Annotated in this window: 57 protein-coding genes (2 of these 57 cut by a window edge); 33 read left to right on the forward strand and 24 right to left on the reverse strand. The window is 70.0% G+C overall.

Going from position 1 to position 54265, the window contains the following annotated elements; translation table 11 throughout:
• Together ACI7BZ_RS19335 and ACI7BZ_RS19340 are read left to right on the forward strand one after the other, a co-directional pair.
• On the forward strand, positions 1-1114 hold the 3' portion of the coding sequence (locus tag ACI7BZ_RS19335; RefSeq protein WP_414118758.1) for a glycerate kinase type-2 family protein. 143 nt of this gene lie to the left of the window's left edge; 1114 of the gene's 1257 nt are visible here — the last part of the coding sequence; its start codon lies off the left edge, out of view; its stop codon occupies positions 1112-1114.
• Positions 1115-1387: 273 nt separating this feature from the next.
• A complete protein-coding gene (locus ACI7BZ_RS19340; protein ID WP_414118759.1) occupies positions 1388-2017 on the forward strand; it encodes a GNAT family N-acetyltransferase in 630 nt (209 codons plus the stop codon).
• Between the two features lie 93 nt (positions 2018-2110).
• Here ACI7BZ_RS19340 and ACI7BZ_RS19345 read toward each other — a convergent pair whose 3' ends face one another.
• Positions 2111-2440, reverse strand: coding sequence for an SMR family transporter (locus ACI7BZ_RS19345; RefSeq protein WP_414118760.1), 330 nt, complete (start codon positions 2438-2440; stop codon positions 2111-2113).
• A 273-nt stretch (positions 2441-2713) separates the two neighbouring features.
• On the opposite strand from ACI7BZ_RS19345, the gene ACI7BZ_RS19350 reads away from it, so the two are divergent.
• From ACI7BZ_RS19350 to ACI7BZ_RS19370, 5 genes are all read left to right on the forward strand, one after another.
• Positions 2714-3718: a L,D-transpeptidase gene (locus tag ACI7BZ_RS19350; protein WP_414118761.1), complete on the forward strand. Its 1005-nt coding sequence runs from the start codon at positions 2714-2716 to the stop codon at positions 3716-3718.
• A gap of 2 nt (positions 3719-3720) precedes the next feature.
• Positions 3721-4629 (forward strand): penicillin-insensitive murein endopeptidase, encoded by a 909-nt coding sequence (gene mepA / locus ACI7BZ_RS19355; RefSeq protein WP_414118762.1) that lies wholly within the window; start codon positions 3721-3723, stop codon positions 4627-4629.
• 142 nt (positions 4630-4771) lie between these two features.
• Positions 4772-5110, forward strand: coding sequence for an HdeA/HdeB family chaperone (locus ACI7BZ_RS19360; protein WP_414118763.1), 339 nt, complete (start codon positions 4772-4774; stop codon positions 5108-5110).
• Between the two features lie 132 nt (positions 5111-5242).
• Positions 5243-6154 carry an alpha/beta fold hydrolase gene (locus tag ACI7BZ_RS19365; protein WP_414118764.1) on the forward strand — a complete coding sequence of 304 codons (912 nt, stop codon included), beginning with the start codon at positions 5243-5245 and terminating at the stop codon, positions 6152-6154.
• Between the two features lie 553 nt (positions 6155-6707).
• Positions 6708-7109 carry a hypothetical protein gene (locus ACI7BZ_RS19370; protein WP_414118765.1) on the forward strand — a complete coding sequence of 134 codons (402 nt, stop codon included), beginning with the start codon at positions 6708-6710 and terminating at the stop codon, positions 7107-7109.
• A gap of 26 nt (positions 7110-7135) precedes the next feature.
• On the opposite strand, the gene ACI7BZ_RS19375 is transcribed toward ACI7BZ_RS19370, so the two are convergent.
• Complete coding sequence (locus ACI7BZ_RS19375) at positions 7136-7579, reverse strand: nucleoside deaminase (protein ID WP_414118766.1); 444 nt, start codon at positions 7577-7579, stop codon at positions 7136-7138.
• Between the two features lie 57 nt (positions 7580-7636).
• Here ACI7BZ_RS19375 and ACI7BZ_RS19380 point away from each other — a divergent pair, with 57 nt between their 5' ends.
• Both ACI7BZ_RS19380 and rsmD read left to right on the forward strand, forming a co-directional pair.
• Positions 7637-9808 carry a pseudouridine synthase gene (locus tag ACI7BZ_RS19380; protein WP_414118767.1) on the forward strand — a complete coding sequence of 724 codons (2172 nt, stop codon included), beginning with the start codon at positions 7637-7639 and terminating at the stop codon, positions 9806-9808.
• Positions 9809-9826: 18 nt separating this feature from the next.
• On the forward strand, positions 9827-10393 hold the full coding sequence (rsmD, locus tag ACI7BZ_RS19385) for a 16S rRNA (guanine(966)-N(2))-methyltransferase RsmD (protein ID WP_414118768.1): 567 nt from the start codon (positions 9827-9829) through the stop codon (positions 10391-10393).
• Positions 10394-10400: 7 nt separating this feature from the next.
• Here rsmD and ACI7BZ_RS19390 read toward each other — a convergent pair whose 3' ends face one another.
• Entirely contained in the window at positions 10401-10676 is a 276-nt protein-coding gene (locus ACI7BZ_RS19390) for a metal-sensitive transcriptional regulator (RefSeq protein ID WP_414118769.1), read from the reverse strand.
• A 142-nt stretch (positions 10677-10818) separates the two neighbouring features.
• Between ACI7BZ_RS19390 and ACI7BZ_RS19395 the strand changes: the two genes are divergently transcribed.
• The 5 genes from ACI7BZ_RS19395 to ACI7BZ_RS19415 all read left to right on the forward strand — a co-directional run bounded on the left by ACI7BZ_RS19395 (position 10819) and on the right by ACI7BZ_RS19415 (position 16110).
• A complete protein-coding gene (locus tag ACI7BZ_RS19395) occupies positions 10819-13371 on the forward strand; it encodes a heavy metal translocating P-type ATPase (protein ID WP_414118770.1) in 2553 nt (850 codons plus the stop codon).
• Between the two features lie 63 nt (positions 13372-13434).
• Entirely contained in the window at positions 13435-14208 is a 774-nt protein-coding gene (locus tag ACI7BZ_RS19400) for a ComF family protein (RefSeq protein WP_414118771.1), read from the forward strand.
• Between the two features lie 67 nt (positions 14209-14275).
• The gene (gene grxC / locus ACI7BZ_RS19405; protein ID WP_414118772.1) at positions 14276-14530 is read left to right on the forward strand and encodes a glutaredoxin 3; all 255 of its coding nucleotides are present in this window, start codon (positions 14276-14278) and stop codon (positions 14528-14530) included.
• A gap of 195 nt (positions 14531-14725) precedes the next feature.
• Positions 14726-15607, forward strand: coding sequence for a carbon-nitrogen hydrolase family protein (locus tag ACI7BZ_RS19410; protein WP_414118773.1), 882 nt, complete (start codon positions 14726-14728; stop codon positions 15605-15607).
• Complete coding sequence (locus ACI7BZ_RS19415) at positions 15604-16110, forward strand: DUF1178 family protein (RefSeq protein WP_414118774.1); 507 nt, start codon at positions 15604-15606, stop codon at positions 16108-16110. Before ACI7BZ_RS19410 ends, ACI7BZ_RS19415 begins: the two co-directional genes overlap by 4 nt.
• A 159-nt stretch (positions 16111-16269) precedes the next feature.
• Here the strand turns inward: ACI7BZ_RS19415 and ACI7BZ_RS19420 are convergent, their stop codons facing one another.
• From ACI7BZ_RS19420 to ACI7BZ_RS19450, 7 genes are all read right to left on the reverse strand, one after another.
• Complete coding sequence (locus tag ACI7BZ_RS19420; protein ID WP_414118775.1) at positions 16270-16776, reverse strand: hypothetical protein; 507 nt, start codon at positions 16774-16776, stop codon at positions 16270-16272.
• The gene (locus tag ACI7BZ_RS19425; RefSeq protein ID WP_414118776.1) at positions 16766-17077 is read right to left on the reverse strand and encodes a hypothetical protein; all 312 of its coding nucleotides are present in this window, start codon (positions 17075-17077) and stop codon (positions 16766-16768) included. The genes ACI7BZ_RS19420 and ACI7BZ_RS19425 overlap by 11 nt, the downstream gene beginning before the upstream one ends.
• A gap of 27 nt (positions 17078-17104) precedes the next feature.
• Positions 17105-17845, reverse strand: coding sequence for a bifunctional 2-polyprenyl-6-hydroxyphenol methylase/3-demethylubiquinol 3-O-methyltransferase UbiG (gene ubiG, locus ACI7BZ_RS19430; protein ID WP_414118777.1), 741 nt, complete (start codon positions 17843-17845; stop codon positions 17105-17107).
• A 213-nt stretch (positions 17846-18058) separates the two neighbouring features.
• The gene (locus tag ACI7BZ_RS19435) at positions 18059-18775 is read right to left on the reverse strand and encodes a FadR/GntR family transcriptional regulator (RefSeq protein ID WP_414118778.1); all 717 of its coding nucleotides are present in this window, start codon (positions 18773-18775) and stop codon (positions 18059-18061) included.
• A gap of 105 nt (positions 18776-18880) precedes the next feature.
• On the reverse strand, positions 18881-19621 hold the full coding sequence (locus ACI7BZ_RS19440; RefSeq protein WP_414118779.1) for an SDR family NAD(P)-dependent oxidoreductase: 741 nt from the start codon (positions 19619-19621) through the stop codon (positions 18881-18883).
• 8 nt (positions 19622-19629) lie between these two features.
• On the reverse strand, positions 19630-20421 hold the full coding sequence (locus tag ACI7BZ_RS19445) for an SDR family oxidoreductase (protein ID WP_414118780.1): 792 nt from the start codon (positions 20419-20421) through the stop codon (positions 19630-19632).
• The gene (locus ACI7BZ_RS19450) at positions 20418-21401 is read right to left on the reverse strand and encodes an NAD(P)H-quinone oxidoreductase (protein WP_414119218.1); all 984 of its coding nucleotides are present in this window, start codon (positions 21399-21401) and stop codon (positions 20418-20420) included. Before ACI7BZ_RS19450 ends, ACI7BZ_RS19445 begins: the two co-directional genes overlap by 4 nt.
• A 253-nt stretch (positions 21402-21654) precedes the next feature.
• Here ACI7BZ_RS19450 and ACI7BZ_RS19455 point away from each other — a divergent pair, with 253 nt between their 5' ends.
• The 9 genes from ACI7BZ_RS19455 (at position 21655) to ACI7BZ_RS19495 (ending at position 32640) form a co-directional block, all read left to right on the forward strand.
• Complete coding sequence (locus tag ACI7BZ_RS19455; protein WP_414118781.1) at positions 21655-22881, forward strand: ABC transporter substrate-binding protein; 1227 nt, start codon at positions 21655-21657, stop codon at positions 22879-22881.
• Between the two features lie 122 nt (positions 22882-23003).
• Positions 23004-23876 (forward strand): branched-chain amino acid ABC transporter permease, encoded by an 873-nt coding sequence (locus tag ACI7BZ_RS19460; RefSeq protein WP_414118782.1) that lies wholly within the window; start codon positions 23004-23006, stop codon positions 23874-23876.
• Positions 23877-23880: 4 nt separating this feature from the next.
• Positions 23881-25716 carry a branched-chain amino acid ABC transporter ATP-binding protein/permease gene (locus tag ACI7BZ_RS19465; RefSeq protein WP_414118783.1) on the forward strand — a complete coding sequence of 612 codons (1836 nt, stop codon included), beginning with the start codon at positions 23881-23883 and terminating at the stop codon, positions 25714-25716.
• Positions 25700-26404: an ABC transporter ATP-binding protein gene (locus ACI7BZ_RS19470; protein WP_414118784.1), complete on the forward strand. Its 705-nt coding sequence runs from the start codon at positions 25700-25702 to the stop codon at positions 26402-26404. Before ACI7BZ_RS19465 ends, ACI7BZ_RS19470 begins: the two co-directional genes overlap by 17 nt.
• Positions 26405-26423: 19 nt before the next feature.
• A complete protein-coding gene (locus ACI7BZ_RS19475; protein ID WP_414118785.1) occupies positions 26424-27866 on the forward strand; it encodes an aldehyde dehydrogenase family protein in 1443 nt (480 codons plus the stop codon).
• 5 nt (positions 27867-27871) lie between these two features.
• A complete protein-coding gene (locus ACI7BZ_RS19480) occupies positions 27872-28687 on the forward strand; it encodes a shikimate dehydrogenase family protein (RefSeq protein ID WP_414118786.1) in 816 nt (271 codons plus the stop codon).
• On the forward strand, positions 28684-29442 hold the full coding sequence (locus tag ACI7BZ_RS19485) for an SDR family NAD(P)-dependent oxidoreductase (RefSeq protein WP_414118787.1): 759 nt from the start codon (positions 28684-28686) through the stop codon (positions 29440-29442). Before ACI7BZ_RS19480 ends, ACI7BZ_RS19485 begins: the two co-directional genes overlap by 4 nt.
• Before the next feature lie 166 nt (positions 29443-29608).
• Complete coding sequence (locus ACI7BZ_RS19490) at positions 29609-30997, forward strand: FAD-binding oxidoreductase (protein ID WP_414118788.1); 1389 nt, start codon at positions 29609-29611, stop codon at positions 30995-30997.
• 41 nt (positions 30998-31038) lie between these two features.
• Complete coding sequence (locus ACI7BZ_RS19495) at positions 31039-32640, forward strand: GMC family oxidoreductase (protein ID WP_414118789.1); 1602 nt, start codon at positions 31039-31041, stop codon at positions 32638-32640.
• A gap of 42 nt (positions 32641-32682) precedes the next feature.
• Here ACI7BZ_RS19495 and yidD read toward each other — a convergent pair whose 3' ends face one another.
• Positions 32683-33102, reverse strand: a complete 420-nt coding sequence (gene yidD / locus ACI7BZ_RS19500) for a membrane protein insertion efficiency factor YidD (protein WP_414118790.1) — start codon at positions 33100-33102, stop codon at positions 32683-32685.
• Positions 33103-33284: 182 nt separating this feature from the next.
• Between yidD and ACI7BZ_RS19505 the strand changes: the two genes are divergently transcribed.
• Positions 33285-33884: an HD domain-containing protein gene (locus tag ACI7BZ_RS19505; RefSeq protein WP_414119219.1), complete on the forward strand. Its 600-nt coding sequence runs from the start codon at positions 33285-33287 to the stop codon at positions 33882-33884.
• A 131-nt stretch (positions 33885-34015) separates the two neighbouring features.
• On the opposite strand, the gene ACI7BZ_RS19510 is transcribed toward ACI7BZ_RS19505, so the two are convergent.
• Entirely contained in the window at positions 34016-34516 is a 501-nt protein-coding gene (locus ACI7BZ_RS19510; protein WP_414118791.1) for an iron-sulfur cluster assembly scaffold protein, read from the reverse strand.
• A gap of 355 nt (positions 34517-34871) precedes the next feature.
• Between ACI7BZ_RS19510 and folE the strand changes: the two genes are divergently transcribed.
• The 4 genes from folE (at position 34872) to ACI7BZ_RS19530 (ending at position 38158) form a co-directional block, all read left to right on the forward strand.
• Positions 34872-35591 (forward strand): GTP cyclohydrolase I FolE, encoded by a 720-nt coding sequence (gene folE, locus ACI7BZ_RS19515; RefSeq protein ID WP_414118792.1) that lies wholly within the window; start codon positions 34872-34874, stop codon positions 35589-35591.
• A gap of 68 nt (positions 35592-35659) precedes the next feature.
• Complete coding sequence (gene hisI, locus ACI7BZ_RS19520) at positions 35660-36142, forward strand: phosphoribosyl-AMP cyclohydrolase (RefSeq protein ID WP_414118793.1); 483 nt, start codon at positions 35660-35662, stop codon at positions 36140-36142.
• Positions 36143-36363: 221 nt separating this feature from the next.
• Positions 36364-37455 (forward strand): patatin-like phospholipase family protein, encoded by a 1092-nt coding sequence (locus ACI7BZ_RS19525; protein WP_414118794.1) that lies wholly within the window; start codon positions 36364-36366, stop codon positions 37453-37455.
• A gap of 64 nt (positions 37456-37519) precedes the next feature.
• Complete coding sequence (locus tag ACI7BZ_RS19530) at positions 37520-38158, forward strand: flavin reductase family protein (protein ID WP_414118795.1); 639 nt, start codon at positions 37520-37522, stop codon at positions 38156-38158.
• An 87-nt stretch (positions 38159-38245) separates the two neighbouring features.
• Here ACI7BZ_RS19530 and ACI7BZ_RS19535 read toward each other — a convergent pair whose 3' ends face one another.
• From ACI7BZ_RS19535 to ACI7BZ_RS19545, 3 genes are all read right to left on the reverse strand, one after another.
• Positions 38246-39364 carry an alginate O-acetyltransferase AlgX-related protein gene (locus ACI7BZ_RS19535; protein ID WP_414118796.1) on the reverse strand — a complete coding sequence of 373 codons (1119 nt, stop codon included), beginning with the start codon at positions 39362-39364 and terminating at the stop codon, positions 38246-38248.
• A 13-nt stretch (positions 39365-39377) separates the two neighbouring features.
• Positions 39378-40796 carry an MBOAT family O-acyltransferase gene (locus ACI7BZ_RS19540; protein ID WP_414118797.1) on the reverse strand — a complete coding sequence of 473 codons (1419 nt, stop codon included), beginning with the start codon at positions 40794-40796 and terminating at the stop codon, positions 39378-39380.
• Between the two features lie 239 nt (positions 40797-41035).
• Complete coding sequence (locus ACI7BZ_RS19545) at positions 41036-41818, reverse strand: NAD kinase (RefSeq protein ID WP_414118798.1); 783 nt, start codon at positions 41816-41818, stop codon at positions 41036-41038.
• Between the two features lie 236 nt (positions 41819-42054).
• On the opposite strand from ACI7BZ_RS19545, the gene cutA reads away from it, so the two are divergent.
• Positions 42055-42447, forward strand: coding sequence for a divalent-cation tolerance protein CutA (cutA, locus tag ACI7BZ_RS19550; RefSeq protein WP_510803774.1), 393 nt, complete (start codon positions 42055-42057; stop codon positions 42445-42447).
• Here the strand turns inward: cutA and ACI7BZ_RS19555 are convergent.
• The 3 genes from ACI7BZ_RS19555 to ACI7BZ_RS19565 form a co-directional block, all read right to left on the reverse strand.
• Entirely contained in the window at positions 42414-43442 is a 1029-nt protein-coding gene (locus ACI7BZ_RS19555; protein ID WP_414118799.1) for an MBL fold metallo-hydrolase, read from the reverse strand. The two genes, cutA and ACI7BZ_RS19555, sit on opposite strands and share 34 nt — an antisense overlap.
• A 120-nt stretch (positions 43443-43562) precedes the next feature.
• Positions 43563-44576 carry an amino acid ABC transporter substrate-binding protein gene (locus ACI7BZ_RS19560; RefSeq protein ID WP_414118800.1) on the reverse strand — a complete coding sequence of 338 codons (1014 nt, stop codon included), beginning with the start codon at positions 44574-44576 and terminating at the stop codon, positions 43563-43565.
• A gap of 43 nt (positions 44577-44619) precedes the next feature.
• Positions 44620-45252 (reverse strand): L,D-transpeptidase, encoded by a 633-nt coding sequence (locus tag ACI7BZ_RS19565; protein ID WP_414118801.1) that lies wholly within the window; start codon positions 45250-45252, stop codon positions 44620-44622.
• A gap of 411 nt (positions 45253-45663) precedes the next feature.
• Here ACI7BZ_RS19565 and thrS point away from each other — a divergent pair, with 411 nt between their 5' ends.
• Positions 45664-47646, forward strand: a complete 1983-nt coding sequence (thrS, locus tag ACI7BZ_RS19570) for a threonine--tRNA ligase (protein ID WP_414118802.1) — start codon at positions 45664-45666, stop codon at positions 47644-47646.
• Positions 47647-47698: 52 nt separating this feature from the next.
• On the opposite strand, the gene ACI7BZ_RS19575 is transcribed toward thrS, so the two are convergent.
• The 3 genes from ACI7BZ_RS19575 to ACI7BZ_RS19585 all read right to left on the reverse strand — a co-directional run bounded on the left by ACI7BZ_RS19575 (position 47699) and on the right by ACI7BZ_RS19585 (position 50075).
• Complete coding sequence (locus tag ACI7BZ_RS19575; protein ID WP_414118803.1) at positions 47699-48376, reverse strand: outer membrane protein; 678 nt, start codon at positions 48374-48376, stop codon at positions 47699-47701.
• Between the two features lie 198 nt (positions 48377-48574).
• On the reverse strand, positions 48575-48913 hold the full coding sequence (locus tag ACI7BZ_RS19580) for a c-type cytochrome (RefSeq protein ID WP_414118804.1): 339 nt from the start codon (positions 48911-48913) through the stop codon (positions 48575-48577).
• Positions 48914-49013: 100 nt separating this feature from the next.
• A complete protein-coding gene (locus ACI7BZ_RS19585; protein WP_414118805.1) occupies positions 49014-50075 on the reverse strand; it encodes an RgsD C-terminal domain-containing protein in 1062 nt (353 codons plus the stop codon).
• 158 nt (positions 50076-50233) lie between these two features.
• Between ACI7BZ_RS19585 and ACI7BZ_RS19590 the strand changes: the two genes are divergently transcribed.
• Positions 50234-50797 carry a nitroreductase family protein gene (locus ACI7BZ_RS19590; RefSeq protein WP_414118806.1) on the forward strand — a complete coding sequence of 188 codons (564 nt, stop codon included), beginning with the start codon at positions 50234-50236 and terminating at the stop codon, positions 50795-50797.
• Positions 50798-50890: 93 nt separating this feature from the next.
• On the opposite strand, the gene ACI7BZ_RS19595 is transcribed toward ACI7BZ_RS19590, so the two are convergent.
• The 3 genes from ACI7BZ_RS19595 to ACI7BZ_RS19605 all read right to left on the reverse strand — a co-directional run bounded on the left by ACI7BZ_RS19595 (position 50891) and on the right by ACI7BZ_RS19605 (position 52491).
• Positions 50891-51652: a DUF2865 domain-containing protein gene (locus ACI7BZ_RS19595; protein ID WP_414118807.1), complete on the reverse strand. Its 762-nt coding sequence runs from the start codon at positions 51650-51652 to the stop codon at positions 50891-50893.
• A 133-nt stretch (positions 51653-51785) separates the two neighbouring features.
• Complete coding sequence (locus ACI7BZ_RS19600; protein WP_414118808.1) at positions 51786-51944, reverse strand: hypothetical protein; 159 nt, start codon at positions 51942-51944, stop codon at positions 51786-51788.
• 247 nt (positions 51945-52191) lie between these two features.
• The gene (locus ACI7BZ_RS19605; protein WP_414118809.1) at positions 52192-52491 is read right to left on the reverse strand and encodes a hypothetical protein; all 300 of its coding nucleotides are present in this window, start codon (positions 52489-52491) and stop codon (positions 52192-52194) included.
• Between the two features lie 209 nt (positions 52492-52700).
• Here ACI7BZ_RS19605 and ACI7BZ_RS19610 point away from each other — a divergent pair, with 209 nt between their 5' ends.
• Positions 52701-53630 (forward strand): LysR family transcriptional regulator, encoded by a 930-nt coding sequence (locus ACI7BZ_RS19610; protein WP_414118810.1) that lies wholly within the window; start codon positions 52701-52703, stop codon positions 53628-53630.
• Between the two features lie 271 nt (positions 53631-53901).
• On the forward strand, positions 53902-54265 hold the 5' portion of the coding sequence (locus tag ACI7BZ_RS19615; RefSeq protein ID WP_414118811.1) for a formate dehydrogenase subunit gamma. 131 nt of this gene lie beyond the right edge of the window; 364 of the gene's 495 nt are visible here — the first part of the coding sequence; it begins with the start codon at positions 53902-53904; its stop codon lies off the right edge, out of view.

Raw genomic sequence — 54265 nt, forward strand, 5'->3', positions numbered from 1 at the left:
GGCCTCCGCCCGCATGGCCCGCGCCTTCGAGGCGGAATGGGGCCGCCCCTGCGAGGGGCTCATCGTCACCCGCTACGGCCATGGCTGTGAAACCCGGCACATCGAGATCGTGGAGGCGGCCCATCCGGTGCCGGACCAGGCGGGGCTGGATGCCGCCCGCCGCATTCTGGAGCTGGCGAAGGGCGCCGGGCCGGACGACCTGGTGGTGTGCCTCATGTCGGGGGGCGCCTCCTCCCTCCTCACTTTGCCGGCGGAGGGGCTGACGCTGCAGGACAAGCAGGCGCTGAACGCGGCGCTGCTGAAGTCCGGCGCGCCCATCGGGGTGATGAACCGGGTGCGCAAGTCCGTCTCCGGCATCAAGGGCGGCCGCCTTGCCGCCGCCATCGCCCCGGCCCGGGCGGTGACCTATCTCATCTCCGACGTGCCGGGGGACGACCCCGCCGCCATCGGCTCCGGCCCCACCGTGCCGGAGGCTTCCGACCCCGAGGCGGTGCTGGGCCTGATGCGCAGCTGGGGCATCGAGGTGACGGCGAAGCTGGAGGCGATCATCCGCGCCAACACCGTTTCCGGCGACACCATCCCCGGGCAGGAGGTGCACATGATCGCCACCCCGCTGATGGCCCTGAAGGCGGCGGAGGCGAAGGCGCGGGAATACGGGCTCACCCCCCTCATCCTCGGCGACGCCATCGAGGGGGAGGCGCGGGAGGCGGCCATCGTTTTTGCCGGCATCGCCCATTGCGCCAGCGCGCACGGGCTGCCGGCGGCGGCGCCCTGCGTGCTGCTCTCCGGCGGCGAGACCACGGTGACGGTGCGCGGCAAGGGGCGCGGCGGGCGTTCGGTGGAATTCCTCCTCGCTCTTGCCCTGGCGCTGAAGGGCCGGCCCGGCATCAGCGCCATCTCCTGCGATACGGACGGCGTGGACGGCACCGAGGACAATGCCGGCGCCTGGTTCGATTCGGCGGTGCTGGAGGCGGCGGCGGCGCGCGGACTGAAGCCGGCGGACGATCTCGCCAACAATGACGGCTACAGCTTCTTTGCCGCCCTCGACCGGCTGGTGATGACCGGCCCCACCCTGACGAATGTGAACGATTTCAGGGCCATACTGGTACGCTGAGGAGGTGCGGAGGGGCCCGCACGCCCCTCCCCCAGCACCTTTGGGGCGCCCATGTGGCGCAGCCCCGATGCTGCGGCGCAGCGGCGCTGCATGCATTGCATAGCTTGAGATTGCCGCCTGACTTCAGTGCCTTGCGGCCAATCCGGGGCAATTTGCGGAAGCTCCTTAACCAAAAGGTCAGGTCAATCCCATTGACCTTTGCTGCATTGCACCTAAATTCCATTGCGGAGGAACCGGGGGGCTTTCCTAGACGCCAAAAGTCTGGAGACCACGATGACCGAAGAGGTCGCACCGGGGATCATCCGCAAGCTTTGGACCGGGGAATCGGCCGCTTTCCGCGACCATCTTCTCAGGCTCGATCAGGAGAGCCGCCGGAACAGGTTCGGCTCTGCGGTGTCTGCCGAATTCATTGAGCGCTACGCGTCGCGGGTGTTCCGCACGGGCGCCATCATTCACGGCTGTTTCGTAGACGGCGAGCTGCGTGCGGCCGCCGAACTCTATCCCATGGGCGATATCTTGCCCGGAGAGGCCGAGGCGGCCTTCAGCGTGGAGCGTGAGTTCCAGAATCACGGCCTGGGAACCATTCTTCTGGAACGGGTGATTCTCTCGGCCCGCAACCGCGGCATCCGCACCCTGTGCATGAACTGCCTCGCCCACAACCGGCGGATGCAGCAGATTGCGCGCAAGTTCGACGCTGAGCTCAGCTTCGACACCGACGAGGTGGTGGCCGAGCTCACCGCCCCCTTCCCCACGGCCCTCTCGCTGGCGCAGGAAGCGGCAGCGGATGCGCAGGGCATGGCCGGCGCCGTGCTTCAGGCCCAGCGCATGGCCACCGGCCGGCTGTTCGACATGCTCATGCCCGCCGGCGCGGAGCTGGCGGAGGAACAGTTGGAAACCATCTGACCCTGTCTGCCCCCAAAGGACAGCTTGCCCCGAAAAGACGAGGCGGCGCCGGCACCACGGCGCCGCCTTTTTCGCGTGCCGGCGCGGGCGCCCTCAATGGGCGGCGCTGCGGGAGAACAGGTTGATCACCAGCACCCCGGCGATGATGAGGGCAAGGCCGGCCAAGGCCGGCAGGTCCAGCCTCTGCCCGTGATAGAACCAGGCGATGGCGGTGACGAGGACGATGCCGACCCCCGACCAGATGGCATAGGAGATGCCGACCGGGATCTCCCGCAGGGTGAGGGACAGGCAGAAGAAGGCCACCATATAGCCGGCCACCACCACCACCGAGGGCAGGAGGCGAGTAAAGCCCTCCGCGGACTTGAGCGCGGAGGTGGCCACCACTTCGGCGACGATGGCGATGGCAAGATAGAGATAGCTCATGGGGGCGCTCGCGGCAGGCCGGCGCGGCATCCGCGCCGCCGGCAGAGGAGAGGCGCCCGCCCCCGCCATGTCAATGCGACGGGGGCGTGGGTCAGCTTGGAAACGAGCGGGGCGACCGGGCGCGGCGCGGACCCCTCTCCTGCGTGCGGGGGAGGGAGCTTCGGCGCCACCCTGTTTTCAAGCCGGCCCCGCCTCCGGCGCCCCCGCATGGACATGCCGCCCCGGCCGCGCCACACATAGGCGACACGGCCGATTCGATCTTCGGGAGACCTTATGCCGCTCACGCATCTCCTCACCCGGCGCGGCGTCATGAAGCTCACCACCGCGCTGGCGGGCGGGCTCGTGGCCGATGCCCTGCTGCCTGCCATCGCCGCGGACGACCCGGACCTCGCCGCCATCCGCGCCCTGACGCCGGGCACCTATGTCTGGTATCCCGAGCGGGCGCCGGACGGCTTCGTAGCCATCGTGGTGAACCTCGCCGACCAGCGCGCCTACGTCTATCGCAACGGCGTGCGCATCGGCGTCTCCACCGTCTCCACCGGCAAGGAGGGGCACGAGACGCCCACCGGCGTCTTCACCATCCTCGGCAAGGACGTGGACCATCACTCCTCGCTCTATAACGACGCCTCCATGCCCTATACGGAGCGCCTCACCTGGTCGGGCGTGGCGCTGCATGCGGGCGGGCTGCCGGGCTATCCCTCCTCCCACGGCTGCATCCACCTGCCGCTCGCCTTCTCCAAGCTCTTGTTCGCCATCACCCATGTGGGCACCCCGGTGATCATCGCCGATGCCCACACCGCGCCGGAGGACGTGCTGCATCCCGGCCTGGTGATGAGCGAGGGGCTGGAGCAGCAGCTCGCCGTCTCCGCCACCGGCCAGGGCGCCCCGCAGGATGCCGCCGCCGCGCCGGAAGCCGTCTCCATGGTGGTGAGCCGGGCCGACCGCTCCATCACCGTGCTGCGCGGGGCGCAGACGGCGGTGCAGGGCTCGGTCACCATCCGCGACCCGGACCAGCCGCTGGGCAATGTGGTCTATGTGCTCACGCCCGCGACCGGCGGCACCCCGCGCTGGAGCGCTATTTCCTATGAAGGCGGGCAGGCGGCCCCCGGCTCCGCCCAGCAGGCCCTCGCCCGCATCACCGTAGACCCCGCCATCAACCGGCAGGTGGCGACCCTGGTGCAGCCCGGCGCCACGCTGTTCGTCACCGACCTGCCGGCCCATCCCGGCACCCGCAACGACGGCGGCTTCGTGGTGATGACCCACAAGGCCACGAGCTGACCATGCGCCGCGCGCGCCGCGCCATCCTCCTGCTGGCGCTGCTGGCCGGCCCGCCGGCCGCCCTGGCCCAGCAGCCGCCCGCCGCCGTGCCGGGCCGGCCGGCGCCGAAGGCGGTGCCCGCCAAGGAGCTGTTCGGCCGCGCCGGCACCCCCGCGCCCCTGGCCGCCCGCGCCATCGGCTTCTATTCCAAGGGCTGCCTTGCGGGGGCGCAGGCGCTGCCGGTGAACGGGCCGACGTGGCAGGTGATGCGCCTGTCGCGCAACCGCAACTGGGGCCATCCCGACCTCGTGGATTTCCTGGAGCGCTTCGCCGCCCAGGTGCCGAAGGTCTCCGGCTGGAACGGCATCCTGGTGGGCGACATGGCCCAGCCGCGCGGCGGCCCCATGCTCACCGGCCACGCCTCCCACCAGATCGGCCTGGACGCCGACATCTGGCTGACCCCGAGCCCCGGCCGCGAATTGACCCGCGACGAGCGCGAAAAGCTCTCCGCCACCATGATGGTGCGGGCCGACCGGCGCGACATCGACCCCGCCAACTGGCGCCCCGACCACTGGAAGGTGGTGCGCGCCGCCGCCCTCGACCCCGCGGTCGAACGGGTGCTGGTGAACGCCGCCATCAAGAAGGCCCTGTGCCGTGAGGCGACCGGCGACCGCGCCTGGCTCGCCCGGGTCCGCCCCTATTGGGGCCACGACTATCACATGCATGTGCGCATCTCCTGCCCCAGGGGCAACCCGGACTGCCGCGGGCAGGAGCCGCCCCCGGCGGGCGAGGGGTGCGGGGCGGAGCTGGACTGGTGGTTCACCGACGAGGTGCTCCACCCCAAGCCCGAGAAGGAGCCGGCGAAGCCCAAACCGCCCCTGACCCTGGCGGACCTGCCGGACGCCTGCGCCGCGGTGCTGGAAGCGCGATAGGCGACAAGGGTCTTCCCGGAGCGCACCTGCGGGCGCGCCGTCCACCCCCCCCCCCCCGCCGGGCCCCTGCTGGCGCCCGGCGCCGGCGCGGCGCATGATGCCGCCAAGGGCCGGAACGGCCGAAAGGAATGGGGAGGATTTCATGAGACACGGGATCGTCACACCCCGGATCGTCACACCCCGGATCGCCGCCGCGCTCCTGACCGGCGGTGTCCTGGCCGGCAGCGTCCTGGCCGGCAGCGTCCCGGCGGCGGCGGAGAAGTGGGACCTTTCCACCATGACCTGCCAGCAGTTCATGCAGGCCGACAAGCCGACGATCACACTCATCCTGACCTGGCTGGATGCCTACTACAAAGACGACGACGCGCCCCCGGTGATCGACACGGACACCTTCGTGAAGAATGCCGAGAAGCTCGGCGCCTTCTGCGCCACCTCCCCCAGCCTGGGGCTGATCACCGCCGCGGACGAGGTATTCGACTGAGCGCGGGCCGCCGCCGCGGCACGACGCCAGACGCCCGCCCGGCGCGCGCCGTTTTCATCGCCCATCCTTCGCCCCATCCTTCGCCCCATGCACGTCCGCCGCGGGCAAATGCCCGGCGGCGAGGAGGAGCCCATGACCGATCTGACCGACCTCTTTCCCGGCTTCGCCTCCCATTACGTGGACACGAAGGCCGGCCGCATCTTCCTGCGGCAGGGGGGCGCCGGATCGCCCCTGCTGCTGCTGCACGGCTTTCCGCAGAGCCATGTCATGTGGCATCGCATGGCGCAAAAGCTGGCGCAGACCCACACCCTGATCATCCCCGACCTGCCCGGCTACGGCTGGAGCGCGGCGCCCGCCCCGGCGCCGGGGGCGGACCATGCGCCCTATTCCAAGCGCGCCATGGCCGCCGCCATGGTGGAGATGATGGAGCATCTGGGCTTCGCCCACTTCGCCCTCATGGGCCACGATCGCGGCGCCCGGGCCGGATACCGCCTCGGTCTCGACCATCCCGGCCGGCTCGACCGGCTGGTGGTGCTGGACATCGTGCCCACCTATGTCATGTGGCACCGGATGGACCGGGCGCGGGCGCTGCAGGTCTACCACTGGTCGATGCTGGCCCAGCCCCACCCGCTGCCGGAGAAGCTGGTGGGCGGCCATCCCGGCTGGTTCCTCGACTGGACCATGGCAAGCTGGACCGCGGCGAAGAACCTTTCCGCCTTCGATACCCGGGCCATGGCCCATTATCGCGCCGCCATCTCCTCGCCGGACCGCCTCCACGCCATGTGCGAGGACTACCGCGCCGGCGCCACCATCGACCTTGCCCATGACGAGGCGGACATCGCCGCCGGCCGCACCCTCTCCTGCCCCGTCTTCACCGTGTGGGGCGCGGCGGGCATTCCCAGCCGGGGGGTGAGCCCGCTGGATGCCTGGCGGGTGCTGGCGCCCGGCATCGAGGGCACGGCGGTGGAGTCCGGCCATTTCGTGGCCGAGGAAGCGCCCGAGGCGACGCTGGCGGCGGTCGGCCCCTTCCTCGCGGAGGCATAGGGCGGCCGCCTGTCCTGATCCCGGCGCCGCGGCCGAACCACTACTCTTTGATCTGGTGGCTCACCTTTTCGAAACGGATGGGTCCCATCCGTTTCGGTTGATCCACTGGGTCCGCGACGCGTTTTTTCCACGCCCTGCGCAGCATCCCTCAAACAGTGGATGCGGGCGCGGGTGGAGCGTCTATTCTTTGCTGCGAGCCGGAAAGATTTCGCACGCCCCTCTTCCTGCAGCGGTGTCCGCTTCACTCCGGCTCTTCGTTCCGGCCGCCATCGCAAGGGCCGGACACGGGGTCTGGAGCGCGGTTTCCCGCACAGGTCGAGCCGGCCTGGCCGGACCCGCTCCAGGCTGAAGCCCGGAGCCGGATCTGCGCAGGCCGAGACAGGCCGCGCAGGCCCGTCGCCACCCAGTGAAGCGAGACCGCTTCTGCCGGCCGGACCGCAGCGCGTTCCGGCCGCAGCGGGCTCATGCGCCGTGCGAGCGACTTTCGCGGCAAAAAGGCCTCGCACCCTCAACCCACCACGAAGTTCCGTTGATGGACGACGGAGGGGTCGCCATGACCAGATTGATGAACCTGCCCGGCATCGCCCTGGGCTCCCTGATCGCCGCCGGCATCTTCTTCGCGCCGGCCGCCGCCGAAGCCGGCTGCCGCATCTTCCAGCACCGCGACTATGGCGGCTCCGGCTACACGCTGGGCAATCTCGACCGCATGAAGATGGTGCGGGGCGAGAGCCTGGGCTGCACCACCAACGGCCACGGCGGCGGCTGCGAGAGTGTGATCTACGATCCCTCGTGGAACGATCAGGTCTCCTCCTTCAAGGTGACCCGCGGCTGCACGCTGACCCTCTGGCAGCATGTCAACCAGGGCGGCGCCCGCTTCCGCTCCAGCCGCAGCTACACCTATGTAGGCAGCGGCTGGAACGACGAGGCCTCCGAAGCCCTGTGCGTGTGCCGCTGAGCTCCCGGCTCCCGGCGGCACGGGGTCTATCGGCGGGCGCGGAAGAAGGCCTTGAGCACTTCCGACGCCTGCCGCTCGGCAATGCCGCCATAGACCTCGGGCACATGGTGGCAGGTGGGCTGCGAGAAGAAGCGCGGCCCATGCTCCACGCCGCCGCCCTTGGGATCGGCGGCGCCGAAATAAAGCCGGCGGATGCGGGCGAAGGACAGCGCCGCCGCGCACATGGCGCAGGGCTCCAGCGTCACGTAGAGATCGCAATTGGTGAGCCGCTCGGACTTCAGCAGCGCACCGGCCGCGCGCAACACCAGGATTTCCGCATGGGCGGTGGGATCGTTCAGCTCCCGGGTGCGGTTGCCGTCGCGGGCGACCACCTCGTTGCCGCGCACCAGCACCGCCCCCACCGGAACCTCGCCCCGCTCCGCGGCGGCCCGCGCCTCGTTCAGCGCCATCTGCATGAAGGTGCCCGACATGATGCCTCTGCGCTTGCCGCGCTCGCCGCGCCGCCTCTGCTGTGCTAACTGCCCCTCATGCCGCGCACATCACCTCCCCGCAAGGACAAGAACCGCGTTCCGCGCCAGAAGCGCGAACTCACCCCCGCCGCGCCCAAAGAGGCCGAGCGCGTCGCCAAGGTCGTCGCCCGCGCCGGCCTCGGCTCGCGCCGCGAGATCGAGGAATGGATCGAGGCCGGCCGCGTGGCCGTGAACGGCGAGGTGCTCACCAGCCCCGCCGTCACCGTGACGCCGCAGGATGCCATCACCGTGGACGGCGCCCCGCTGCCCGAGCGCGAGCGCACCCGCCTCTTTCTTTACCACAAGCCCAAGGGCGTGGTGACCACCAACCGCGACCCGGAAGGGCGCACCACCCTGTTCGAGATCCTGCCGGGCGGCCTGCCGCGCCTCGTGAGCGTGGGCCGGCTCGACCTCAATTCCGAAGGGCTCCTGCTGCTCACCAACGACGGCGGCCTCGCCCGGGTGCTGGAGCTGCCGGAAACCGGCTGGCTGCGCCGCTACCGCGTGCGCGCCAACGGCGCCATCGACCAGGCGCAGCTGGACCGGCTTCTCCGCGGCATCACCGTGGACGGGGTGGAATACGGCCCCATCGAGGCCGAGCTTGACCGGGTGCAGGGCGCCAATGCCTGGATCACCGTGTCCCTGCGCGAAGGCAAGAACCGCGAGATCCGCAACGTGCTGGGGGCGCTGGGGCTCCAGGTGAACCGCCTCATCCGCGTCTCCTACGGCCCGTTCCAGCTGGGCGAGATCGCCGAAGGCGGCATCGAGGAGGTGCGCACCCGCGTGCTGCGCGACCAGATCGGCGCCGAGCTTTCCGCCGCCTCCGGCGCGGATTTCGAAGGCCCGGTGGTGGAGCGCGAGGTGGAGGACGCGCCGGTGCGTCCCGCCTACCGCCCCGCCGGACGCAAGCAGGAAGCCGCCGACCGCGCCGGCGGCCTGAAGGTGCCGGCCCGCCGCACCACCCGCAGCGGCGACGAGGCGTACGACGCCCCGGTGACCGATGTGATCCGCCCCGCCGCCGGCCCGCGCGTGCGCCGCCGCCTGACCGGGGAAACCCCGCTGGAGAACCGCGGCACAGTGGCCGACCGCAAGGGCCGCACCGTGAAGGTGGAGCGCGTGACGCCGCGGCCGGATGCGCCCGGGCCACGGGCCGGCGGCCACATGCGCGACGGTGAACGCCCCCACGGGCGGGGCCGCGACCGCGACGACTTCGCCTTCGACCGCCCCAAGCGCGGCCCGGCCGGCAAGGGCCGCCCCCCCTTCCGCTCCGATGAACGCGGCCCGCGCCGCGAGGCCGAAGGCCAGGAGGACTTCCGCCGCCGCCCCACCCGCTCCGGCCCGGGCAGCGAGGAGCGGCCCCGCCGCCCCTGGACCGACGCCCCGCCCCGCCAGCGGGACGACGCCCGCCCCTCCGGCCCGCGCCGGGACCGGGAGGAGCGCTTCCCGCGCGGCGACGCACAGCGCCGCCCCTATGGCGACGAGGGCGGCTTCAAGCGCAGCGGCCCGCGCCGCAGCGGCGAGGGCGAGCGCTTCGGCAGCGAGCGCCCGCAGGGTGACCGCCCGTTCCGCCCCCGCCCCCGGCCCGAAGGCGGCGAGCGCGACGAGCGCCCCGCCGGCCGTGGCCGCAGCTTCGGCGACAAGCCGGGCGGACGTCCCGGCGGCTTCAGCGAACGCCCGCAGGGTGACCGCCCGTTCCGCCCCCGCCCCCGACCCGAAGGCGGTGAGCGTGACGAGCGCCCCGCCGGCCGTGGCCGCAGCTTCGGCGACAAGCCGGCAGGCGGGCGTCCCGGCGGCTTCAGCGAGCGCCCGCAGGGTGATCGCCCGTTCCGCCCCCGCCCCCGGCCCGAAGGCGGCGAGCGCGACGAGCGCCCCGCCGGCCGCGGCCGCAGCTTCGGCGACAAGCCGGCAGGCGGGCGGCCCGGCGGCTTCAGCGAGCGCCCGCAGGGTGACCGCCCGTTCCGCCCCCGGCCCGAAGGCGGCGAGCGTGACGAGCGCCCCGCCGGCCGTGGCCGCAGCTTCGGCGACAAGCCGGCAGGCGGGCGGCCCGGCGGGTTCGGCGGCAAGCCGGGCGGAAAGCCCGGTGGGCGGCCCGGCGGCAAGCCGGGTGGCTTCGGCGGAAAGCCGGGCGGACGTCCCGGCGGCGGCAAGCCCGGGGCCGGCCGGGGCGGCAAGCCCATGGGCAAGCGCTGAGCGGACCTGCGGACGGCCATGCGCATCGTCGGCGGCAAGCTCAAGGGGCGCACGCTGAAGGGCCCCTCCTCCAGCGCCACCCGGCCCACGTCGGACCGGCTGCGGGAGAGCCTGTTCAACGTGCTCGCCCACGCTTATGGCGACCCCTGCGACGGCGCCCGGGTGCTGGACCTGTTCGCCGGCACCGGGGCGCTGGGGATCGAGGCGCTGTCGCGCGGCGCCCGCTTCGCCGTGTTCGTGGAGGAGGCGGCGGAAGCGCGCGGCCTCATCCGCGACAATGTGGAGGCCCTGGGCCTCACCGGCGTCACCCGCGTGTTCCGCCGCGACGCCACCCGGCTCGGCGAGATGGGGCCGGGCGAGCCCTACGACCTCATGTTCTGCGATCCGCCCTACGGCAAGGGGCTGGCCGAAACCGCCCTGGCCGGCGCGCGGGCGGGCGGCTGGCTGGCCGGTGGCGCGCTCCTGGTGGTGGAGGAGCGCACCGGCGCCTTCACCGTGCCCGAAGGCTTCCGCGAGCTGGAACGCCGCGCCTATGACGAGAGCGAGCTGATCTTCCTGGAGCCCGCCGGCGCCACTTCCGCCTGAGCCGGCGTCACCGCTCGGACCGCACGATCACGTCCATCAGCTCCTTGACCTTCTGCCGCTGGTCCTCCGCATCGCCGGAGCGGATGGCGTGCTCCACGCAATGGCCCACATGGTCCCGCAACACCTCCTCCTCCACCCGCTTCAGGGCGGCGCGGACGGCGGAGAGCTGGGTGATCACGTCGATGCAATAGCGGTCCTCCTCCACCATGCGGGAGAGGCCGCGCACCTGGCCTTCGATGCGGCTCAGGCGCTTGAGAACCTGTTCTTTGGTCGGGCTGCGCATGCCTTGCCATATACCCCCCATGGGTATATTTAACAAGCTGGATACCCCCCGGGGGTTCTTTTGCCGACCGGAACATGAGCCAGCGCAAGGTCCCCTCGCGGGAAATGGCCTCCTGCTGGCGCCGATTTCTTGCGGAGCCGCCATGGCCGACGAACATTCCCACGATCCTTCCGCCCACGCTCATGCGGGTGGCGCCGATTGCTGCGGCGGGAAGGCACCGGCGCCCCTCGATCCCGGCGCGGCGAGCCTGCCGCCCACGGTCAAGGACCCGGTCTGCGGCATGGATGTGAAGACCGACCCCGAAGCCGGCAAGCCCACCGCCAGCCATGCCGGCCGGACCTTCTATTTCTGCTGCAACGGCTGCAAGACCAAGTTCGAGGCCACCCCGGAAACCTATCTCGCGCCGGTGAAGGACCCCGTGTGCGGCATGATGGTGGAGCCCGGGCGGGCCAAATATTCCGCGCGCCACGAGAAGAAGCCCTATTTCTTCTGCTCCTCCTCCTGCGAAACCAGGTTCAAGGCCGATCCCACCCATTATGTGGGCGGCGCCGCCCCGCCCCCGCCGCCGGAACATCTGCCGGAGGGCACCATCTACACCTGCCCCATGGACCCGGAGATCCGCCAGGTCGGCCCCGGCATCTGCCCCATCTGCGGCATGGCGCTGGAGCCCGAGATCGTGACCCTCGATGAGGGACCGAACGCCGAGCTTGCCGACATGACGCGGCGCTTCTGGATCGGCCTCGCCCTCGCTTTGCCCGTGTTCGTGCTGGAGATGGGCCAGCACCTGTTCGGTTTCCAGCTCCTGCCGCAGCAGACCTCCAATTACCTGCAGTTCGCACTGGCGTCGCCGGTGGTGCTGTGGGTGGGGTGGCCCTTCTTCCAGCGCGGCTGGCTGTCGGTGAAGACGCGCAACCTCAACATGTTCACCCTCATCGCTTTGGGCACGGGGGTGGCCTATCTCTACTCGCTGGTGGCCACCTTCGCCCCGTCCCTGTTCCCCCACACGTTCCACAGCCATGAAGGCGGCGTGCCGGTCTATTTCGAGGCGGCGGCCGTCATCATCGTGCTGGTGGCGCTGGGGCAGGTGCTGGAGCTGCGGGCCCGCGAGCGCACCTCGGGCGCCATCAAGGCCCTGCTCTCGCTGGCGCCGAAGACCGCGCTGCGGGTGAAGGCCGACGGCACCGACGAGGAGATCGACCTTGCCGCCGTCGCCCCCGGCGACCTCCTGCGCGTGCGCCCCGGCGAGAAGGTGCCGGTGGACGGCACCGTGACGGACGGCCGCGCCGTGCTGGACGAAAGCCTCGTCACCGGGGAATCGCTGCCGGTGAGCCGCGACCGCGGCGAAGCGGTCATCGGCGGCACCCTCAACGCCTCCGGCGCCTTCACCATGCGCGCCGAAAAGGTGGGCAGCGACACCCTGCTCTCGCGCATCGTGCAGATGGTGGCGCAGGCCCAGCGCTCCCGCGCGCCCATCCAGCGTCTGGCCGACCAGGTGTCCGGCTGGTTCGTGCCCGCCGTGTTCGCCGCCGCCTGCGTCGCCTTCGCGGTGTGGATGATGGTGGGGCCGCAGCCGCGCCTCACCTTCGCGCTGATGGCGGCGGTGAGCGTGCTCATCATCGCCTGCCCCTGCGCCCTCGGCCTTGCCACCCCCATGTCGGTGATGGTGGGCGTGGGGCGCGGCGCCCAGCTGGGCATCCTGGTGCGCAATGCCGAGGCGCTGGAGCGCATGGAGAAGGTGGACGTGGTGGTGGTGGACAAGACCGGCACCCTCACCGTCGGCAAGCCGAGCGTGGTGGCGGTGGAGGCGCTGCACACCACCGACGAGGTGGAATTGCTGCGCCTGGCTGCCAGCCTCGAACGGGCGAGCGAGCATCCCCTCGCCGCCGCCATCGTCCAGGCCGCCAACAACCGCGGCCTCGCCCTCTCCGAGCCGTCCGGCGTGGACAGCACGGCCGGAAAGGGCATCCGCGGCACGGTGGACGGGCGGCGCGTCATCGTCGGTCATGCCGCCTTCATGAGCGAGAACGCCATTGCCACCGACCACCACACGGCCACCGCCGAAGGCTTCCGCCGGGAGGGGGCGACCGCCGTCTTCGTCGCCGTGGATGGCCAAGCCGCCGGCCTCGTGGCCATTGCCGACCCGGTGAAGGAAACCACCGAGGCGGCCTTGAAATCCCTCACCGATTCCGGCGTGCGCGTGGTGATGCTCACCGGCGACAACCGCACCACCGCCCTTGCCGTGGCCAAGCGCCTCGGCATCACCGAGGTGGAGGCGGAGGTCCTGCCCGATCACAAGGCGCAGGTGGTGCAGCGCCTGCGCAAGGCCGGGCATGTGGTGGCCATGGCCGGCGACGGCGTGAACGATGCCCCCGCCCTCGCCGTGGCGGACGTGGGCATCGCCATGGGCACCGGCACCGACATTGCCATGGAGAGCGCCGGCATCACCCTGCTGAAGGGCGACCTTTCCGGCATCGCCCATGCCCGCTCCCTGTCGCGGGCGACCATGGCGAACATCCGGCGCAACCTGGTGTTCGCCTTCCTCTACAATGCCGCGGGCGTGCCCATCGCCGCCGGGGTGCTCTATCCCACCCTGGGGCTGCTGCTCTCGCCCATGGTGGCGGCGGCGGCCATGGCGCTCTCCTCGGTGAGCGTGATCGCCAACGCCCTGCTCCTGCGGGGCTGGACGCCGCGCTGAGGCGGGCCGTCCCCGCCTTTACACCGCGAGCCCCCGCACCGATCATGCGGCGGGGGCGAGCGCATGGCCGGGGTTTCCTTCCAGTCCATCAAGCGGGCGGCGCGGGCCGGCGGCGCCGGGCTGCTGGGGCTCGTGCTGCCGCCCACCTGCATCGCCTGCGGCGCAATCACCGGCCAGGCCGGCGGGCTGTGCGGGCCATGCTGGGGCAGCCTCGCCTTCATCACCCCGCCCTTGTGCGACCGCACCGGGGCCCCCTTCGTTCATGATCCCGGCACCCGGCACAACGGGGTTCTGGTCTCCCCCCAGGCCCTCGCCGACCCGCCGGCCTTCGACCGCGCCCGCGCCGCCGTGACCTACACCGCCGCGGCGCGCAATCTTGTGCACAACCTGAAATATGCCGATCGCCTCGACATCGCCGCGCCCATGGCGCGGCTGATGGCGCAGGCGGGGGCGGACGTGATCGGCGATGCCGACGTCATCGTCCCGGTTCCGCTCCATCCGCTGCGGCTGTGGCGGCGGCGGTTCAACCAGGCCGCGCTGCTGGGCGGGCATATCGCACGCATGGCAGCCATGCCCCAGCGCACCGACCTGCTGCAGCGCCGCCGCGGCACGCCATCGCAGACCGCCCTGGGGCGCGCCGAGCGGCGCGACAACGTGGCCGGCGCCTTCGCCCTCTCCCGCAATGCAGCATCCGTGCTGGCCGGACGGCGCGTGCTGCTGGTGGATGACGTCTACACCACCGGCGCCACCCTGGACGCCTGCGCCCGTGCCCTCAGGCGGGCAAAGGTGGGGGGTGTGGATGCTCTGACCTTCGCCCGGGTTGTCGATTTCGCCTGAACCCTTATGATGCGACGCTTTCGTGACGACGGCTTGGCTGTCGTCTGCCCCGTTCGTTGTGAGACGCATGAAACCCATCGAGATCTACACCAAGAGCTGGTGCCCCTATTGCCATTCGGCAAAGGAATTGCTGCGCCGCAAAGGCTGGACCTTCACCGAGATCGACGTGACCACCGACAAGGAAGGCCAGCTGGAAATGACCCGGCGGGCCGGCGGCCGCACCTCGGTGCCGCAGATCTTCATCGGCGACACCCATGTGGGCGGCTGCGACGACCTCTATGCGCTGGAGGATGCCGGCCGGCTGGATGCCCTTGCGGCCTGAGCCGCGGCGCGTTTCCACGCAAGGCCCTGTGCGAAGGCGCAGATGCATCCTATCTGTAAGGGATATGGATTTGCCCGGCAGGCGGCGTTGAGCCTGGCCGGCCCTGCACCAGACGACCGCACAGGCGGCGACGCCGGCTCCCGCACACAGCGGTGACGCAACCGGCGCCGCCCCGCCACCAGGACGAGCCAGCCCATGACCTGCGACACCCGTCAGACCCTCCGCGTGGCCCTGGTGCAGCTGCGCAGCAGCCGGGACCCGGCCGCCAATCTCGACGCCACCTCGGCCCTGGTGCGGGAGGCGGCGCGCGATGGCGCCCGCTACATCCAGACGCCAGAGACCACCAACATCATGGAGCTCGACCGGCAGGTGCTGTTCGAGACGCTGAAGGAGGAAGGCGAGGACGCCACCCTCGCCGGCCTGCGCCAGCTCGCCCGCGAGTTGAAGGTTCACCTGCATGTGGGCTCGCTGGCCGTGAAGGTGGCCGAGCGCAAGGCCGCCAACCGCGCCTACCTCATCGACCCGGAGGGCGCCATCACGGCGCGATACGACAAGATCCACATGTTCGACGTGGACCTGGGCAATGGCGAGAGCTACCGCGAATCGTCCGCCTACCGCCCCGGGGAGCGGGCGGTTCTGGCCGATGTGGACGACGTGCGGCTCGGCCTCACCATCTGCTACGATCTGCGCTTCCCCGCCCTCTACCGGGCGCTGGCGGAAGCCGGCGCCGGCGTGCTCACCGTGCCCGCGGCCTTCACCCGGCCCACCGGCGAGGCCCATTGGCACATTCTCCTGCGCGCCCGCGCCATCGAGAACGGCGCCTATGTGCTCGCCGCCGCCCAGGGCGGCCGCCACGAGAACGGGCGCGAAACCTTCGGCCACTCCCTGGTGGTGGACCCCTGGGGCCGGGTGATCGCGGAGGGGGACACCGACCCCGGCGTCATCCTGGCCGAGATCGACCTCAAGGAGGTGGCTGCCGCCCGCGCCCGCATCCCCTCCCTCGCCAACGGCCGCCGGTTCGAAGTGCCGGTGCCGGCACACACAGGCCCCCTCGGCGTGGTGCGGGCCCTGCCATGATCCGCTACACCCTGCGATGCGCCTCCGGGCACCAATTCGAGAGCTGGTTCCCCTCCTCCGCCAGCTATGACGCCCAGCGCGGACGCGGGCTCGTCACCTGCCCCACCTGCGGGTCCGCCGAGGTGGAGAAGGCGGTGATGGCCCCCTCCGTGGCCCGCACCGACCGCGCGCCCCATCCCGCCGCCGCCGAGCGACCCGGCGCGGAAACCCCTGCTGCAGAGGCCCCCGCCGCGGAAGCTCCTGCTGCTTCCGCCGCCGCCATGCCGGTGATGGCGCGCCCCGACGGCGAGCTGCTGGACCTGCTGCGCCAGATCCGCGAGCATGTGGTGAAGACCTCGGACTATGTGGGCGACGATTTCGCCGACCTCGCCCGCAAGATGCACGACGGCGACATCGAGCACCGCTCCATCTATGGCGAGGCCACCGCCGAAGAGGTCAAGGCGCTGAAGGAGGACGAGGTGGAGGTGTTCCCGCTGCCGGTCCTGCCCGAGGACCGGAACTGAGGCTTATACCAACGGCCCGCGCGGCGCTTGAGCGAACCAACTTTGCACCGGTCAAAAGCCCGGGCCGATGGTATTGAAGCGCAATCCGCTCATATAAGGCCGCGCCGTGGATCCATATGAGCGGCGAATAGCCCTCTAACCCCAAGATCGATGCAGGCTCTATCGCAACTTGAAGCTGATGATATGGACAAAGAGCCGCCGCTCCTGCGGCGATGCCGCATTCAATTTTGTGATCGCTGACGTAGCGGTGTTCACAAGCATCTCAACGTCAGCGATCGAGAAGCGCTCGGACGGATCGTAATCCGCTGAATGCCGTCGCTCCTGCAGGTCAACGAAGGCCGTGCAAAACTCAGTTATTTCACTGCAAAACCCCGAGGATGGGAGGTAGCTGTTGTATTTGGCAGGAGGCGTTGCCTTTGCAAGGTCCTGGCAAACGGTCCTGGCCAAGCCATGGTCGAGACTGCGGTATGCAAGGACATAGGCCTTGCTTGTCCGGTACGAACTGCCGATCAGTTCATCCGCAACGATCCTCGCGAGATGGTGGAAGACCGCATAGTAGGCGTCGGAGATGGCGCGCCTGAGGTTTGTTTGACGCGGCCGCCTGGATGGCGAAGCCGACGCGACGGTACGCGCAAGTTCGATCAGGTGATCGGGCTTAATCGTCATCGTCGCGCGCCTCGGCAACCTCGTCCGTCGTGGCGTACTTCACGATAGGAACCCGCTCCTCGCCTCGCCGCTCCAACTCCATGCGCAGGCCGACAAGCAGCTTCAGCAAAGCGTCCCCTGGGATCCGTTCGGGCGCACCAGGCTCAAGAACAAACAGAATGCGCAGCGCACCCTGCCCCGAAGAATCCAGCGTTGGTTGCACCTCGGCGCGATGGACGCTGCCTTCGGGCAGCTGGCGACGGCCGACCTCCTCCGCGATCTGCCGGACGTCATCGAGCTCAAGCAGCTGGGTCGCAACCATCTGAACCACCTCCTTAGCTCCCGCAGCCTACACCCGCACCGCCACGACGAAATAGTTCACGGAAAGGTCCTGCGTCAGGCGGAAGTCGCCCGAGAGCGGCTCGTAGGCGAGGCCGGCCTTCTCGCGGGCCTCGAAGCCGGCGGCGCCGAGCGTCGCCTCCAGCTCGTCCGGGGTGATGAATTTTTCCCAGTGGTGGGTGCCGGGAGGCAGCCAGCGCAGCACATATTCCGCGCCCACGATGGCAAGGGCGAAGCTCTTGGCCGTGCGGTTGAGGGTGGAGAGAATGAGGATGCCGCCCTCCGCCACCAGCCGGCCGGCGGTGCGCACGAACAGGGCCACGTCCGCCACGTGCTCCACCACCTCCAGCGCCACCACCACGTCGAAGCGCGCGCCGCGGGCGTCCAGCTCCTCGGCGGTTACCGGCAGATATTCGATGTCGAGGCCGCCGGCCTCGGCATGGGCGCGGGCCACGTCGATATTGCCGGGGGCGGGGTCGATGCCCGTCACCTGCCCGCCCATGCGGGCCAGGGGCTCGCTGAGCAGACCGCCGCCGCAGCCGATGTCCAGCACGCCCAGGCCCCGCAGCGGCCGCAGGGCGCGGGGATCGCGGCCGAAATGGCGCACCAGCGTGTCACGCAGGAAGGCGAGCCGGGCGGGGTTCATGGCATGGAGAGGGGCCATCTTGCCCTTCTCGTCCCACCAGGCGGCCCCGAGGGCCTCGAAGCGGGCGACCTCGGCCGGATCGACGGTGGCGTGGCTCTGCGGCATGGCGGCCTCCTTGTGGCCCTAAGCTTTAAGCGGCGGGCGGCAGGCGGGCAAGGCGACACTCCAGCCGGGCGGACTCGGGCCGGGCGATCCGGCCCTGGAGTGAGAGGGCAGTTCACCGAGTAAATTTGTTCAATTGGCGCGGATCGCGCACATTTTCCTGAGTTTAGAGGGCGATTCACCGCGCAACTTGGTTCAATTTGCGCGGATCGCGCTCTAAGGCTTCAGGTAGAGCGCCAGCCGGGTCGCCGCATTGCGCAGGTGCTCCTCCGCGGCGGCGCGGGCGGCGGCGGCATCCTGGCCCTCGATGGCGGCATAGATGGCCTCGTGCTCGTGCTGCACCGCCTGCGCCAGCCCGCCGAGGCGGGCGGTGTTCGACCGCGCGGTGCGGATGAAGTGGCGCACCCGGTGGTCGAGGAACTGGGAGAGGTCGCGGAAGAAGGGATTGCCCGTGGCCTCCACGATGGCCCGGTGGAAGGCCATGTCCTCGTCCACGCCCGGCTCCCCGCGGTCGATGGCCTGCTGCATGGCATCGAGCTGGGCGCGGATGTGGGCAAGCTCCGCATCGCTCCGGCGCACCGCCGCATGGCCGGTGGCGGTGGCCTCCACCGCCATGAGCAGCTCGACGATGGCGCTCATCTCCTCCTTGTCGCTGAAATCGGCGATGTCGAGGCGGAAGGTGGAGACCGCGCCGGGGTCGGCCACGAAGGCGCCGGCGCCCTGGCGGGTGGTGACCAGGCCGTCATGCTTCAGCCGCCCCACCGCCTCGCGCACGATGGGCCGGCTGACCCCGTAGGTCTCCGACATCTGGTGCTCGGTGGGCAGGCGCTCCCCCGGCCGCAGGCGCCCGGAGGCGATTTCCTCGCGCAGCCGCAGGGCCAGCGTGTCGGCGAGGGACGGCGCGCGTCCGAGAATGTCGCGTAGGTGAGCCATTCGCCTGCTCCAGACCTCAGGTTGCGCCCGACGGCATGCGCCGCCGGTGCTTGCCGGACCACACCCCGGCCGGCATTTTTTCCACAGCGTCAGCGGGCTGCCGTCTCAACTGGCAATATAGAGCCCGCCGTTCACATGCACCGTTTCCCCGGTGACGAAGCTCGCCCAGTCCGAGCACAGGAAGGCGACCACGCGCGCGATCTCCTGCGGCGTGCCGAGCCGCTTCAGGGGCGTGCTCGCCAGCAGCGCGGCGCCGGAGCCCGCCATCAGCCCGCTCACCATGGGCGTGTCGATGAGGCCGGGCGAGACCGCATTCACCCGCACCCTGGGCGCAAGCTCCATGGCGAGGGTGCGCGAGAAGGTGAGCACCGCCCCCTTCGCCGCCGCATAGTCTGCATGGCCCACGCTGCCGCGATGGCCAGCCATGGAAGCAACGTTCACGATGGCGGCGCCGTCCGCAAAATGGGGGATGGCGGCGCGGCAGGTGTAGAACACGCCGTCCAGGTTGACCGCCACGCCCGAGCGCCAATGCGCGTCGGACATCTGCGCCACCGGCATCTCCCGGTAGAGGCCGGCGGAGGTGACGAGGAAATCAAGGCGGCCGAACCGCGCGGCAAGCATGCCGAGGGCCGCATCCGCCTCCTGTGGGCTGGCGGCATCGTGCCCCACCCCCACGGCGCGGACGCCGGAGGGGTCGAGGTCGCGGGCGAAGGCCGCCACGCCCTCTGCATCGAGGTCGGTCAGCACGCAATTGGCGCCGAGATCGAAGAAGGTGCGGGCAATGGCGCGGGAGATGCCGCCATTGGCGCCGGTGAGCAGCAGCGTGCGGCCGGAAAAGTCGAACATGGCACCCCTCACGTCAGAAGCCAGCCGCCCGCCACGTCCACCACCTGTCCGGTCACGAAGCCGGCGGCGTCCGAGGTCAGGAACAGGCAGGTGGCCGCCACCTCCTCCGGCTGGCCGAGGCGGCGCAGCGGGGTGGCGAGGCGCACCGCCTCGTTGGCGGCAGAGGCGGTGCCGCGCATCATCGGCGTGTCGATGCGCCCGGGGGCGATGGCGTTCACCGTCACCCCATAGGGCCCCAGCTCGCCGGCCAGATGCTTGGAAAAGCCGATGAGGGCGGCCTTGGTGGCGGCATAGTGGACCCCCACGATGTCGCAATAGGTGCGCCCGGCCACCGAAGAGATGTTGACGATGCGCCCCCGCCCCAGCGCCTTCATGCCGGGGGCCAGCGCCCGCACGCAATGGAAGGCGCCGGAAAGGTTCACGTCGATCACCCGGCGCCATTCCGCCGGGTCCATCTCGGCAGCCTCGGCGCGGCGCCCGTCGGCCCCGCCCTTGGGCGAGATGCCCGCATTGTTCACCAGCACGTCCACCGGCCCCAGCGCCTCTGCGGCGGCGCGGGCGGCGGCCGCGACGGCGGCGAAGTCGGCGACGTCCGCGGCGAGGCCCACGGCCTTCACCCCCCGCGCCCGGGCGGCCTGGGCCGCCGCCTCCGCGAGGGACGCGTCATGGTCCAGATAAGCGACGGCGGCGCCCGCATCGGCATGGGCGTCGGCCATGGCGCGGCCGATGCCCCGCCCGGCCCCGGTGACGAGGACCACGCAGGCGGCGTGGCTGCCCGGCTGGCGGCTCTGGCTGCTCACTTGCCCGTCTCCAGCATGATCTTGCCCAGGTGCGCGCTCGATTCCATCAGGGCATGGGCGGCGCTGGCCTCCTCCAGCGGGAAGGTGGCGTGGATGAAGGGCTTCACCTTGCCCGTCTCCAGCATGGGCCACACCTCGCGGCGCAGCGCATCGGCGATGGCGGCCTTGAGCGCCACCGAGCGGGCGCGCAGGGTCGATCCGGTGAAGGTGAGGCGCTTCAGCATCACCGGCATCAGGTCGATGTCCACCCGGCTCGGCTGGAGGAAGGCGATCTGCACGAGGCGGCCCTCCACCGCGAGAGCCTGGAGGTTGCGGGCCACATAGGGGCCGCCCACCATGTCGAGAATCTCGTCCACGCCGCGCCCGTCGGTGAGGCGCTTGACCTCCTCCACGAAATCGCTGGCGCGATAGTCGATGGCGGCATCCGCGCCCAGCTTCAGGCAGAAGTCGCACTTGTCCGGCGAGCCGGCGGTGGCGATCACGCGGGCGCCGGCATGGTGCGCCAGCTGGATGGCGGTGGAGCCGATGCCGCTTGATCCGCCATGGATGAGAATGGTCTCTCCCGCCGTCAGCCGGCCGCGGGTGAAGACGTTGTCATATACCGTATAATAATTCTCCGGCAGTCCGGCCGCCTCCAGCAGGGAAAGCGGCTTGGGAATGGGCAGGCAGAGCGGCGCCTCGGCCACGCAATATTCCGCATAGCCGCCGGAAATCACCAGGGCGCAGACTTCATCACCGATCTTCAGGGATGTGACGCCCTCGCCCAGTTCCACCACGCGGCCGGCGATTTCCAGGCCGGGCACATCGGTGGCGCCGGGGGGCGGGGGATAATTGCCCGCGCGCTGGAGGCAATCGGGACGGTTGACGCCGGCGGCGACCACTTCCACCAGCACCTGGCCGGCACCGGGACGCGGCACATCGGCCGTCTCCGCCACCACAACCTCCGGCCCCCCGGCCCCCATGAAGCGGACCTGGCGCATCGTCTTTGCAATATCAGCCACCGGCGTTCTCCCTGGGTCCCGCTGCGGTCCTGCCGCAGCCCGCCCCCTGCCATGTCTTGGTGCGCGAAAACTACATAAGTCCCACTTGTCAGGCAACTTGGTTATCTGCATTATCCGCCACGCTCCGGGGGCCGCAAGGCCGGCTCCCGCTGCGGAACGGCCCATAAGAATCGTGTCCGCGGAACGGGTTGCGAACGCCAACACCGGCAGGGTGTCCGGCAGGGAGGAAATGATGAAGACTTTCGCGCGGGCGGCGTTTGCCGCCGCATTGCTGGTCGGCGTGTCCGCCGTGGCGGGGCCTGCCGCGGCGCAGGGCACCGTCAAGTTCGGTGCGCTCTATCCCTTCTCCGGCGGCCTCGCGCTGCTGGGCGACGAGAGCTTCCGCGGCTTCGAGCTGGCGGTGGAGGAGCGCAACGCCGCCGGCGGCATCGACGGCAAGAAGATCGAATTCATCAAGGGCGACGCGGTGGACCCCAACCAGGCGGTGGGCGAGGCCCGGCGCCTGACGTCGGTGGACAAGGTTTCCGCCATTTTCGGCACCTATTCGTCGTCCCTGTCCCTCGCCGCGACGCAGGTGACGGAGCTGGCCGGCGTGCCCTATTTCGAGCTCGGCGCCATCTCCGACCCCATCACCGAGCGCGGCTTCAAATACGTCTTCCGCACCAATGCCACGGCGCGCGACTTCGCCAACCGCATGGTGGACGGGGTGATCGAGGCCATCGCCCCCGCCCTCGGCGTGAAGCCCGGCGACCTCAAGGTCGGCATCATCCACGAGGACAGCCTCTACGGGCAGACCGTCTCCGGCTACCAGAAGACCCGGGCCAAGGAAAAGGGCCTGAACGTGGTGGAGGTGCTGCCCTATTCCGCCAAGTCGGTGGACCTCACCCCGGTCATCCTGCGGCTGAAGTCCGCGGGCGCCGACGTGGTGCTGCAGACCTCCTACCAGAACGACACCGTGCTGTTCTTCCGCCAGATGAAGGACCAGGGCTACAAGCCCAAGGCGGTGATGGGCGCCGGCGGCGGCTATTCCACCCGCGACACCATGATGGCGGTGGGCGCCGAGAACATGGAAGGCGCCCTCGACGTGGACTTCACCCAGTACAACACGAACCCCAAGGCCGCCCCCGGCATCGACGCATTCGTGAAGATGTACAAGGCGAAGTACGGCATCGACCCGCGCTCCGGCCACTCGCTCGCCAACTATATGGGCGCCAAGGTGTTCTTCGACGCCATCGCCAGCGCCAAGAGCACGGACGCCGACAAGGTGCGCGCCGCCGTGATGAAGGTGGACATCCCCGTCGGCCAGACCGCCACCGGCTGGGGCGCCAAATTCTCCGAGCAGGGCCAGAACACCCGGGCGCAGCCCTTCCTGATGCAGTGGCAGGGCGGCAACCTCGTCACCGTGTTCCCCGAGGCCGCCGCCGTGGCCAAGATGAAGGTCGGCGTCGGCGCCAACTGAGGCCCCTCGCCTGCCCGCGGCGCCCCTCCGGCGCGCCGCACCGACCCCCGCACGATCTGGCCTCGTGCGGGGGTCGCGATCCCACCCGCACCCTGTTCCGCGTCCCCCATGGAGCGAGCGCGATGGACGTTCTTATCCAGCTGGTGCTCAACGGCATCCTGCTCGGCAGCATGTATGCCATCATCAGCGTCGGCCTCACCCTCATCTTCGGCATCGTCCGGGTGGTGAACTTCGCCCATGGCGAATTCCTGATGGTGGGCATGTATGCGGCCTATCTCCTGGCCGCGAAGTTCGGCCTGCATCCCTATGCCTCGGCCGTTCCCATCGTGCTGCTGCTGTTCGCCCTCGGCGCGCTGGTCCAGCGCTTCCTCATCCAGCCGCTGCTGGGTGCCGAGGAGCATATCCAGATCTTCGCCACGGTGGGGCTTTCCACCGCGCTGGTGAACCTTGCCCTGCTGCTGTTCGGCGCCGACCTGTATTCGGTGCCCCCCTCCGCCGCGCAGGGCTCCATCTCGGTCGCCGGCTACTCGCTGGTGAAGGGGCAGATCATCATGTTCGTCTGCGCCCTGGCGCTGGTGGCGGGCCTGCACCTGTTCATGCAGTCCACCGCGCTGGGCCGGGCCATCCGCGCCACCGCGCAGAACCGCAATGCAGCCATGCTGATGGGCGTGAAGGTGGACCAGATCTACGTCATCGCCTTCGGCATGGGCGCGGCCTGCGTGGGCCTTGCCAGCGCGCTGGTGATGCCGCTCTACCCGGTCACCCCCACCATCGGCACCTATTTCGTGCTCACCGCCTTCGTGGTGGTGGTGCTGGGCGGCATGCGCTCCATGTACGGCGCCTTCTTCGGCGCCATGATCATCGGCCTCGTGGACAGTCTTTCCGGCTACTACATCGCGCCCGACCTGAAAGAGGTCGTGTATTTCGCCCTCTTCCTCCTGATCCTCATCTTCAAGCCCACCGGCCTGTTCGGCCTCGGGCGCGGCACGGAGTGATCCGATGAGCCTTCAAGACTCCTCGACCGCGCCTGTCGCCACCGGCCGGCCGTCCTTCCTCGCGCGCCTCGCCGATCCGCGGGCCTATTGCTCCCTCGCCGCGCTGTCGCTGCTGGTGATCATCCCGGCCTGGTCGGGCTCCACCTTCATGGTGCACGTGTTCGTCACCATCTGCGTGTTCGGAGCGCTGGCCACCGCGTGGAACATCCTGGGCGGCTATGCCGGCCAGCTGTCCCTCGGCCATACGGTGTTCTACGGTCTCGGCGGCTATACCGCCGCGCTGCTGATCCAGCACCTGGGCCTGTCGCCCTGGTTCGGCATGATCGCCGGCGCGGCGCTGGCGGCGCTGGTCGGCCTGGGCATCGGCTATCCCTGCTTCCGCCTGCGCGGGCCGTTCTTCTCGCTGGCCACCATCGCCTTCCTGGAGGTGGTGCGGCTGCTCACCATCCATTTCAACGGCCTCACCGGCGGCTCGGCCGGCCTGGTGGTGCCGCTGCAGCTGGGCTGGCCGTGGATGATCTTCCGCGAGAAGATCAATTATCTCTACATCGCCTTCGGCCTGCTGCTCCTGTCCCTGGCGGTGTCCTGGGCCATCCGCAACTCGCGGCTCGGCTATTCGCTCACCGCGGTGCGCGAGCGCGACAGCGCCGCCCAGGCGGCGGGCATCAACATCAATGGCGTCAAGCTCTGGGCCATGGCCATCTCGGCGGCACTCACCGCCTGCGTGGGCACCTTCCATGCGATGTACATGACCTTCCTGGAGCCGGCGACGCTATTCTCCCTCGCCACCGCCATCGAGATCGCCATGTTTGCCCTGATCGGCGGCCTCGGGACGGTGGCGGGGCCGCTCCTCGGGACGGTGCTGGTGGTGCCACTGGCGGAACTGGCGCGCGGCTGGCTCGGGGCCTCGGCCAACGGCCTGCACGGCTTCGTCTACGGCACCGTACTGGTGGTGATCACGCTGACCCTGCCCGGCGGCCTCGTCGGCACCTTCGGTCCCTTCGTTCTGCGCCTCATCGACCGGCTGCCCGGCGGCGGCCGCAAGCGGGCGGAGATGGTCGCCCCGGCCCCCAAGCTCATCACCGGCACCGCCGGCGAGCCGGTGCTGAAGGCGCAGAACCTGGTGAAGCGCTTCGGCGGCCTCACCGCCACCGACAACGTGTCCCTCACTCTGAAGCGGGGCGAGATCCTCGGCGTCATCGGCCCCAACGGCGCCGGCAAGACCACGGTGTTCGCCCAGCTCTCCGGCTTCCTCGCGCCCAATTCCGGCACGGTGGAGATCCTCGGCCCGGACGGCAGATGGCACCAGCCCACCACGCCGGATGCCTTCGCCCGCCTCGGCATCGGCCGCACGTTCCAGATCGTCCAGCCGTTCGGCAAGCTCACGGTGCTGGAGAACATCATGATCGGGGCTTTCCTGCGCCATCGCTCGGTGGACGACGCCCGCGCCGTGGCGCTGCGGGTGGCCAAGACCGTGGGCCTCGACGACGTGAAGGACGTGGAGGCCGGAACCCTGCCCATCGGCGGCCTGAAGCGGCTGGAGGTGGCGCGCACGCTGGCCACCGAGCCGACCATTCTCCTGCTCGACGAGGTGATGGCCGGGCAGAGCCAGTCCGACACCCAGAAGATGGTGGAGCTGGTGCGCACCATCCGCGACACCGGGGTCACGGTCATCGCCATCGAGCACAACATGCAGGCCATCATGAGCCTGTCCGACCGGATCGTGGTGATCGATTCCGGCAAGGTGATCGCCGAGGGCGCGCCCGACACGGTGGTGCGCGAGCGCAAGGTGATCGAGGCCTATCTCGGAGAGGATTTCGTCCATGCTCAAGGTCTGTGACGTCACCGCCGGCTATGGCCGCACCGTCATCCTGCAGGACATCTCGCTCCGCGTGGGCCGGGGCGAGGTGGTCACCATCATCGGCTCCAACGGCGCCGGCAAGACCACCCTGCTGCGCGCCATCTCCGGCCTGGTGAAGCCGTCCTCGGGCAGCATCGAGTTCGACGGCCGGCGCATCGACCGCATGAGCCCGGACGAGATCGTCGGCTCCGGCCTCATCATGGTGCCGGAGGCGCGCCAGCTGTTCCCGGTGATGACCGTGAAGGACAACGTGCTGATGGGCGGCTACCACCCCAAGGTCCGCGCCGGCATGGCCGAGCGGTTCGAGGAGGTGCTCGACATCTTCCCCCGTGTGCGCGAGCGCATGAACCAGCTCGCCGGCTCCCTCTCCGGCGGCGAGCAGCAGATGGTGGCCATCGCCCGCGGCCTGATGGCGAAGCCGAAGCTGCTCATGCTGGACGAGCCATCGCTGGGCCTCGCCCCCATCATCGTCGCCCAGATGTTCGACGTCATCGACCGCATCTGCAAGAGCGGCACCACGGTGCTCTTGGTGGAGCAGAAGGCATTCCACGCGCTGAAGATCGCCGATCGCGCCTATGTCATCGAGAACGGCGCCATCGCCCTGGAAAACACCGGCGCCGGCCTTCTGGCCGACCCGCACATCAAGACCGCCTATCTCGGCATCTGACCTTCCCGGACCTGCCCCAATGAGCGACAGCATCAAGAAGAACTTCATCGCCGGCCACTGGGTGGACGGCGTCGGCGTCAACCGCAACATCAATCCGTCCAACCTCGACGAGGTGGTGGGCGAATATGCCTCCGCCGACGCGGCGCAGGCGCAGGAGGCCATCGCCGCCGCCCACGAGGCCGCCCCGGCCTGGGCGCAGGCGACCCCCGAGGCCCGTTCCGATGCGCTCGACCGCATCGGCTCCGAAATCCTCGCCCGCAAGGACGAGCTGGGCCGGCTGTTGTCGCAGGAAGAGGGCAAGACCCTGCCCGAGGGCATCGGCGAGGTGGTGCGGGCGGCACGCGTGTTCAAGTTCTTCGCCGGCGAGGCGCTGCGCATCACCGGCGACAAGCTCGCCTCGGTGCGCCCCGGCGTGGATGTGGAGATCACCCGCGAGCCGGAAGGGGTCGTCGGCCTCATCACCCCCTGGAACTTCCCCATCGCCATTCCGGCCTGGAAGATCGCCCCGGCGCTGGCCTACGGCAACACGGTGGTGTTCAAGCCGGCCGACCTCGTGCCCGGCTCCGCCTGGGCGCTCAGCGAGATCATCTCCCGCGCCGGCCTGCCGGCGGGGGTGTTCAACCTGGTGATGGGGCCGGGCTCCCACGTGGGTAACGCCATCGTGAAGTCGCCCAAGGTGCGCGCCATCTCCTTCACCGGCTCGGTCAATGTGGGCCGCCGCCTCGCGGGGGATGCGGTGGCGCGCGGCGCCAAGATCCAGCTGGAGATGGGGGGCAAGAACCCCTTCGTGGTGCTGGACGATGCCGACCTCGGCATTGCGGTGAACTGCGCCCTCAACGGCGCCTTCTTCTCCACCGGCCAGCGCTGCACCGCCTCGTCCCGCCTCATCGTGCAGGACGGCATCCACGACCGCTTCGTGGCCGCGCTCACCGAGAAGCTCGCGGCCCTGAAGGTGGACGACGCGCTGAAGGCCGGAACCGACATCGGCCCGGTGGTCAGCGCCTCCCAGCTGGAGCAGGACCTCGCCTATGTGGAGATCGGCCGGCAGGAGGGCGCAAGGCTCGCCTTCGGCGGCGAGCGGCTGGAGCGCGCCACGCCCGGCTACTACATGGCGCCCGCGCTCTTCACCGAAACCTCCAACGCCATGCGCATCAACCGGGAGGAGATCTTCGGCCCGGTGGCCAGCGTGATCCGCGTGAAGGATTATGACGAGGCGCTGCAGGTGGCCAACGACACCGAATTCGGCCTGTCGTCCGGCATCTGCACCACCTCCCTCAAGTATGCGAGCGATTTCCGCAAGAAGTCCGCCGCCGGAATGGTGATGGTGAACCTCGCCACGGCGGGCGTGGACTACCACACGCCGTTCGGCGGCCGGAAGGGCTCCTCCTACGGCTCGCGCGAGCAGGGCACCTATGCCCGCGAATTCTACACCGCGGTGAAGACCGCCTACACGCAGGCGTGACGCAGATGGTCGAGATCACCGGCACCACCCGCCTCTACGGCATCCTGGCCGACCCCATCCACCACGTGAAGACGCCGCAGATGCTCAATGCGTTCATGGCGCAGGAAGGCATCGACGGCGTGACGGTGCCCATGCACGTGGGCGCCGACGACCTCGCCGCGCTGATGGCGGGCCTGAAGCACATGAAGAACCTGGGCGGCCTCATCGTCACGGTGCCGCACAAGACCGCCGTGCTGGACCTGTGCGACGAGGTGACCGACAGCGCCCGGCGCATCGGTGCGGTCAACACCATCCGCCGCACGGCGGACGGCCGCCTCATCGGCGAGATGCTGGACGGCAAGGGCTTTGTCGGCGGGCTCATTGCCGGCGGCATCGCCCCCGAGGGCCGCAGCGCCTATCTCGCCGGCGCAGGCGGCGCGGCCAATGCCATCGCCTTCGCGCTGGCGCAGGCGGGGGTCTCCCGCCTCACCATCGCCAACCGCACCCGCGCCAAGGCGGAAGACCTGGCCGACCGGCTGAAGGATGCCTTCCCCGGCCTTCAGGTGGACATCGGCAGCCCCGACCCGTCCGGCCACGACATCGTGGTGAACGCCACCTCCCTCGGGCTGCGGGACGGCGACCCCCTGCCCCTCGACGCCGACCGCCTCGCGCCGGAGCAGATCGTGGCCGAGATCATCATGCAGCCGGAGCAGACGGCGCTGCTGAAGGCCGCCGCCGCGCGCGGCTGCCGGGTGCATTTCGGCAAGCCCATGCTCGCCTGCCAGCGCGAGCTGATGGCCGCGTTCCTGGAGCTGAGCGCCCCTGCGGGAACCGCGGAATGAGCGGCGCCGGGCTCCTTGCCGGCCGCTGCGCCCTCATCACCGGCGGCGCCTCCGGCCTCGGCCTTGCCGTGGCGCAGGCGTTCCGCGCGGAAGGGGCGAGCCTGGTGCTCCTCGACCTCGATCCGGCGGCCGCGGCGCGCGCGGCGGAGCTGGGCGACGCCATTGCGGTGAAGGGCTCGGTGACGCGCAAGGCGGACATCGTTGCCGCCTTCGACGCCGCCGAGGCGCGCTTCGGGCCGGTGGACATCTGCCTCGCCAATGCCGGCGTCTCGCAGAATGCGCCCACCCTTGAGGTGACCGAGGCGGAGTGGGAGCGCGTCATCGCCATCAACCTCACCGGCACCTTCCTGACGGCGCAGGAGGCGGGCCGGCGCATGATCGCGCAGGGCGGCGGCTCCATCCTGCTCATGGCCTCCATGTATGGCGTGGTGGCCGCGCCCGAGCGCATCGGCTACTGCGCCTCCAAGGCCGGGGTGGCCATGATGGCGAAGGCCCTCTCCTGCGAATGGGCGCGCGACAAGGTGCGGGTGAATGCGCTGGCGCCCGGCTATGTGCGCACCCCGTTCCTCGACGACCTCGCCGCCCGCGGCCGGCTCGACCTCGACCGGCTGAAGGCGCGCACCCCCATGGGCCGCCTCGTGGAGGCGCAGGAGGTTGCGCGCACGGCGGTGTTCCTCGCCTCCGACGGCGCCAGCGCCGTGACGGGCCAGGTGATGGGCGTGGATGGCGGCTGGGCCGCCTACGGATATCTTTGATGGACGGAAGCGGACATCAGGCTGAGTCGTCCCGACCGCCTGAAACGTCCCGCTGGCCGCGCACCGGCGACCTGCCGCCGCGCGCGCCGCTTCCCGAGAGAAAGATCATGGGTATGCCTTCGTCCGTTCCTTCCCCCGTCATCCGCCAGGCCGCGGGGTGCGCAGCATGAGCGCCGACCTCATCGCCCGGCTCGCCGCCGCCCTCGGCCCCTCCGGTCTCGTCGTGGAGGAGGCCGACATGGCCGCCTTTGCCATCGACTGGCGCCGCCTGTTTCCCGGCCGCCCGCTGTGCGTGGCGCGGCCTGCCTCCACCGCCGAGGTGGCCCAGGTGGTGCAGGCCTGCGCCGCCGCCGGCGCTTCCATCGTGCCCCAGGGAGGCAATACGGGCCTCGCCGGCGGCGCGGTCCCCGATGCCTCAGGCGGACAGGTGGTGCTGTCGCTGCAGCGCATGAACAAGGTGCGCGCGGTGGACCCGGTGGGCCTCACCCTGGCGGCGGATGCCGGCTGCATCCTCAAGGTGGCCCAGGACGCCGCCGCCGAGGCCGGCCGCCTGCTGCCCATCAGCCTCGCCGCGGAGGGCTCCGCCACCATCGGCGGCGTCATCTCCACCAATGCGGGCGGGGTCAATGTACTGCGCTACGGCATGGCCCGCGCGCTGGTGCTGGGGCTGGAGGCGGTGCTCGCCGACGGCACCGTGGTGGATCTGAACCGCCGCCTGCGCAAGGACAATGCGGGCTACGACCTGAAGCAGCTCTTCATCGGCACGGAAGGCACCCTCGGCATCGTCACCGGCGCCGTGCTGCGCCTCGTACCGCGTCCCCGGCACACCATCACCGCCTTGCTGTCGGTGCCGAGCCCGCAGGCCGCCCTCGACCTGCTGGCGCTGGCGCAGGAGGAACTGGGAGACACCATCTCCGCCTTCGAGCTGATGTCCGGCTTTTCCTTCGATCTGCTGCGCCGGCACCTCGCCCTGACCCCGCCCATCGCCTCCGGCGACTGGTTCGTGCTCCTGGAGGCCGGCGCCAGCCTCTCCGGCCTGCGGGAGGCGGCGGAAGCGGCCCTTGCGACGGCGCTGGAGAACGGCACGGCACTGGATGGCGTCATCGCCGAAACCGGCGCCCAGGCGGCCCAGCTGTGGGCGCTGCGCGAACACATCACCGACGGCGAGGCCCGCGAGGGCAAGAGCATGAAGCACGACGTGAGCGTGCCCATCGCCGACGTGCCGGCCTTCCTCGATGCCGCCGACGCGGCCATCGCTGCGGGGGCGCCGGGGGCGCTGGTGAATGCCTTCGGCCATCTGGGCGACGGCAACATCCACTACAACGTCATCCTCGGCCCCGGGCACGACGGCGCGGCCATCAATACCCTGGTGCATGACGTGGTGGCGCGCTTTGCCGGCTCCATCTCCGCCGAGCACGGCATCGGCCAGTATCGCGTGGACGAGCTCATCCACCGGCGCGCGCCGCAGGAGATCGCCCTGGCCCGGCGGCTGAAACGAGCCCTCGACCCAGACCTTCGTCTCAACCCCGGAAAGGTCCTGCCGGCACAGGAGTGATCCTGCGCCGGGCCTGCACGGGCTCCGGCAGGAAGTTTGCCATGGACAGTTACGACTACATCGTGGTGGGCGGCGGAACGGCGGGCTCGATCCTCGCCGCCCGCCTCTCCGAGGACCCGCGCCGCACGGTGCTGCTGCTGGAAGCCGGCGGCACCGGCCGGGGCTTCTGGGTGCCCATTCCGGCCGGCTTTTCCAAGCTCCTGGCCGGCAGCGCCTTCAACTGGCGGTTCAACACCGAACCGGAGGAGAACACCCTCAACCGGCCCATCGTGGTGCCGCGCGGCAAGGGGCTGGGCGGCTCCACCCTCATCAACGGCATGATCTTCGTGCGCGGCCAGCGGCAGGATTACGACGGCTGGGCGCAGATGGGGGCCACCGGCTGGGGCTTCGACGACGTGCTGCCCTACTTCAGGAAGCTCGAAACCTTCGAGGCCGCCGATGCCGACACCGAACTGCGCGGCACCGACGGCCCCGTCAACATCGTGCGGGTGGACGAGCGCCCCCTGCTCTCCCAGGCCTTCCTGGCGGCGGCGCAGGAGGCCGGATACCCCCTCAACCCGGACTATAACGGCCGGGAGCAGGACGGCTTCGGCTATTACCAGGTGAACCAGAAGAACGGCCGGCGCTGGACCGTGGTTGACGGATATCTGCGCCCGGCGCTGGGCCGGCCCAACCTGAAGGTGATCACCCGCGCCCAGGCGCTGCGCCTCACCCTTGACGGGCGCCGGGTGACGGGCGTCACCTACCGGCGAGGCGGGCAGGACCTCACCGCCACCGCCCGGGGCGAGGTGCTGCTGACGGCGGGGGCGGTGCAGTCGCCGCACCTCATGGAACTGTCCGGCATCGGCCATCCCGATGTGCTCAAGGCCGCCGGCATCGGCGTGGTGCATGCGCTGACGGGGGTGGGCAACAATTACCGCGACCATTTCGCCACCCGCATGAACTGGCGGGTGAAGCAGCCCATCACCCTCAACGAGCAGACCCGCGGCATCGCGCTGGCCAAGGCAGTGGCGCAATATTTCCTCACCCGCACCGGCATCCTCACCCTGGGCACCGGGCTGGCGCATGGCTTCGTGCGCACCCGGCCGGGGCTGGAGGGGCCGGACGTGCAGTATTTCTTCATGCACGCCAGCTATGCCAACGCCGCCGACCGGGCGCTGGACCATCTGCCGGGCATGACCATCGGCGTCACCCAGCTGCGCCCGCAATCCATCGGCTCCATCCATGCAAAGTCGGCCAACCCGCTGGAGCCCCCGGCCATCCGGCCGAACTTCCTGGCGGTGGAGGAGGATCGCGCCTGCCTCGTGGCCGGAATGCGCATCGCCCGCCAGGTGGTGGAGCAGAAGGCCCTGGACCCCTACCGGGCGTTCGAGATGAACCCGGGGCCGCAGGTGGAGAGCGACGCCGATTTCCTGGAGTTCGCCCGCAGCACCGGCCAGACCATCTACCACCCGGTGGGCACCTGCAGCATGGGCACCGGGCCGGCGACGGTGGTGGACCCGCGCCTGCGCGTGCTCGGCATGGAGGGGCTGCGGGTGGTGGATGCCTCGGTGATGCCCACCATCGTCTCGGCCAACACGGCGGCGGCGGTGATGATGATCGCCGAAAAGGCGGCGGACATGATCAAGGCCGACGCCCGCTGAGGCCACCCCCGGGAACCTGCCGCTCCCGGAGAAGCCGCCGCCTCAGGCTTTGGCTACATCGTCCGGCGCGGTGTCGGGCGCCTCCGCCTGCGGCGGCATCTTCCACACGCCGTAGCGCCATGGGCGATACCAGCGCGCATCCGCCGGCAGGCAGCGGGGCACGGGATCATAGCCGTGCCCGCCCCAGGGATGGCAGCGGCAGATGCGGGCGGTGGCCATCACCGCACCCGGCAGGGCACCATGGTGCATCACCGCCTCCTCGGCATATTCCGAGCAGGTGGGCAGGTAGCGGCACTGCCGGCCCATGATGGAGGAGAGGGTGTAGCGATAGACGAGGATGAGGGCGCGCAAGGCATGGCGCGGCAGCCGCTTCAGCAACGCAAGCAAGCCGGCAGCCCGCCCGCCGCCGGCTTGCGCCGGCTGCTCCGGCGGCTCCCCATGGACCTGTTCCGCGCGCATCATCCCCGCCTCGCCTCACATCTGCCATTGTGGTCGGCCCTGATCATCCTATCCCATCCTCATTCAGGCCGGGGCCGTAACGGTCCCGAGACCCGCGCGGCCTCCATCGGAGGTGAACCATGACGCGTGCCGAACCCACCGTTGCCGGCAGCGACGCGACCAGACCGGCAAATGCCGGCAGTTCCATGGCCGCCGCTGCCGCCGGCACCCCCGCCGATGCCGGCGCGCCCGCGGTGGCATTGGTGGTGCGGGCGCTGGCGTTTGCGACGCTGCGTCACACCGACCAGCGCCGCAAGGGCAGCCGCGCCCAGCCTTATGTGAACCACTTGGCCGAGGTGGCCCTGCTGGTCAGCGAGGCCACCGCCGGCGCCGACGCCGCCCTGGTGGCGGCCGCCCTGCTGCACGACGTGGTGGAGGACCAGGAGGTGACCCCGGCGGAGATCGCGGCCACCTTCGGCGCCGACGTGGCCGGCCTGGTGATGGAGGTGACCGACGACAAGGCCCTCGACGCTGCCGAGCGCAAGCGCCGGCAGGTGGCCCACGCGCCGCACCTTTCCGCGCGCGCCAAGGTGCTGAAGCTGGCCGACAAGACCGCCAACCTGCGCTCGCTGGCGCAAGACCCGCCGCTGGACTGGGGCATCGGCCGCATGCGGGCCTATGTGGAATGGTCCCGCGCCGTGGCGGCCGGGCTGCGCGGCCGAGCGCCGGCGCTGGAGGCCGCCTTCGATGCGGCCGCCGATGAGGCCATCAGCGCCATCGACGCGCGCATGGCGGCGCCGACCTGAGCGATGCCGCTGTGCGGCCGGCTGCACGGTCTCCCGCTGCCACGTCGTCCCCCGGGAGAGCCGTCCCGCCCGCCGGGCCGGACGGCCGTGTTCGCGCCGGCCCGGCACCGCAGCGAAGAAAACGCGCGGTTCTAAACCGGGGCGCCACCAGCGACCATGCCGCTTTCCGGTCCGCTCGCCGGGGCCGCCTCCGGCCCGCCCGCGCGCGCCGCCTCGATCTGGCCGATGGCATCCACCACCGCATCGAAGGTGAGCATGGTGGAGGCGTGGCGCGCCTTGTACTCGCGCACCGGCTCCAGCACCTTCAGGTCGGCCCAGCGGCCTTCGGGGGGCGGGCCGTTCTCCCGCAGCATCTTCCACATGGCGTCGCGCACCGCGCGCAGTTCCGCCGTGCTGGCCCCCACCACCAGGCGCGCCATGAGCGAGGACGAAGCCTGCCCCAGGGCGCAGGCGCGCACCTCGTGGGCGAAATCGCTCACCGTGTCGCCATCCAGCGCGAGGTCCACGGTGACGGTGGAACCGCACAGGCGGGAATGGGCGCGGGCGCTCGCCTGCGGATGCTCCAGCCGGCCGAGCCGCGGAATTTCCGCAGCCAGGGCGAGAATGCGGGCATTGTAGACATCATTGATCATCGGGGCCAAATCCCACGCCCGGCCGCTTGCGGCACGGCGGGCCTGCCGGCGCGGGCCTGTCCCGGGCCGGTGCGGATTCTTATATAGGGCAAGGTGGAACGGGCGGAAGGGCAACGGGTCGCGCTTGCGAAGTCGCCGCCCCGGCCCCATGATGAAGCTTGGGCTCGGTCACGGGCCCGGCAAAAGGGTACCGGCGAGAGACGGTGCCGCACACAAGGAACGGACGGCAAGGCCGCCGCCGGCAAGTCCGGCGGGGCGCGGTTTGAGCGACACCGCGCATGCGCAGCCGACGACCGGTGACACTCCCGCTTCTGCCATGGAGGCTTCCGTGGGCGCGGGTCGGACGGAGTTGGTCATGGACGCGGTAGTGAAACTGTTCAAGGCTCAGGCCGAGCAAGAGGAACGCGAGCGCCGCAAGGCGCAGGCCCGCCCGAAGGGCAAGGCCAGCGACGACGGGGCGCCGCCGGCGCCAAAGGTGCACCCGCCCCTGCCCGACGGCACCGCGCGCCCCAGCCGCGCGGAAGCGGAAGCCGCCGTGCGCACCCTGCTCGCCTACCTGGGCGAGGACCCGGCCCGCGAAGGCCTGCTCGACACCCCCAAGCGGGTAGTGAAGGCCTATGACGAGCTGTTCGCCGGCTATGGCGAGGACGCCGACGACCTGCTGGCGCGCACCTTCGGCGAGATCGGCACGTTCGACGATTTCGTGCTGCTGCGCGACATCCCCTTCCACTCCCATTGCGAACACCACATGGTGCCGTTCGTGGGCAAGGTGCATGTGGCCTATTTCCCGGTGGAGCGGGTGGTGGGCCTCTCCAAGATCGCGCGGGTGGTGGACATCTTCGCCAAGCGCCTGCAGACCCAGGAGCACCTCACCTCGCAGATCACCACCGCCCTGGACGAGGGCCTGCGCCCGCGCGGCGTGGCGGTGATGATCGAGGCCGAGCACATGTGCATGTCCATGCGCGGCATCACCAAGGCCGGCGTCTCCACCCTCACCAGCCAGTTCACCGGCGTGTTCCGGGACGACCCGGCCGAGCAGGTGCGCTTCATCACCCTGTTGCGCTCCCGGAGCTGAACGCGCCGCACGGGTTCACCGGGGCGCTCCCGCGCGGCGGGGGCGCCCCTTTGTTTCGAGCAGGGACCATGAGCGAAGGCTTCTCCTTTCCCGCGTCCGCCTCCAGCCAGGAGCTGGAGGAAGGCACCGTGCTCACCCCCCGCTTCGATGCCGCGGGGCTTGTCACCTGCGTTGCCGTGGATGCGGCCTCCGGCGAGGTGCTGATGCTGGCGCACATGAATGCGCAGGCCCTCGCCCTCACCATCGAAACCGGCGAGGCCCATTATTTCAGCCGCTCCCGCGGCAAGCTCTGGAAGAAGGGCGAAACCTCCGGCCACACCCAGAAGGTGGTGGAGATGCGCATCGACTGCGACCAGGACGCGGTGGTGATCAAGGTGGAGATGGGCGGCACCGGCGCCGCCTGCCACACCGGGCGGCGCTCCTGCTTCTACCGCACCGTGCCGCTGGGCGCCGCGCCCTCCGCCGGCACGGCGCTGGCCTTCACCGGCGATGCACCGCGGTTCGACCCGGCGAAGGTCTACGGCGATGGCGGCCACGGTCACGGCCACTGAAGGCCCCGTCCCGCCACGCTTCCGACACCGGAAATTAGGAAGATTCGCATAAGGTGATGCAGCGCCGGAAAACGGCGCTGTCCGGGGGGCATTGCACGAGGGCACGCGCCGGCTGGCGCTTTCCCTTTCCTGGGTCAGGAGCAGGACTCACCCGCACGGCTGGGGGGCCGCAAGGGGGGCCGGCTCCGGGGCGCCGTCACGGCGGCGCACGCGAGGCGCGCATGTTTCAGTCCCTCCACTGGCGTTCCGGGCCACCCTCAAGTCACCGCGATGGTGCGGCTTCCCCGCCCTCCCCCGCGGGGCCGGCGCCCGCGGCGTCCGATCCGCCCCCCACCCCTCCCGATCTCGACACCGCCGCCCATCGCCTGGCCCGCAACGGCCATGGCGGGCGGCCGTCCATCGGCATCGCCCTGGGCGGCGGGGCGGCGCGCGGCTTCGCCCATATCGGCGTGCTGAAGGTGCTGGAGAAGAACGGCATCCGCCCGTCCGTGGTGGCGGGAACCTCCATCGGCGCGGTGGTGGGCGGCATCTGGGGCGCCGGCAAGCTCGACCAGCTGGAGGACTGGGCGCTCAGCCTCACCAAGCGCAACGTGCTGGGGCTGCTGGATTTCGCCCTGGGCGGCCCGGGCCTCATCGGCGGCCGACGGCTGGTGGAGCTGATGCGGCGCGAGGTGGGCGACATGACGGTGGAGGACCTGCCCGTGGTGTTCGCCGCCATCGCCACCGAACTGGGCACCGGCCACGAGATCTGGCTCACCCGCGGCGACTTCGTGGAGGCCATCCGCGCCTCCTATGCCCTGCCCGGCATCTTCACCCCGGTGAAGGTGGGCGGGCGCTGGCTCATGGACGGGGCGCTGGTGAACCCGGTGCCGGTCTCCGCCGCCCGCGCCATGGGCGCGCGGCTGGTGATCGCGGTGAACCTCAATGCCGACGTGTTCGGCAAGGGAACCGTCATCCAGGACCATGGCGGGGTGGTGGAGCGGGTGGCGGAAGCCGCCCTCAGCGAGAAGAAGGAGGGCATCGCCGCCATGCTCAGCCCCGAGCGGCTGCGGCGCCAGTTCTTCGCCGGCCACGGGCCCAGCGACGGCCCGCGCGGCCTGTCCACGGTGATGATCGACGCCTTCAACATCACCCAGGACCGCATCGCCCGCTCGCGCCTCGCCGGCGACCCGCCGGACATCATGCTCTCGCCGAAGCTCGGCCGCATCGGCCTGTTCGAGTTCCAGCGGGCAAGCGAGGCCATCGCCGCGGGCATGGAGGCGGCGGAACGGGCGCTGGACGACATCCAGGCGGCGCTGGTGGCGCTGGGGTGAAAGCGGGGCTTCCGTCCGCCCGCCGGCTGCCCCATCCTTGGCGCCTCTCACGGAAAGCACAGCAATGTTCTACGAGCCCGCCAAGCGGAACCACGGCCTGCCCTTCTCCCCGCTCAAGGCCATTGTGGCGCCCCGGCCCATCGGCTGGATCTCCTCCCTCTCCCCGGAGGGGGTGGCCAATCTGGCGCCCTATTCCTTCTTCAATCTCATCTGCGAGGTGCCGCCCCTGGTGATGTTCTCCTCCACCGGGCGCAAGGACAGCGTGGCCAACATCGAGGCCACCGGCGCCTTCGTCTGCAACCTTGCCACCCTCGACCTGATCGACGCGGTGAACCTCACCTCCACGCCCGCCCCGCGGAACGTGAGCGAGTTCGACCTCGCCGGCCTTGCCCCCGCCCCCTCGCGGCTGGTGAAGCCGCCGCGGGTGGCGGCCAGCCCCTGCGCCCTCGAATGCATCCATGTGGAGACCTTCCGCCCGCGCGGAAAGGACGGCGCACTGACCGAGCAATACATGGTCATCGGCGAGGTGGTGGGCGTGCATGTGGACGATGCCGCCATCGTCGATGGGCGGGTGGACATGACGGTGATGAAGTCCATCGCCCGCTGCGGCTATCTCGACTACGCCCCGGTGGAGCGGCTGGAGGAGCGCGAGCGCCCGCCCGGCGGCGGCATGGACCTGAAGGCCCGCGGCAGCAGCGGCTAGAGCGCGATCCGCCCATATGGAGCCGCGCGGCGGCTCCCATGGGGGCTGGACGCCCGCCGGCGTGCGGGACGGGAGACGGCTGCGTCCTCAGCCCGCCCCCTGGGCCGGCATCCCCTCCGGCACGCCCTTGCAGGGCATGGCCCGCTCGGTGGGGGCGTAGATCAGGATATCCGGGCGGAAGCGCTCCACCGCCTCCATGTCGAAACGGCAATAGCGGTGGTGCATCCACGCATAAGCGGAGGCGCGGAAGGTGCCCAGCCCCTGCCAGCTGCCCTGGGTGAAGCTGTCGCCGATGACCATGATGCGCGGTCCCGCATGGCCGGTGTCGATGGCATAGGGCACGAACGGATCGGTCTTCGGCACCTCCTTCATGATGCCGGGAATGAGCACCGGGTTCTTCGGCTTCACCATGGGTCCCTTGGGCGGGAACTGCACGTCCGGCGGATCGGGCACCCGGGAGCCGGTGACGCGCAGCAGATCGCTGGTGAGCCGCGGCTCGGCCGGCCCCAGTGCATCCTGCGCCGCCACCTCCAGGTCGGGCCGCCCCGCCGCCGCCATGGCGGCATTGAAGCCCAGAAGCATGCCCCGCTGGTTCCAGTGGGTGTCATAGCGCCAGTGCACCGGCCCCGTCTTCTTCGCCTCGGCGAGAATGGGGCGCATGTCCACGAAGGTGATGCCCGCCTTCGCCATGGCCCCGGCCACCAGGTCATATTCCGTCGGCGCGGTCTTCAGGCGCCGGGCGTAGGCCGGCAGATATTCGAAATTGGTGGTGTGCCCGTTGGGCGGAACCAGCACGACGAAGCGCCCGCCATGGGCCTTCATATAAGCGTTCATGCGGGTGGCGAAGGCGACAAGGCCGGCCACCGCCTCCGGCCGCACCAGCTGGCCGAGGGATTGCTCCACCGCGTGCTCGTCCTTGAGGAAGAGCGAGCCGGCCTCGCCCCTCAGCGCCAGGTCCCCCTGGGTGTCGCCGATGAAGCGCACATAGGAGCGGTGGGCCGCCAGCACCGCGCCGCGGAAGCCGAAGGTGTTGTTGACCCAGGGGTCGAGGCGCTTGCCCGCATCCTCCCACCAGCGCGCCTCCGGCTCCAGCACGGTGCGCAACGGCGCCGGCACGTCGGGCGTGAACAGGCCCAGCGTGGGCAGCAGCAGGATGGCGACGAAGACGGCGGCCCACCAGCGCCGGAACGACATGAGCAGCGGCATGGTCGGTGCTCCCTCAGAACCGGAAATAGAGGAAGGGCGAATAGGTCGCCGCTCCCACCGAGAGAACGCACAGCGCGAACAGCAGCGCGACGACGAGGGTATCCACCGCGCCGAAGAGCGCAAGCCGCAGGCGCGGTGCCAGGCCCGCCCCGCCGGGACGCGGCAGGCCGAACATGGCCAGCGGCCAGGCCAGGACCATGATGGCCATGGTCACCGGCTTCAGCTCGGCCTCCAGGCCGGCGGAAAGATAGCCGGCCCCGTTCAGCCCGGCGAGGCCCTGGAACAGGGCGAAGGCGCCGGGCAGCGTATCGGCGCGGAACCACACCCAGCCCAGCAGCACCACGGCCAGCGCATAGGCATGCCGCACCACCCGCGGCGCCGCCTTCAGCGCCGCGCCGAAGCCGGTGCGCTCCAGCACCAGGAAGCTGCCGTGGTGGATGCCCCAGATGACGAAGGTCCAGCTTGCCCCGTGCCACAGGCCGCACAGGAGGAAGACGGCCCACAGATTGGCCGCCGTATGCAGGTGGCCGTGCCGGTTGCCGCCGAGGGGGATGTACACATAGTCGCGGAACCAGCTCGACAGGCTCATGTGCCAGCGCCGCCAGAAATCGGTGATGGAGAGCGCGCCGTAGGGAAGATTGAAGTTGCGCGGGAACTTCAGCCCCATGGCGATGGCAAGGCCGATGGCCATGTTGGAATAGCCGCCGAAGTCGAAATAGATCTGCAGCGCATAGGCGGTGACGCCAAGCCAGGCCTCGCCCAGATTTGGGGTGGGCGTGTTGTCGAACACCGCCGCCACCACCGGCGCCACCTCGTCGGCGATCAGCACCTTCCAGCTGAGGCCGATGACGAAGATGCGCAGCCCCGCCGAGACGCGGCCCAGCGTGGTGCGCCGCGTGCGGATCCGCCGGTTGATGGTGGAGTAGCGCACGATGGGGCCCGCCACCAGCTGCGGGAACATGGTGATGTAGACCGCGATCTCCTCGAACCGCCGGTTGGCGGCGGCTTTGCGGCGGTACACGTCCACCAGGTAGGAAATGGCGTGGAAGGTGAAGAAGGAGATGCCCAGCGGCAGGCCCGGATGCACCACCGGCAGCGCCAGCCCGGCGGGGGCGAGGAGCACATTGATGTTCTGCGCCAGGAAGCCGGCATATTTGAAGGCGATGAGCCCGGCCAGGTTCGCCGCCACGGCAAGGCCGAGCACGCGCAGGCGCCAGCGCGGGGTGCGGGCGTCGATGAGAAGGGCGAACAGGTAGTTCGCCACCATGGACACGCCCAGCACCAGCAGATTGGCGATGCCGCCCCAGGCATAGAACACCAGGGAGAAGGCCAGCAGGACCAGGTTCTTCACCCGCACGCCCGGTGCCGCGAAATAGCACAGCAGGAAAGCGGGCAGGAAGTAGAAGAGGAAGGTGACCGATGAAAAGACCATGGATGCCGCAGACCGTTGCGCCTTCCGCCGCCGGAGCGTGCGAGCCGCGCCTGGAGCCGGGGCCTTGAGGCAGGATCGCCGGGCGATGCTGCCGCAAGGCCGGAACCGGCCGGTTCAAAGGTGACCCACGGGGAAACCAGGGGCGGCTCCCCATGAGCGGACGCGCCCCGCTCGATAGGCCAGAGGGCGATGGACCGATCTGGAAACCGGAGCGCGGCCCCCGATGAGCGGATCGCGCTCTAATACACGAACTGTTCGCGCAGGATACGTTCCTCCAGCCCGTGGTCGGGATCGAACAGGATGTCGATGGACGAGGCGGAGTCCAGCCGGGCCGACACGGCGATGATGTCCCGCACCTCGTAATGGTCCGCCGCCGCGCTCACCGGGCGCTTGTCCGCCTCCAGCACCGCAATGTCGATGCGCGCCTTGTCCGGCACCAGGGCCCCGCGCCAGCGCCGGGGGCGGAACGGCGAGATGGGGGTGAGCGCGAGCAGCGCCGTGCCCAGCGGCAGGATGGGGCCGTGGGCCGAAAGGTTGTAGGCGGTGGAGCCGGCCGGGGTGGCGACGATGACGCCGTCGCAGATCAGTTCCTCAAGCCGCACCCGGCCGTCGATGGAGATGCGCAGCTTGGCCGCCTGGTAGGACTGGCGCCACAGCGACACCTCATTGATGGCGGGGGCGCGGTGGCGCACGCCGTTGGCATCCACCGCCTCCATGATGAGGGGGTGGATGGCCACGTGCTGGGCGGCGGAAAGCCGCTCCGGCAGCCCTTCCTCGCGGAAGGTGTTCATCAGGAAGCCCACCGATCCGCGGTGCATGCCATAGATGGGCAGGCCGCGGTCGCGGAAGCGGTGCAGCGTCTGCAGCATCAGGCCGTCGCCGCCGAGGGCCACCACGATGTCCGCATCCTCCGGCTCCACCGCGCCATAGCGCGCCACCAGGCGCAGGCGCGCCGCATCGGCTTCCGGCGTCTGGCTGGAAACGAAGGCGATCTTCTCGAAGCGGCGGGCAGGTTCGCTCATCGGGGGGGCTGCGTTCGGAAAGACCATCCGGGCGGCGGCCGGACGAGGGGCAGGGCGCGCCTGTCCCCTCTAGCTCCCCGGCCCGCATCTGTCGAGGTGGAGAAGGCGCGGCGCATCTGCGCGGCGCTTGCGGGCGGCAGTTGGCTGGCGGCGCTTGCGGATGGTGCTTGCGGGTGGCGTTTCCTGCCGGCCAGCGCCTGGGCTATGAGACATGCCTTGCCCGGAAAGGCCCTGCCATGGAACCGCGCCTCGTCTATGCCACCTTTCCCACCCTGGCCACCGCCGAGGAGGCGGCCCGCGCCCTGGTGGAGGCGCAGCTGGCCGCCTGCGCCAACATCCTGCCCGCCATGGTCTCCATCTACCGTTGGGAGGGGCAGATGGAGCGGGCGGAGGAGGCGGTTCTGCTGCTGAAGACCACGGCGGACCGCGCAGCAGCAGCCGTCGAGGCGGTGCGCGCGCCACCCCTATGCGGTACCCGCCATCCTCATCCTGCCCGTGACCGGCGGCGCCCCCGCCTTCCTGGAGTGGATCGGGGCGCAGGTGGCCCCAGCGGAAGCGGCGGGGGAAGCGACGGGGCAGGCCTGACGCCGACGCCTCACAGCGCCGGGCGCCAGAGCACCGGCACATAGGCGAAGCCGTCCCCGTCCTTGTCCAGATAGGCCGCGCCGGGGAAGGGGAAGTGATAGCCCGCCACCATCATGCGTTCGGCGGCAAGACGGTCATAGGTGTTGCGGCGCACCTCGGCGGCGGCCGCCGGGTCCATGTCGAACATCAGCTGCCAGGAGGGGTTGCGCACGAACAGGGACGGGATGTTGGTGATGTCCGACTGGATGAACAGGGTCTCGAAGTCGGAGTCCAGCGCGAAGGAGGTGTGGCCGGGGGTATGGCCCGGGGTGCCCACGGCGGTGAGGCCCGGCGCCACCTCCTTGTCCCAGGCGTAGCGCTCCACCTTGCCCTCGAACGGCTTGAACACCCGACGCACATTCTGGAACGAGCCCTTCATGGCCTCCGGCGCGCGGCTCATCTGGCCCTCGTCCATCCAGAAGGCCCATTCGCGCTCGGGCACCATCAGCTGCGCCTTGGGGAAGGCGGGCGTGCCCTCGGCGGTGAGGAGGCCGTTGATATGGTCGCCGTGGAAATGGGAGATGACCACCTGGTCCACCTGCGCCGGGTCCACGCCGATGGCGCGCATGGTGGCGGCCAGCTGCCCCACCGGCCCCTGCCCCGGGCCGTTGCCGGTATCCACCAGCACGAGGCGGCCGCCCATGTCGAGCAGCAGCACGGTGAAGGGAATTGAAATCTCGTTCTCCGGCAGGAAGGCCGCCTTCAGGGCGGCGTTCACCTGCGCCTTCGGCTGGTTACGCACGAAGCTGTCGGACAGGGGAATGGTGCGCATGCCGTCGGCAATGGCGGTCACCTGCACCTGCCCCACCTTGTAGCGGTAGGCGCTGGGGATGGGCCGCGCACCGGCGGGCGCCGGCGAGGCCGCAGGGAGTTGGGCGCTCCGCGGGGCTTGGGCGTTCACCCGGGTGACGCCGCCCGCGGCAAGGGCCGCGCCCGCCAGCCCGGCCGCCGTGGACCCGGCGGTGCCGGCCAGAAAAGTGCGCCGCGAAACCTCGGTCATGAACAAGCTCCTCGCGTGGAAAGGCGCGAGGAGCTTAGGCAGGGGCCGGCCCGCGGTCGATGCCGTGGGGGAAAACCGGCGCTCACATCGCTGCGAGCGCCGGGGAACGTGCGGGGAAGGTCAGCGCACCGGCGGAGCGTAGACGATGCCGCCCATGCTCCACAGCTGGTTGATGCCGCGCGGGATGCCCAGCTTGGAGGCGGCGCCCACGTTGCGCTCGAAGCTCTCGCCGTAATTGCCCACGGCCTTGACGATGCGCACCACGAAATCGTTGGTGACGCCCAGTTCCTCGCCATAGGCGCCCTCGATGCCGAGGAGGCGCTTCACGTCCGGCTTCTGGGACTTCAGGGCGGCGTCGAGGGTGGTGGTGGAAACCCCCAGCTCCTCGGCGTTGATCATGGCGAACAGGGTCCATTTCACCAGGTTCAGCCACTGGTCGTCGCCCTGGCGCACCACCGGGCCGAGGGGCTCCTTGGAGATCACGTCCGGCAGCACGATGTGGTCACCCGGCTTGGCCATGGTGAGGCGCAGGGCATAGAGCTGCGACACGTCGGTGGTGAGGGTGTCGCACTTGCCCTCTTCATAGGCCTTCACCAACTCGGTGCTGGTGGGCAGGGTCACCAGCTCCAGCGTCATGCGGTTGGCGGCGAAATAATCCTTGGTGGTGCCTTCGGCGGTGGTGCCCGCCTGCACGCAGACCTTGGACTTGTCCAGTTCCAGGGCGGAGGTGACCTTGCGCGCATCGCGCACCAGGAAGCCCTGCCCGTCATAATAGGCGACGGCGGCGAACAGGAGGCCGAGCTTGGCCTCGCGCTCCAGGGTCCAGGTGGAATTGCGCGACAGCACGTCCACTTCGCCCTTGGTCAGGGCGGGGAAGCGCTCCTCGGCATTGAGGGGCACGAACTTCACCTTGGCCGGATCATTGAAGATGGCGGCCGCCAGCGCCCGGCACAGGTCCACGTCGAAGCCGGTCCACTTGCCGGCGGCGTCGGGCGCGGAGAAGCCCGGAAGGCCCTTGGATACGCCGCAGACGAGCTCGCCGCGGTCCTTCACGGTCTTGAGCGTCTGGGCCGGTGCCGCGGTTGCGGCGAGCGCAAGCGTAGCGCCGGCCAGAAGGGCCAGGAAGGTCTTCATGAATGCCCCCGATTGAGGAATGGGAGAGGAAGAAAGCCGCCCTTCAGAGGGCGGCCTGCTGGCGCACGACCACCTTGGTGCCCACGGGCACCCGGCCATAGAGGTCGATGATGTCGGTATTCACGAGGCGGAAGCAGCCCGAGGACACGGCGTAGCCGATGGTCTGCGGCTGGTTGGTGCCGTGGATGCGGTAGACGGTGCCGCTGATATAGAGCGCGCGGGCCCCCATGGGGTTGCCGGGGCCGCCGGCCATGAAGCGCGGCAGATAGGGCTGGCGCTGGATCATTTCCGCAGGCGGGGTCCAATCGGGCCACTCGGCCTTGCGCTCGATGCTCTTGAGGCCCGACCACTGGAAGCCGTCGCGGCCCACGCCGATGCCATAGCGGATGGCGCGGCTGTCGCCCTGCACCAGATAGAGGAAGCGCTCGTTGGTGTGGATGACGATGGTGCCCGGCGCCTCGTTGGTGCGGAAATACACCGGCTGGCGGCGGAAGGCGGGGTCCATCTGGGCCACGTCGTCCTGCGGCGCCTCAAGGCCCGGCTGTTCGTCGATATCCATCACGGCGCCCGGCGCACCGCGCGGGCCGATCTGGGCGGAGGCGGCGGAAGCGAACGCGAACACGCCGGCCTGGAGCAGGACGGCAAAGGTCAAGGTCTTGAAAGTCTTCGGCATCATGCCCGGCCTCTTGTCTCGCGTCCCGGACGGAACCACCCGTCGGAAGCGGTGAACGAACCGGAACCGGCTCGCGCTCGCGCGCCCAGCCTGCCCGGCTCCCATCCCCGCGTGAACCGCCTCGCCCGCACTGGCCGCCGACCTCGGCAGACCAGACACGCGAACACCGGGCGAAGCACAGATTCACAACCCCATCCCCGCATTAGCCGAGCCCGCGCGCGAGGAAAAGGGGAAACGCAGCTGAAGCCGTGCAGCATTTTGCGAGGCGGCGCACAATCGATGGTATTTAAATACTGTATAGCGGTCTGGACGTCGCCCCAAGGCCTCCGTAAAAGAGGCGCCGGCAGGATGCCGACCCGTGAACGAGCATGCCTACCTGCGTGGTGCGCAGGAGTGGGCAGGAGGACGCAAACCATGATTTTCCTGACCTTCCCCGACGGCGCCAAGCGCGAATATTCCGAGGGAACGTCCGGCGCGGACATTGCCGCCGCCATCTCCAAATCCCTGGCCAAGAAGGCCGTGGCCGTCACCCTCGACGGCCAGCTCGCCGACCTTGCCGAGCCCATCAGCCGCGACGCGAAGATCGAGATCGTCACCCGCGACGACCCCCGCGCGCTGGAACTGATCCGCCACGACTGCTCGCACGTCATGGCCGAGGCGGTGCAGGAGCTGTGGCCGGGCACCCAGGTGACCATCGGCCCGGTGATCGAGAACGGCTTCTATTACGACTTCGCCCGCAATGCCCCCTTCACCTCGGAAGACCTGCCGGTGATCGAGGCGAAGATGCGCGAGATCATCGCCCGCGACCGCCCCTTCACCAAGGAGGTGTGGACCCGCGAGGAGGCCAAGCGCGTGTTCGCCGCCAAGGGCGAGGCCTACAAGGTGGAGCTGGTCGACGCGATCCCCGAAGACCAGGATGTGAAGATCTACAAGCAGGGCGAGTGGTTCGACCTCTGCCGCGGCCCGCACATGCCCTCCACCGGCAAGATCGGCAATGCCTTCAAGCTGATGAAGGTGGCCGGGGCCTATTGGCGCGGCGATTCGAACAATCCCATGCTCACCCGCATCTACGGCACCGCCTGGCAGGACGAGAAGGAGCTTGCCGCCTACATCCACCGGCTGGAGGAAGCGGAGAAGCGCGACCACCGGCGCCTCGGCCGCGAGATGGACCTGTTCCACTTCCAGGAGGAAGGCCCCGGAACCGTCTTCTGGCATCCCAAGGGCTGGACCCTGTTCCAGGAACTGGTGGCCTACATGCGGCGCCGGCTGAAGGCCGACTACCAGGAGGTGAACGCCCCGCAGGTGCTGGACGCCGGCCTGTGGGAGACCTCCGGCCACTGGGGCTGGTACAAGGAGAACATGTTCAAGGTCCTCTCCGCCGGGGACGAGACCAAGGACGAGCGCATCTTCGCGCTCAAGCCCATGAACTGCCCGGGCCATGTGCAGATCTTCAAGCACGGGCTGAAGAGCTATCGCGACCTGCCGCTGCGCCTCGCCGAGTTCGGCGCGGTGCACCGCTACGAGCCCTCCGGCGCGCTGCATGGGCTCATGCGCGTGCGCGGCTTCACCCAGGACGACGCCCACGTCTTCTGCACCGAGGAGCAGATGGCGGCGGAGTGCCTGAAGATCAACGACCTCATCCTCTCCACCTATGCCGACTTCGGCTTCGATGAAGTGGTGGTGAAGCTCTCCACCCGGCCGGACAAGCGGGTGGGCTCGGACGCCGTGTGGGACCACGCCGAGGAGGTGATGACCCGCGTGCTCAAGCAGATCGAGGCGGCGTCCGGCGGCAGGATCAAGACCGGCATCCTGCCCGGCGAGGGCGCCTTCTACGGCCCCAAGTTCGAATACACCTTGAGGGACGCCATCGGCCGCGAATGGCAGTGCGGCACCACCCAGGTGGATTTCAACCTGCCGGAACGGTTCGGCGCCTTCTACGTGGATGCGGACGGGCAGAAGAAGACGCCGGTGATGATCCACCGCGCCATCTGCGGCTCCATGGAACGCTTCACCGGCATCCTCATCGAGCATTTCGCCGGCCACTTCCCGCTGTGGCTCGCCCCCACCCAGGTGGTGGTCGCCACCATCACCTCGGATGCGGATGATTATGCGCGCGAAGTGGTGGCGCGGCTGAAGGACGAGGGCCTGCGGGCCGAGCTCGACATCCGCAACGAGAAAATCAACCTGAAGGTGCGCGAGCACTCCCTGGCCAAGGTCCCGGTGCTGCTCGTGGCGGGCAAGAAGGAGGCGGCCGAGCGCACCCTCTCCATCCGCCGCCTCGGCTCCAACGCCCAGGAGAGCGGCACGCTGGATGCGGTGGTGGCGGCGCTTACCGACGAGGCGGTGCCGCCGGATGTGAAGCGCAGGGCCCTCGCCGTCGCGGAAAGGGCGGCGTAACTATCTCCAGGCGGGGCTGCGGCCCCGCCTGCCCTGCCCTGCCCGCGCCAGCTCAGAACTTGTAGGCCAGACCCAGCCGCACCGCCTGCAGGTTCAGGTCCTGGATCAGGGTCGAGTTGGACCCAAAGGAATTCTCACTGCTCTCGAACCCGGTGTAGCGATATTCCAGGCGCGCTATGACGTTATCGCTCACGGCCTGCTCAATGCCGGCGCCCACGGTCCAGCCGGAGCGGACCTCCCCATAGGCGTGGAACGATTTCCCCAGCCGCCAGACATTGTTGAAGAAGTCGCCATAGGCGACACCGGCGGTCGCATAGACGAGGGTACGCTCCACGGCATAGCCGAGCCGCGCGCGCACTGAGCCCTGCCAAGTCTCGTCCACCGAATGGCCGAACACATAGGCGACGTAGGGACTGCGGAAGGAGGAGCGGCCGGACACCGTGGAGCCCTCGATGTCGCCTTCGATGCCAAGCACCAGCTGGCTGATCTGCCAGTTGAATCCGGCATAGGCTCCGCCCACGAGGCCGGTCGCGCCGGTGTCGTAGTCGGGGCAACCGGTCCGGGCCCAATTGCAGTCTTCGCCGCCTGCATCCGCCCAGGCATAGCCCACCTGCAAGCCGAGATAGCCGCCCCACCAGGAAAAAACCGGCGGGGGCGGCGCCGCAGCGGCGGCCCCACCGGTGGAGGCGGTCAAAAGGGCAAGGGCGAAACCCAATGAGCGTGCGCGCATGTCGATTCCCATGACCGGGGCGGAGGCCCTCGCGCTGAGACGGCACGATGCCCATACCGGCTGCCCTTCGACAAGACAGTCGTGCGCGAAGGCGGTACTGTTTAGGCCAAGCGTGGCATTTTGGAAACGCAGCGCAGCACGGTCCGCGGCAGCGCCCGGCATGCAGCGGCCGAATTGCGCGCACGGTCGCCGCGCGGGTTACTTCTTCAGCGTCGCAAAATAGGCCGCAAGGTCCCCCGCCTGCTCCCGGCTCAGGGAAACGGACGGCATCTGCGGGTGGGGGTCCAGCAGGCGGAAGGCGAGCCATGGGGCGGTGATGTCGCCGCCCCGCGCGGCAATGGCGGGGAAGGTGGGGGCGTCGCTGGTGCCGCGGGTCGCCTCCGGCCCCACCACATGGCATCCGGCGCACCAGCGCTGGGCCAGCGCCGCGCCCGCCCGCGCATCGGCCGCCGCGGCCGGCGCAGCGCCATGGGACAGCGCGAGAAGGGCAAGGGCGAGAAGCCCGGAACGGCGGCGGACGAATGGCGGGAAATGCATGCCTTGCCTTTCAGGCTGGGTCTGCGGAAAACGGAATGCGTAACATGCCGGTGCCGGAACTCGGCCCGTGGCGGCGGCATCGGCGGGCCTGCGCCAATGCCTACTTCACCACCACCTCCACTTCCCGGTCCTTTCCGGGCTCCACCTTGAACTCGCGGCTGAAGCTCTTGCCGTCCTTGCGGGCGGTGGCCTCGTAGTCGCCCTCGGTCAGCACGAAGATGGGGAAGGCGCCGATGGATTCCTTGATGGTGTCGCCGCCGGGGGTGGTCACCGTCCACTGGGTGTCGGCCAGTGCCTCCCCGCCATGCACCTTCACCAGTTTCAGTGTGATCTGCGCCGCCCGGTGATGCATGGTGGCGTCGGTGAGCTTGCCCGGGGCCACGCTCACGTCGGCCCGCACCACGGCGTTGGCATCGCCATAGGTGGACACCACATGGTAGGTGCCCTCCGGCAAGAGCACCACCTCGCCGGCGCCGGCGCCGCGATAGAAGGGCTGGGTTGAGGTGCGGCCCTGCAGGAACGAGCCCTCGAAGATGTCGAAGGTGAGCTTCTGGGCCGCGATGGGCTTCTCGTCCACATCGGCGGACAGGCGCAGCGCGCCGGCCGGCAGGTCGAACGCCTGGCGCCGCGACACCGGTCCCACTTGCACCTTCTGCGCCGCGGTGGCGAGGCCGAAGGCCACATGGACGATATAGCCGCCGGGATTGAGGAAGAAGACGGGGTGCGGCTCCACGCTTTCGGCCACCAGGGGAAAGGCACCCGTGGCCTCGGGCCGGTCGGCGAAGACGCGCCAGACCAGACCGCGCGTCACCGGCGCCCCGTCGGCACCGAAGCGGGCATAGACCCCCAGGGCCGATTTGCCCGCCGGCGCCTGCGGCAGCACCGAATGGGGCTCGCGCCCCGGCCCGCCGGGAACGGCACCGGGGGCCTGCAGTACCGGGCGCGGCGCCCCGGGCGGAGGGCCGAACGGCCCGGCAGCGGGCGGCGCGGCGGGTGGCTGCCCCAGGAACTGGAGGGTCTGGGCCGAGGCGCCCCCGGCCGCCGCAAGCAGCATCCCCGCCGCCAGCAGCGCGTGCAGGGTGGCAAACGCCCCGCGGCGGCCCCACGGGCGGGGGGGCCGGCCGGCAGGTGCGGAGCCGAAAGCGCGGGCGAAGCAGATCATGCCCTTGACGTGCACAAAATTCGGGGCGGATTCAAGTCGGGGCTTTCAGCGCCCTGCGCGGCGGTTCAAACCGCACCGGCCTGAGCTTATAGGAAGACCGCTTTCGCCCGCCCCCCGCATCATTCCACATCCCGTTGCTTCAGAGAGTTTGCCCCCACATGCCCGACGCCCTCGACCTTCTCTCCACCCGCCGCTCCTCGCGCATCATCGACCTTGCGGCCCCCGGCCCTTCCGGCGCCGAGCTGGACACCATCCTCACCATCGCCGCGCGCGTGCCCGACCATGGCAAGCTCGCGCCCTGGCGCTTCATCGTGCTGGAGGGGGAGGGCCGCGCCCGGGCCGGTGCCGCCCTTGCCGCGGTGCTCAGCGCCGCCGATCCGGCGACGCCCGACAAGCGGCTGGAGGAGGAGCGCGGCCGCTTCCTGCGCGCGCCGCTGGTGGTAGCGGTCGTCTCCCGCGCGGCGCCCCATGTGAAGATCCCGGAGATGGAGCAGCTCCTGTCCTCGGCCGCCTGCTGCCAGAACATGCTGCTGGCCGCCGCCGCCCTCGGCTACGGCGCCACCTGGATCAGCGAATGGCCGGCCTACGATGCCGGCGCCCGCGCCGCCCTCGGTCTGGCGGAGCACGAGCGCATCGCGGGCTTCATCTACATGGGCACGGCCAGCCAGAAGCTGGAGGATCGCCCCCGTCCGGCGCTGGCGGACGTGGTGACGCGCTTCTAGAGCGCGATCCGCTCATAGGGCGCCGCGGCGCGGCGCCCTATGAGCGGTGACTCGCCCTCTAACTCATGGAATTGAGCACGATCCGGCAGCCCCTCAGCGCGTTGCCACCTGCAGCTCGCTGATGCGGGCGCGCATCTCCCCGGACATCTCCGGGAAGCGAGAGGGCGCGACGAAATCCGCCTGCCGGTAGGGCGGGCCGGCCTTGGGGCCGGCGAAGACGCGCCCGCCCTCCGGCGTCATCACCAGGTCACCCCGCTTCAGGGTGGGGTCGCGCAGCACGTCGATCTGCCGCAGGCCGCCGATGCGCGCACTGCCGGTGCAGGTGCACCCGTCCACCAGCCGCTGGCGGTAGACGAAGGCGTTGGGCAGGGACGAATAGGGCGTTCCATCCCGGGAGACGGCCACCTCGATGCCCCGCGCGCTGTCGGCGGACGTGTACACCGCCATCTTGGCCGCCGGGCAGAAGGCGTTGCATTGGGCCAAGGCTTCCGGGTCGCCCGCGCTGGCGGGCCGGCCCTGCACCGGGAAGTAGCGCCCGTCGCAGGTGCGCACGCAATAGGCCAAAGCGACGCCCCGGCCATAGCCGCTGCGCTCGGCCGCCGGCCCGCCCGTGCGCGGGACGAACTCGATGCTCGGCCGCGCCGGCCGATGCGCCGGCCGGTCCAGGGAACCGAACAGCAATGAGAAGAAGTTGGGGAATGGCGCGGGCGCCGCATAGCCCATGGAGCGGCTCTGCGCGCGGGCATCCCCCGCCCCGGCAAGCCCCAGAACCGCACTGGCGGCCATAAGCACCAGTGCCGCGACCAGCCGGTTGCCCCGGACTTTTCCACCCTTGGCGTTGATCTTCCTGCGCACGGCGCCCCCCTGCCCTCGGCTCCTGTCAGCGACGCGACCGGATGCACCGCCCGCGCTGCGCACTTCCATCGCACATTCACGTTGCAGTGATCCGACGCATTGAGGCCGTGCAAAGGCTCAGGCAGAGGACCGCTCAGGCGACGGCCGACGCCGTGCTGAAATGGCGCGGCGCTTCCGGCGGGCGTTCCTGCGGATAGGTCAGGACGGCGAGCGTGGGCGTCGCCACCAGCAAGGCAGCGAAAAGCATTGCAACCAAAGAAATCAGGACGGAACCATGAGCCAAGCCAGGCATGGCGGGACTCCCTCTCCCCAAGTCACCCGGTCTGCGGTCCGCCGCTCCGCAACCGGGCGTTAACATAAGGTTAAAAGCGTCTGTTGGTTCCAATGCCCAAGGTCACGTTTCCGCGATCGGGTTGTGAAAAAGGCGGCCGCACCCGCGTGCCGCCGCCTTCTGCTACCTTCCCCTGCCCATCCGGCCCCCTGCGCCGGAGAACGGGCGGAGTCTCCCCCCGCGAATCACCGGTGCGCCGGCCGGCGCCTCAACGACAGATCTGCACCCAGCGCCAGTTGCCACCCGGGCCGCGCACCCTGCTCCAGTAGCAGCCCACCCGGCGCGGCGGCCCCCAGCCGCGAGCATAGGGCGGAATCCAGACGCGCGCCCCCGGCTGCCAGACGCAGCGATAGGGGCCGCACACCCAGCGCACCGCCTCGGGCACCACGGCTGGCACCTGTGCCGCCGCCGCGGTGCCGGGGCTGACCGGGCCGGCCTGTGCCGCGCCGACTGCACCGAAAAGAATGGCCGTTGTTGAGATGGCCGCCGCAGCCAACAAGGACCTCATGGGAAATCGCCTCCTATGGGGAGAGAAGTTCAGGCAAACGGGCGCCGCGCGCCCACATGCCACTTCGCCCCATCTTCATGGCCATTTGCCGATACGCATGCGGCGGCCGCGAGACAAAGGCAAAACGCGGTTACCGCTTCGTGCGACGCGCTGCAGTGCAGCGATAAAGTCCAGTTGCATACGGCCTGCCGCATCCCTGATATGGCGCGATGATCGACAAACTCGAATACCTCATCGCCCTTGCCCGCGAGCGCCACTTCGGCCGCGCCGCCGAGGCGTGCGGCGTGACGCAGCCCACCCTTTCCGCCGGCATCAAGCAGCTGGAGGACACGCTGGGCGTGCTGCTGGTGCAGCGCGGCTCGCGCTTCATGGGCTTCACGCCAGAGGGGGAGCGCACGCTGGAATGGGCGCGTCGCATCGTCGCCGACAGCCGCGCCATGCGGCAGGACATCGACGCGCTGAAGCGCGGCCTCTCCGGGCCCATGCGCATCGCCGCGATTCCCACCGCTTTGCCCATGGTGGCGGCCCTGACCACCCCGTTCCGCGCCCGTCACCCGGACGTGCGCTTCACCGTCATCTCCCGCACCTCCATCGAGATCCTGAACCACCTGGAAAACCTGGAGATCGACGCCGGCCTGACCTATCTGGACAATGAGCCGCTGGGCCGGGTGAACACGGTGCCGCTCTATCGCGAGCGCTACCGGCTCGTGACCTCCCCCAGCGCCCGCTACGGCGACCGCGAGAGCGTGACCTGGGCGGAGGTGGCGGAGCTGCCGCTGGCGCTCCTGACCCCGGACATGCAGAACCGGCGCATCGTGGACGGCCTGCTCGCCGCCGCCGGCGCCAGTCCCAAGCCCACGCTCGAATCCAATTCCATGATCGTGCTGTTCACCCATGTGCGCACCGGCCTGTGGGCCAGCGTGATGCCGGCCATGCTGGCCGATTCCCTCGGCCTGACCTCGGTGGTGCGCTCCATTCCCATCCTGGAGCCGGATATTTCCCACTCCATCGGCCTGGTGGTGCCCCACCGCGAGCCCACCACCCCCATCACCGCCGCCCTGGTGGCGGAGGCCCGGCGCATCGCCCCCAAGCTGGAGCAGGGCGCGCTGGCCGACCCGGCCATTGCTGCGATGCAATAGAACGCCGCGCCAGCCCCACCGCCCCGCCGGCCCGCACATAGAAAAACGCGATCAATATACCAAGAACCGTCCCAGACTGACGCGAATGCCGCAGCCGCGCGCCTTTCTTTTCAGTGATCCACACCGGAGCGAGAGGCATTATTGATAGAAATGTTCTATCGCAACATCCCACAGCTGGCTTGATCGGGGCGCCGCATGTGACAGACTTTTCCGCAAGCAAGAGGGAGCGGGCACACCGCCCCCCGTACGCCACCGGGAAAGCGAGACGACCATGGCGGTCTATGAGGATTGGAGCACCGAGCGCGCAGCGCAGGTGATCACGCAATTGAAGCACCTCGAAGGGGCCACCATGCCCATCTTCCACGCGCTTCAGGAAACCTTCGGCTTCGTGCCGGACCCCGCCGTTCCCATGATCGCGGACAGCCTCAACCTCTCGCGCGCCGAGGTCTATGGCGTGCTCACCTTCTATCACGACTTCCGGCGCGAGCCCCCGGGCCGCCACGTGGTGAAGCTCTGCGCCGCGGAGGCGTGCCAGTCCGTGGGCGGCAAGGCGCTGGCCGCCTATGCCCAGGAGAAGCTGGACGTGGAGATGGGCGAGACCTCCGCCGACGACCGGGTGACGCTGGAGCCCATCT

The organism is Xanthobacter sp. AM11 (assembly GCF_047444035.1).
GTDB lineage: Bacteria > Pseudomonadota > Alphaproteobacteria > Rhizobiales > Xanthobacteraceae > Xanthobacter.

Coding starts and splice junctions, on each gene's coding strand:
- ACI7BZ_RS19540 (WP_414118797.1), bottom strand. CDS start 40,796: ATGGTCTTTTCATCGGTCACCTTCCTCTTCTACTTCCTGCCCGCTTTC.
- ACI7BZ_RS19510 (WP_414118791.1), bottom strand. CDS start 34,516: ATGATCAATGATGTCTACAATGCCCGCATTCTCGCCCTGGCTGCGGAA.
- ACI7BZ_RS19505 (WP_414119219.1), top strand. CDS start 33,285: ATGGCCGCCGCTGCCGCCGGCACCCCCGCCGATGCCGGCGCGCCCGCG.
- thrS (WP_414118802.1), top strand. CDS start 45,664: ATGATTTTCCTGACCTTCCCCGACGGCGCCAAGCGCGAATATTCCGAG.
- folE (WP_414118792.1), top strand. CDS start 34,872: ATGGACGCGGTAGTGAAACTGTTCAAGGCTCAGGCCGAGCAAGAGGAA.
- ACI7BZ_RS19375 (WP_414118766.1), bottom strand. CDS start 7,579: ATGTCGGGCACCTTCATGCAGATGGCGCTGAACGAGGCGCGGGCCGCC.
- ACI7BZ_RS19435 (WP_414118778.1), bottom strand. CDS start 18,775: ATGGCTCACCTACGCGACATTCTCGGACGCGCGCCGTCCCTCGCCGAC.
- ACI7BZ_RS19370 (WP_414118765.1), top strand. CDS start 6,708: ATGACCAGATTGATGAACCTGCCCGGCATCGCCCTGGGCTCCCTGATC.
- ACI7BZ_RS19365 (WP_414118764.1), top strand. CDS start 5,243: ATGACCGATCTGACCGACCTCTTTCCCGGCTTCGCCTCCCATTACGTG.
- yidD (WP_414118790.1), bottom strand. CDS start 33,102: ATGATGCGCGCGGAACAGGTCCATGGGGAGCCGCCGGAGCAGCCGGCG.
- ACI7BZ_RS19495 (WP_414118789.1), top strand. CDS start 31,039: ATGGACAGTTACGACTACATCGTGGTGGGCGGCGGAACGGCGGGCTCG.
- ACI7BZ_RS19380 (WP_414118767.1), top strand. CDS start 7,637: ATGCCGCGCACATCACCTCCCCGCAAGGACAAGAACCGCGTTCCGCGC.
- cutA (WP_510803774.1), top strand. CDS start 42,055: ATGGAACCGCGCCTCGTCTATGCCACCTTTCCCACCCTGGCCACCGCC.
- ACI7BZ_RS19475 (WP_414118785.1), top strand. CDS start 26,424: ATGAGCGACAGCATCAAGAAGAACTTCATCGCCGGCCACTGGGTGGAC.
- ubiG (WP_414118777.1), bottom strand. CDS start 17,845: ATGCCGCAGAGCCACGCCACCGTCGATCCGGCCGAGGTCGCCCGCTTC.
- ACI7BZ_RS19490 (WP_414118788.1), top strand. CDS start 29,609: ATGAGCGCCGACCTCATCGCCCGGCTCGCCGCCGCCCTCGGCCCCTCC.
- ACI7BZ_RS19560 (WP_414118800.1), bottom strand. CDS start 44,576: ATGAAGACCTTCCTGGCCCTTCTGGCCGGCGCTACGCTTGCGCTCGCC.
- ACI7BZ_RS19465 (WP_414118783.1), top strand. CDS start 23,881: ATGAGCCTTCAAGACTCCTCGACCGCGCCTGTCGCCACCGGCCGGCCG.
- ACI7BZ_RS19575 (WP_414118803.1), bottom strand. CDS start 48,376: ATGCGCGCACGCTCATTGGGTTTCGCCCTTGCCCTTTTGACCGCCTCC.
- ACI7BZ_RS19605 (WP_414118809.1), bottom strand. CDS start 52,491: ATGAGGTCCTTGTTGGCTGCGGCGGCCATCTCAACAACGGCCATTCTT.
- ACI7BZ_RS19440 (WP_414118779.1), bottom strand. CDS start 19,621: ATGTTCGACTTTTCCGGCCGCACGCTGCTGCTCACCGGCGCCAATGGC.
- ACI7BZ_RS19530 (WP_414118795.1), top strand. CDS start 37,520: ATGTTCTACGAGCCCGCCAAGCGGAACCACGGCCTGCCCTTCTCCCCG.
- ACI7BZ_RS19450 (WP_414119218.1), bottom strand. CDS start 21,401: ATGCGCCAGGTCCGCTTCATGGGGGCCGGGGGGCCGGAGGTTGTGGTG.
- hisI (WP_414118793.1), top strand. CDS start 35,660: ATGAGCGAAGGCTTCTCCTTTCCCGCGTCCGCCTCCAGCCAGGAGCTG.
- rsmD (WP_414118768.1), top strand. CDS start 9,827: ATGCGCATCGTCGGCGGCAAGCTCAAGGGGCGCACGCTGAAGGGCCCC.
- ACI7BZ_RS19390 (WP_414118769.1), bottom strand. CDS start 10,676: ATGCGCAGCCCGACCAAAGAACAGGTTCTCAAGCGCCTGAGCCGCATC.
- ACI7BZ_RS19455 (WP_414118781.1), top strand. CDS start 21,655: ATGAAGACTTTCGCGCGGGCGGCGTTTGCCGCCGCATTGCTGGTCGGC.
- ACI7BZ_RS19565 (WP_414118801.1), bottom strand. CDS start 45,252: ATGATGCCGAAGACTTTCAAGACCTTGACCTTTGCCGTCCTGCTCCAG.
- ACI7BZ_RS19525 (WP_414118794.1), top strand. CDS start 36,364: ATGTTTCAGTCCCTCCACTGGCGTTCCGGGCCACCCTCAAGTCACCGC.
- ACI7BZ_RS19535 (WP_414118796.1), bottom strand. CDS start 39,364: ATGCCGCTGCTCATGTCGTTCCGGCGCTGGTGGGCCGCCGTCTTCGTC.
- ACI7BZ_RS19555 (WP_414118799.1), bottom strand. CDS start 43,442: ATGACCGAGGTTTCGCGGCGCACTTTTCTGGCCGGCACCGCCGGGTCC.
- ACI7BZ_RS19585 (WP_414118805.1), bottom strand. CDS start 50,075: ATGATCTGCTTCGCCCGCGCTTTCGGCTCCGCACCTGCCGGCCGGCCC.
- ACI7BZ_RS19470 (WP_414118784.1), top strand. CDS start 25,700: ATGCTCAAGGTCTGTGACGTCACCGCCGGCTATGGCCGCACCGTCATC.
- ACI7BZ_RS19460 (WP_414118782.1), top strand. CDS start 23,004: ATGGACGTTCTTATCCAGCTGGTGCTCAACGGCATCCTGCTCGGCAGC.
- ACI7BZ_RS19545 (WP_414118798.1), bottom strand. CDS start 41,818: ATGAGCGAACCTGCCCGCCGCTTCGAGAAGATCGCCTTCGTTTCCAGC.
- mepA (WP_414118762.1), top strand. CDS start 3,721: ATGCGCCGCGCGCGCCGCGCCATCCTCCTGCTGGCGCTGCTGGCCGGC.
- ACI7BZ_RS19360 (WP_414118763.1), top strand. CDS start 4,772: ATGAGACACGGGATCGTCACACCCCGGATCGTCACACCCCGGATCGCC.
- ACI7BZ_RS19590 (WP_414118806.1), top strand. CDS start 50,234: ATGCCCGACGCCCTCGACCTTCTCTCCACCCGCCGCTCCTCGCGCATC.
- ACI7BZ_RS19345 (WP_414118760.1), bottom strand. CDS start 2,440: ATGAGCTATCTCTATCTTGCCATCGCCATCGTCGCCGAAGTGGTGGCC.
- ACI7BZ_RS19410 (WP_414118773.1), top strand. CDS start 14,726: ATGACCTGCGACACCCGTCAGACCCTCCGCGTGGCCCTGGTGCAGCTG.
- ACI7BZ_RS19350 (WP_414118761.1), top strand. CDS start 2,714: ATGCCGCTCACGCATCTCCTCACCCGGCGCGGCGTCATGAAGCTCACC.
- ACI7BZ_RS19400 (WP_414118771.1), top strand. CDS start 13,435: ATGGCCGGGGTTTCCTTCCAGTCCATCAAGCGGGCGGCGCGGGCCGGC.
- ACI7BZ_RS19480 (WP_414118786.1), top strand. CDS start 27,872: ATGGTCGAGATCACCGGCACCACCCGCCTCTACGGCATCCTGGCCGAC.
- ACI7BZ_RS19415 (WP_414118774.1), top strand. CDS start 15,604: ATGATCCGCTACACCCTGCGATGCGCCTCCGGGCACCAATTCGAGAGC.
- ACI7BZ_RS19425 (WP_414118776.1), bottom strand. CDS start 17,077: ATGGTTGCGACCCAGCTGCTTGAGCTCGATGACGTCCGGCAGATCGCG.
- ACI7BZ_RS19340 (WP_414118759.1), top strand. CDS start 1,388: ATGACCGAAGAGGTCGCACCGGGGATCATCCGCAAGCTTTGGACCGGG.
- ACI7BZ_RS19485 (WP_414118787.1), top strand. CDS start 28,684: ATGAGCGGCGCCGGGCTCCTTGCCGGCCGCTGCGCCCTCATCACCGGC.
- ACI7BZ_RS19610 (WP_414118810.1), top strand. CDS start 52,701: ATGATCGACAAACTCGAATACCTCATCGCCCTTGCCCGCGAGCGCCAC.
- ACI7BZ_RS19600 (WP_414118808.1), bottom strand. CDS start 51,944: ATGCCTGGCTTGGCTCATGGTTCCGTCCTGATTTCTTTGGTTGCAATG.
- grxC (WP_414118772.1), top strand. CDS start 14,276: ATGAAACCCATCGAGATCTACACCAAGAGCTGGTGCCCCTATTGCCAT.
- ACI7BZ_RS19580 (WP_414118804.1), bottom strand. CDS start 48,913: ATGCATTTCCCGCCATTCGTCCGCCGCCGTTCCGGGCTTCTCGCCCTT.
- ACI7BZ_RS19420 (WP_414118775.1), bottom strand. CDS start 16,776: ATGACGATTAAGCCCGATCACCTGATCGAACTTGCGCGTACCGTCGCG.
- ACI7BZ_RS19395 (WP_414118770.1), top strand. CDS start 10,819: ATGGCCGACGAACATTCCCACGATCCTTCCGCCCACGCTCATGCGGGT.